General features: G+C 40.2%; 40 protein-coding genes and 1 riboswitch (1 of these 41 cut by a window edge). Of the genes, 19 read left to right on the top strand and 21 right to left on the bottom strand.

Going from position 1 to position 46428, the window contains the following annotated elements:
- The 6 genes from DPG01_RS01765 to accC form a co-directional block, all read left to right on the top strand.
- Nucleotides 1–544: CoA-transferase (locus DPG01_RS01765; RefSeq protein ID WP_110974016.1), on the top strand; the 544-nt coding region annotated here is incomplete at its 5' end.
- 148 nt (nucleotides 545–692) lie between these two features.
- Nucleotides 693–1898 (top strand): 3-oxoadipyl-CoA thiolase, encoded by a 1206-nt coding sequence (pcaF, locus tag DPG01_RS01760; RefSeq protein ID WP_110974013.1) that lies wholly within the window; start codon nucleotides 693–695, stop codon nucleotides 1896–1898.
- A gap of 99 nt (nucleotides 1899–1997) precedes the next feature.
- The gene (pcaD, locus tag DPG01_RS01755; protein ID WP_110974012.1) at nucleotides 1998–2774 is read left to right on the top strand and encodes a 3-oxoadipate enol-lactonase; all 777 of its coding nucleotides are present in this window, start codon (nucleotides 1998–2000) and stop codon (nucleotides 2772–2774) included.
- A 1003-nt stretch (nucleotides 2775–3777) separates the two neighbouring features.
- Nucleotides 3778–4233, top strand: coding sequence for a type II 3-dehydroquinate dehydratase (aroQ, locus tag DPG01_RS01750; RefSeq protein ID WP_086210025.1), 456 nt, complete (start codon nucleotides 3778–3780; stop codon nucleotides 4231–4233).
- Nucleotides 4234–4249: 16 nt separating this feature from the next.
- Nucleotides 4250–4669 (top strand): acetyl-CoA carboxylase biotin carboxyl carrier protein, encoded by a 420-nt coding sequence (accB, locus tag DPG01_RS01745; RefSeq protein ID WP_004979753.1) that lies wholly within the window; start codon nucleotides 4250–4252, stop codon nucleotides 4667–4669.
- A gap of 16 nt (nucleotides 4670–4685) precedes the next feature.
- On the top strand, nucleotides 4686–6050 hold the full coding sequence (gene accC / locus DPG01_RS01740) for an acetyl-CoA carboxylase biotin carboxylase subunit (protein ID WP_086210027.1): 1365 nt from the start codon (nucleotides 4686–4688) through the stop codon (nucleotides 6048–6050).
- A 72-nt stretch (nucleotides 6051–6122) separates the two neighbouring features.
- Here the strand turns inward: accC and DPG01_RS01735 are convergent, their stop codons facing one another.
- The 7 genes from DPG01_RS01735 to DPG01_RS18715 all read right to left on the bottom strand — a co-directional run bounded on the left by DPG01_RS01735 (nucleotide 6123) and on the right by DPG01_RS18715 (nucleotide 14800).
- Nucleotides 6123–6539 (bottom strand): hypothetical protein, encoded by a 417-nt coding sequence (locus DPG01_RS01735; RefSeq protein ID WP_228147010.1) that lies wholly within the window; start codon nucleotides 6537–6539, stop codon nucleotides 6123–6125.
- A gap of 255 nt (nucleotides 6540–6794) precedes the next feature.
- Nucleotides 6795–10400 (bottom strand): urea carboxylase, encoded by a 3606-nt coding sequence (gene uca / locus DPG01_RS01730; RefSeq protein ID WP_110974011.1) that lies wholly within the window; start codon nucleotides 10398–10400, stop codon nucleotides 6795–6797.
- A gap of 5 nt (nucleotides 10401–10405) precedes the next feature.
- Nucleotides 10406–11056, bottom strand: a complete 651-nt coding sequence (locus DPG01_RS01725; protein WP_110974010.1) for an urea amidolyase associated protein UAAP2 — start codon at nucleotides 11054–11056, stop codon at nucleotides 10406–10408.
- Between the two features lie 17 nt (nucleotides 11057–11073).
- The gene (locus tag DPG01_RS01720; protein WP_110974009.1) at nucleotides 11074–11814 is read right to left on the bottom strand and encodes an urea amidolyase associated protein UAAP1; all 741 of its coding nucleotides are present in this window, start codon (nucleotides 11812–11814) and stop codon (nucleotides 11074–11076) included.
- Nucleotides 11815–11841: 27 nt separating this feature from the next.
- A riboswitch (guanidine-I (ykkC/yxkD leader) is annotated at nucleotides 11842–11941 on the bottom strand.
- Between the two features lie 150 nt (nucleotides 11942–12091).
- The gene (locus DPG01_RS01715) at nucleotides 12092–12985 is read right to left on the bottom strand and encodes a LysR substrate-binding domain-containing protein (protein ID WP_004979763.1); all 894 of its coding nucleotides are present in this window, start codon (nucleotides 12983–12985) and stop codon (nucleotides 12092–12094) included.
- 319 nt (nucleotides 12986–13304) lie between these two features.
- On the bottom strand, nucleotides 13305–14477 hold the full coding sequence (locus tag DPG01_RS01710; RefSeq protein WP_110974008.1) for a thiolase family protein: 1173 nt from the start codon (nucleotides 14475–14477) through the stop codon (nucleotides 13305–13307).
- A 122-nt stretch (nucleotides 14478–14599) separates the two neighbouring features.
- Complete coding sequence (locus DPG01_RS18715) at nucleotides 14600–14800, bottom strand: hypothetical protein (RefSeq protein ID WP_162622315.1); 201 nt, start codon at nucleotides 14798–14800, stop codon at nucleotides 14600–14602.
- Between the two features lie 191 nt (nucleotides 14801–14991).
- On the opposite strand from DPG01_RS18715, the gene DPG01_RS01705 reads away from it, so the two are divergent.
- Nucleotides 14992–15603: a TetR/AcrR family transcriptional regulator gene (locus tag DPG01_RS01705; RefSeq protein WP_086210034.1), complete on the top strand. Its 612-nt coding sequence runs from the start codon at nucleotides 14992–14994 to the stop codon at nucleotides 15601–15603.
- 76 nt (nucleotides 15604–15679) lie between these two features.
- Here the strand turns inward: DPG01_RS01705 and cysK are convergent, their stop codons facing one another.
- The 8 genes from cysK to rutD form a co-directional block, all read right to left on the bottom strand.
- Nucleotides 15680–16678 (bottom strand): cysteine synthase A, encoded by a 999-nt coding sequence (gene cysK, locus DPG01_RS01700; protein WP_110974007.1) that lies wholly within the window; start codon nucleotides 16676–16678, stop codon nucleotides 15680–15682.
- Nucleotides 16679–16840: 162 nt separating this feature from the next.
- Nucleotides 16841–17677: an NAD(P)-dependent oxidoreductase gene (locus DPG01_RS01695; RefSeq protein ID WP_416346128.1), complete on the bottom strand. Its 837-nt coding sequence runs from the start codon at nucleotides 17675–17677 to the stop codon at nucleotides 16841–16843.
- A gap of 45 nt (nucleotides 17678–17722) precedes the next feature.
- Complete coding sequence (rutG, locus tag DPG01_RS01690; RefSeq protein WP_086210037.1) at nucleotides 17723–19078, bottom strand: pyrimidine utilization transport protein G; 1356 nt, start codon at nucleotides 19076–19078, stop codon at nucleotides 17723–17725.
- Between the two features lie 36 nt (nucleotides 19079–19114).
- Nucleotides 19115–19639: an NADH-dependent FMN reductase RutF gene (rutF, locus tag DPG01_RS01685; protein ID WP_086210238.1), complete on the bottom strand. Its 525-nt coding sequence runs from the start codon at nucleotides 19637–19639 to the stop codon at nucleotides 19115–19117.
- A gap of 103 nt (nucleotides 19640–19742) precedes the next feature.
- Entirely contained in the window at nucleotides 19743–20126 is a 384-nt protein-coding gene (gene rutC, locus DPG01_RS01680; RefSeq protein ID WP_086210038.1) for a pyrimidine utilization protein C, read from the bottom strand.
- A gap of 31 nt (nucleotides 20127–20157) precedes the next feature.
- A complete protein-coding gene (gene rutB, locus DPG01_RS01675; protein WP_110974004.1) occupies nucleotides 20158–20907 on the bottom strand; it encodes a pyrimidine utilization protein B in 750 nt (249 codons plus the stop codon).
- Entirely contained in the window at nucleotides 20904–22016 is a 1113-nt protein-coding gene (gene rutA / locus DPG01_RS01670) for a pyrimidine utilization protein A (protein ID WP_110974003.1), read from the bottom strand. The genes rutB and rutA overlap by 4 nt, the downstream gene beginning before the upstream one ends.
- Before the next feature lie 340 nt (nucleotides 22017–22356).
- Complete coding sequence (rutD, locus tag DPG01_RS01665) at nucleotides 22357–23160, bottom strand: pyrimidine utilization protein D (RefSeq protein WP_110974002.1); 804 nt, start codon at nucleotides 23158–23160, stop codon at nucleotides 22357–22359.
- 396 nt (nucleotides 23161–23556) lie between these two features.
- Between rutD and DPG01_RS01660 the strand changes: the two genes are divergently transcribed.
- The 11 genes from DPG01_RS01660 to DPG01_RS01610 all read left to right on the top strand — a co-directional run bounded on the left by DPG01_RS01660 (nucleotide 23557) and on the right by DPG01_RS01610 (nucleotide 35679).
- The gene (locus DPG01_RS01660) at nucleotides 23557–23874 is read left to right on the top strand and encodes an ArsR/SmtB family transcription factor (RefSeq protein WP_086210042.1); all 318 of its coding nucleotides are present in this window, start codon (nucleotides 23557–23559) and stop codon (nucleotides 23872–23874) included.
- Nucleotides 23875–23976: 102 nt separating this feature from the next.
- Nucleotides 23977–25716 (top strand): SulP family inorganic anion transporter, encoded by a 1740-nt coding sequence (locus DPG01_RS01655; RefSeq protein ID WP_110974001.1) that lies wholly within the window; start codon nucleotides 23977–23979, stop codon nucleotides 25714–25716.
- Nucleotides 25717–25940: 224 nt separating this feature from the next.
- Entirely contained in the window at nucleotides 25941–27134 is a 1194-nt protein-coding gene (gene sstT / locus DPG01_RS01650) for a serine/threonine transporter SstT (RefSeq protein ID WP_086210044.1), read from the top strand.
- Between the two features lie 39 nt (nucleotides 27135–27173).
- Entirely contained in the window at nucleotides 27174–27842 is a 669-nt protein-coding gene (locus tag DPG01_RS01645; protein WP_110974000.1) for a YoaK family protein, read from the top strand.
- A gap of 20 nt (nucleotides 27843–27862) precedes the next feature.
- Nucleotides 27863–28399 carry a DUF2058 domain-containing protein gene (locus DPG01_RS01640; protein WP_110973999.1) on the top strand — a complete coding sequence of 179 codons (537 nt, stop codon included), beginning with the start codon at nucleotides 27863–27865 and terminating at the stop codon, nucleotides 28397–28399.
- Between the two features lie 267 nt (nucleotides 28400–28666).
- Entirely contained in the window at nucleotides 28667–29905 is a 1239-nt protein-coding gene (locus DPG01_RS01635; RefSeq protein ID WP_086210047.1) for a mechanosensitive ion channel family protein, read from the top strand.
- Between the two features lie 303 nt (nucleotides 29906–30208).
- Entirely contained in the window at nucleotides 30209–30367 is a 159-nt protein-coding gene (locus DPG01_RS18870; RefSeq protein WP_228147006.1) for a hypothetical protein, read from the top strand.
- A gap of 244 nt (nucleotides 30368–30611) precedes the next feature.
- Nucleotides 30612–32465: an ABC transporter ATP-binding protein gene (locus DPG01_RS01625; protein WP_110973998.1), complete on the top strand. Its 1854-nt coding sequence runs from the start codon at nucleotides 30612–30614 to the stop codon at nucleotides 32463–32465.
- 306 nt (nucleotides 32466–32771) lie between these two features.
- On the top strand, nucleotides 32772–33800 hold the full coding sequence (locus tag DPG01_RS01620) for an AraC family transcriptional regulator (RefSeq protein WP_086210049.1): 1029 nt from the start codon (nucleotides 32772–32774) through the stop codon (nucleotides 33798–33800).
- Nucleotides 33801–33870: 70 nt separating this feature from the next.
- Nucleotides 33871–34245, top strand: a complete 375-nt coding sequence (gcvH, locus tag DPG01_RS01615) for a glycine cleavage system protein GcvH (RefSeq protein WP_086210050.1) — start codon at nucleotides 33871–33873, stop codon at nucleotides 34243–34245.
- Nucleotides 34246–34497: 252 nt separating this feature from the next.
- Nucleotides 34498–35679 (top strand): MFS transporter, encoded by a 1182-nt coding sequence (locus DPG01_RS01610; RefSeq protein ID WP_110973997.1) that lies wholly within the window; start codon nucleotides 34498–34500, stop codon nucleotides 35677–35679.
- Nucleotides 35680–35722: 43 nt separating this feature from the next.
- Here DPG01_RS01610 and DPG01_RS01605 read toward each other — a convergent pair whose 3' ends face one another.
- The 6 genes from DPG01_RS01605 to DPG01_RS01580 all read right to left on the bottom strand — a co-directional run bounded on the left by DPG01_RS01605 (nucleotide 35723) and on the right by DPG01_RS01580 (nucleotide 44813).
- A complete protein-coding gene (locus tag DPG01_RS01605) occupies nucleotides 35723–36916 on the bottom strand; it encodes a PilT/PilU family type 4a pilus ATPase (RefSeq protein ID WP_086210052.1) in 1194 nt (397 codons plus the stop codon).
- Nucleotides 36917–37153: 237 nt separating this feature from the next.
- On the bottom strand, nucleotides 37154–38215 hold the full coding sequence (locus tag DPG01_RS01600; RefSeq protein WP_086210053.1) for a 3-deoxy-7-phosphoheptulonate synthase: 1062 nt from the start codon (nucleotides 38213–38215) through the stop codon (nucleotides 37154–37156).
- Nucleotides 38216–38686: 471 nt separating this feature from the next.
- Nucleotides 38687–40789: an EAL domain-containing protein gene (locus DPG01_RS01595; RefSeq protein ID WP_110973996.1), complete on the bottom strand. Its 2103-nt coding sequence runs from the start codon at nucleotides 40787–40789 to the stop codon at nucleotides 38687–38689.
- A gap of 472 nt (nucleotides 40790–41261) precedes the next feature.
- Nucleotides 41262–42428 carry a fatty acid desaturase family protein gene (locus tag DPG01_RS01590; RefSeq protein ID WP_110973995.1) on the bottom strand — a complete coding sequence of 389 codons (1167 nt, stop codon included), beginning with the start codon at nucleotides 42426–42428 and terminating at the stop codon, nucleotides 41262–41264.
- Between the two features lie 12 nt (nucleotides 42429–42440).
- Nucleotides 42441–43469, bottom strand: coding sequence for a flavin reductase family protein (locus DPG01_RS01585; protein WP_110973994.1), 1029 nt, complete (start codon nucleotides 43467–43469; stop codon nucleotides 42441–42443).
- 228 nt (nucleotides 43470–43697) lie between these two features.
- Nucleotides 43698–44813, bottom strand: coding sequence for an S-(hydroxymethyl)glutathione dehydrogenase/class III alcohol dehydrogenase (locus tag DPG01_RS01580; protein ID WP_110973993.1), 1116 nt, complete (start codon nucleotides 44811–44813; stop codon nucleotides 43698–43700).
- Nucleotides 44814–44931: 118 nt separating this feature from the next.
- Here DPG01_RS01580 and DPG01_RS01575 point away from each other — a divergent pair, with 118 nt between their 5' ends.
- A protein-coding gene (locus DPG01_RS01575; RefSeq protein ID WP_110973992.1) for a phospholipase D family protein crosses the window boundary here: on the top strand, nucleotides 44932–46428 show its 5' portion. Its footprint extends 57 nt past the window's final position; the window shows 1497 of its 1554 coding nt (coding positions 1–1497); the start codon lies at nucleotides 44932–44934; the stop codon falls past the right edge of the window.

Genomic DNA, 46428 nt, shown 5'->3' with positions numbered 1-46428 from the left:
TCTACCGTCAGACAAAGACGTGTTCTTACATTCTGAAAATGGTTTATTGGCTTTTGGTCCACCGCCAGCCGCAGGTCAAGAAGACCCTGAACTGATCAACGCAGGGAAAGAGTATGTGACCATGCTGCAAGGCGGTGCCTTTTTCCATCATGGGGATTCTTTTGCCATGATGCGTGGTGGTCACTTAGATATTGCAGTACTAGGTGCCTTTCAAGTGGCAGCCAATGGTGACTTGGCCAATTGGCATACGGGTGCACCCGATGCGATTCCTGCGGTCGGCGGAGCAATGGACTTAGCTGTCGGTGCCAAGAAAGTGTTTATTACCACCGACCATGTGACCAAACAAGGTGAACCGAAGATCGTGGCTGAACTGAGCTATCCCGCAACAGGTTTGAAGTGTGTAGACCGTATTTATACCGACCTGTGTGTGATTGATGTCACCGCAGAAGGTTTAAAAGTGATTGAGAAAGTCGACGGTTTAAGCTTTGCAGAATTGCAGGCCATGACGGGTGCAACTTTAGTGGATGCGACTCAACAGAATTAATGATTTGAATCCCCCTAAATCCCCCTTTGATAAAGGGGGACTTCCATCTTTCTAATTTTGGGAAGTTCCCCCTATTTAAAAAATAGGGGAACTCCTCCCTTTAATAAAGGGAGGTTGGGAGGGATTTTAGATAAAGGGAAAATGAAATATGAAAAACGCTTACATCATTGATGCCATCCGTACCCCATTCGGACGTTATGCAGGTGGTTTAGCCCCAGTCCGTGCCGATGACTTGGGTGCAGTGCCAATTCAAGCCTTGATGCAACGCAATCCAAGTGTAGATTGGACCCAAGTCGATGACGTGATCTACGGCTGCGCCAACCAAGCGGGTGAAGACAACCGTAATGTGGGTCGTATGTCGGCATTACTTGCTGGCTTACCGGTTGAAGTTCCTGCCACGACTGTGAATCGCTTATGTGGCTCATCACTTGATGCGATTGCCATGGCAGCCCGTGCCATTAAAGCAGGTGAAGCCAACCTGATCATTGCAGGTGGTGTGGAAAGTATGTCTCGTGCACCCTTTGTCATGGGTAAATCGGAAACCGCCTATGGCCGTAGCCAAAAGATTGAAGACACTACTATGGGCTGGCGTTTTATCAATCCTAAGCTGAAAGCGATGTATGGTGTAGACACCATGCCGCAGACCGCGGAGAACGTGGCACAACAATTTAATATTGATCGTGCAGATCAGGACCAGTTTGCCTTGGCGAGTCAACAGCGCACCGCAACCGCGCAAGCTCAAGGCTTTTTTAAACATGAAATCATCCCTGTGAATATTGCACAGCGTAAGGGTGATCCGATTGTGGTCGACACGGATGAGCATCCACGTGCATCGACCACCTTAGCAGCTTTGGCAAAACTCAAGCCAGTCGTGACAGCAGAAGGCACCGTCACTGCGGGGAATGCATCAGGCATCAATGACGGTGCGGCTGCTGTACTGATTGCTTCGGAACAAGCGGTTGAGCTGTACCAACTTAAACCACGTGCCAAGATCATTGCATCTACGGCTGTGGGGGTAGAACCACGCATCATGGGCTTTGCACCTGCGCCTGCCATCAAGAAGCTCCTCAAACAAGCCCATCTGACATTAGAACAGATGGATGTGATTGAACTAAATGAAGCCTTTGCAGCACAAGCACTAGCGGTCACGCGTGATCTTGGTTTAGCAGATGACACCACTCAAGTGAATCCAAACGGTGGCGCAATTGCCATCGGCCATCCACTCGGTGCATCGGGCGCACGTTTAGTCACCACAGCTTTAAACCAGTTAGAACAAACGGGTGGAACCTATGCCTTGTGTTCGATGTGTATTGGTGTCGGTCAAGGCATTGCAATGATTATTCAGCGCGTTTAACCCTCCTTCTGATCTGACGTGGTGTTTCTACTCATAACACTTATTGCTGATAACAACAGTAGAAACACTGAAAATTTTTAATGAATTAAGGAAGAACTTATGCCAAGTTTTACTTCAAATAATGCCGAAATTCACTATCAGACCTTTGGTGATTCAAAAAATCCTGCGCTTGTTTTTTCAAACTCACTGGGTACAAACTTCAACATGTGGAAACCACAAATCAATTTTTTCCAGAAAAATTATTTCGTGATTTGCTATGACACTCGTGGGCATGGCCAGTCTTCTGCACCTCAAGGACCTTATGATATTGAACTACTTGGTCTAGACTTGATCCATTTACTCGACCACCTGAACATCGAAAAAGCCATATTTTGCGGCATTTCTATGGGCGGTCTCACAGGTCAATGGTTAGCTATTCATAAACCTGAACGTTTCCACCGTGCCATTGTATGCAATACTTCCGCAAAAATTGGCAGTGAACAGGCTTGGAATGAGCGAGCATCTCTCGTTCGTAGCCAAGGTTTAGAACCGATTGCATCAACGGCCGCGAGCCGTTGGTTTACCGAACCCTTTATCCAAAGCAACGCAGCAACAGTAGCAGCGCTTTCAAACGACTTAGGTGCTGGCAGCCCAGAAGGTTATGCGAGTTGCTGTGAAGCTTTGGCTAAAGCGGATTTACGTGAAAAACTCGAAAGTATTCGAGTACCTCTACTTGTGATTGCAGGTAGTAAAGACCCTGTGACTACAATCGCCGATGCTCAATACATGGTCAATCATGTACGTAGTAGTGCTTTATTTGAAATAGATGCATCACATATCTCAAATATTGAACAGCCCAAAATTTTCAATCAGGTCATCTTGGATTTTATTGCCTAATCGTTTTACCTGATAAAAAAACAGCTCATTGCGGGCTGTTTTTTATATTTCTGTCGTCAGAGAATTAAAAACTGCATATAAAACAACCATAAATACTTATGTATTTTAGACCTTTTCCGACTCTATCGTACTTATTGCCAATACCCAACCTGCACTACTCTGCTACTTTTGTCATGATCAAGAACGCTCTCGTGAACAAAATAGCCAATCATGGCGTGATTGAACCAATCTTTGGATCAAAAAACCATATGAAATGACTGTATTTTTTTTACCCAAAACCAAGTATTCAGACATACAAGCTACAATTCACTCACAACTAAACATAGGCAAAAAAAACAAGTCGAAAACTAATGAAATAACTATAGCTTTAGGCTTGGCCACATCCCGCCTAGGATAATTCCATTATTTTCATAACATGTAACTGTCAGAATACATCCGTCAATAAAATAAAGCATTTCTAAATATTGATGTAACAAACTTATGTTTTATTTAAAGAAAGTGATGTTATATTTCTATTCACTTTAGAAAATATGCTGCTTTAGAAAGACTTTGATATCTGATTTATTCGAGCCTGCGCGATAAAGCGGTTTGATGGCCAAGTCAGCAGATACAAACACTTTCAGACAGTACTGTTATTTTGATATACAGTGTTAGCACTTAAAAATCGGTTAAGATACTGTAATAAATTTCAGCGTGATCAACAGAATCATACTGTTATTCGTATGGGTAGCTACGTCATTTACATGCTGTAAACCTAAAACAAAAATGCAGTTTTTGGTCAATTTAACTTACAATGTAAAAAAGAGTAATCATTCGAAAATTTGTAATCTTTTAACATTGCCAATTCCTAGCAAAATTTACATTATATTGTCGAAGTTTGGCACTAAGCATCTACGTCAATTCAAACAAACTATAAAAAAAATGTAGAACTTTATGCCATAATACGCAAACTTTGCAGCCATCTTGCAAAGAATTATTGCAACTTATAAATGGAGCAAGCTAAATGAGTTCGACCATTTTGGTTATTCATGGACCGAATCTAAATTTGCTAGGAATGCGTGAACCAGAAGTTTATGGCTCTCTAACGCTGAAAGACATCAACCAACAACTCATCGCCCAAGCTAAACATGCTTCCATTTCTCTCGACACTTTCCAAAGTAATTGGGAAGGTGCCATTGTCGACCGTATTCATCAAGCCCAAGCGGATGGCGTGCAATTTATTATTATCAATCCTGCTGCGCTCACCCACACTTCCGTGGCAATTCGTGATGCGCTACTTGGTGTAGCCATTCCATTTATTGAAGTTCATTTATCAAATGTTCATGCGCGCGAAGCGTTTAGACATCATTCATATTTATCAGATAAAGCCATTGGCGTGATTTGTGGCTTAGGCGCTCAAGGTTATAGCGCTGCGCTCAATTACGCTCTCAACAAAATTCAATCCTCTACGCAATCATAATTAGGAATACTGTCACATGGATATTCGTAAAATCAAGAAACTCATCGACCTGATGATTGAATCTGACTTACAAGCGATTGAAGTTAAAGAAGGCGATCAATCTATTGCTCTTACTCGTCGCAGTCCAGTTGTTGCAGCTGGTGCTCCTGTTGCTATGGCTGCTCCTGTTGCCCAAGCTCCAGCAGCAAAAACACCACGTGGTGCTGTAGAAACTTCTCCAATGGTTGGTGTGTTCTATGCTGCTCCTAGCCCAGGTGAAGCGCCATTTGTTAAAGTCGGTCAAACAATCACGGCTGGTGAAACACTTGGTATTATCGAAGCAATGAAAATCATGAACCCGATTGAAGCAACGCAAAGCGGTGTAGTTGAAGAAATTTTAGTGAAAAACGGCGAAGTGATCCAATTCGGTCAACCATTATTCCGCTACCGCGCGTAATAGACGGGGACTCATAATGTTGCAAAAAGTTTTAATTGCAAACCGTGGTGAAATTGCCCTGCGCATCACCCGTGCCTGCAAAACTTTAGGGATTAAGACTGTAGGGATCTATTCAGATGCTGACAAAGACTTAATGCACCTACGTTTTGTAGATGAAGCAGTATGTATTGGACCGGGTGCAAGCAGTGAAAGCTACTTGAATATTCCTGCCATTATTACAGCAGCTGAAATTTCAGGTGCAGATGCCATTCACCCAGGCTATGGCTTCTTATCAGAAAATGCTGAATTTGCTGAAATTGTAGAAAACTCAGGTTTCATTTTTATTGGACCACGCCCTGAACACATCCGTTTGATGGGTAACAAAGTTTCTGCCATTACCGCAATGCGTAAAGCAGGTGTTCCAACCGTACCGGGATCTGCAAATGCAGTTACACCTCAAAATGCGTTAGCAGAAGCCAAAGAAATTGGTTTCCCATTGATCGTGAAAGCTGCTTCTGGTGGTGGTGGTCGTGGTATGCGTATTGTAGAACGTGTCGACACCCTACTTGAATCTGTTCAAGCTGCACAGCGTGATGCTGAAATGTGGTTTGGCGATGACACGGTGTATATGGAACGTTTCCTGCAAACACCTCGTCACGTTGAAGTTCAAGTTCTTGCTGACGGTAATGGTCACGCGATTCACCTCTATGACCGCGACTGCTCTTTACAGCGCCGCCATCAGAAAGTGTTAGAAGAAGCGCCAGCGCCAAACTTACCTGAACAAGCACGTGCTGACATTTTAGAAGCTTGCGTAAATGCTTGTAAATTAATGCAATACCGTGGTGCAGGTACCTTTGAGTTCTTGTTTGAAGATGGTGAATTCTTCTTTATTGAGATGAATACACGTGTTCAAGTTGAGCACCCTGTAACTGAAATGGTGACAGGTATCGACATTATTGAACAACAGCTCCGCATTGCTGGTGGTTTGGGTCTTGAAATTGAACAAGATCAAGTTGAAGTCAAAGGCCATGCGATTGAATGTCGTATCAATGCTGAAGATCCAACGACCTTCTTACCTTCACCAGGTAAAATTGAGAATTTTTATGTACCAGGTGGTGCAGGTATTCGTCTTGATTCACATATCTATCAAGGCTATAGCATTCCACCTTATTATGACTCGATGATTGCGAAGCTGATCGCACACGGTAAGGATCGTAAAACATCTCTTGCACGTATGCGCCAAGCACTTGATGAAATGATTTTGACTGGAATTAAAACCAATATTCCATTGCACAAAGATTTGATTCTTCAAGATAAAAAGTTCTGCGAACAAGCGATGGATATTCACTATCTTGAAAAACACTTGTTAAAGCAAATTGAAGGTCATCAAGATAAAGACTAATCTAAAGAGTTGATTAGTCTTTCTAAAAAAAACCGCGATTAATCGCGGTTTTTTTATAGACGATACAAATACTTAAGGCAAAACACGGCGTAGTGTTGCAAAGCACTGCTGACCTTTATCATTGGCACAGAAGTTAATGGTTGATGGGCTTTTCCATTTCACAAAGTATTGAGACATTTCACCAGATTGATCTTCTTTTAAGCCAGAACAATCGACTTCATTATTATCATACTTCACTTGCAAAATGAGTGCGGGCAACTGAACATTTTGATCGTTTGACGGTTGATAGTCGTAAATTCCTGTAGACCATTCCTCGCCACTTTTGATCACGACATCGCTATTACTTTTAAAATTATAGTATTCAACGCATTTCCTGTTGTTTGGTAGCTCCATTCCCCACAAACCCACGATTTCTGGGCGAGTCATCACGCGAATATTATTTTGATTTGATGCTTGAGTGACCTCAGTCTGATTTGGCGTATTTGCCATAACTACTGATGTAGTTAACATGAATAACATGCCGAGTAATGTTTTTTTCATACAAGCCATAATGTTTTTTAGCGTCGTACTAAATTAGCATATTTTCATGCAAAACATCATTTTATAACCATTTCATAACAATCTATTTTCTGCTACACATCGGAAGCTTTATTTAACAAAATGATGTAGTGATTGGATTTATCTGCTTTGAAACGCAATAAAAAGGACTGCCCTAGCAATCCTTTCATTTAGGAATATTTGAGTTTAAGCAACAGGGGCTAACGTAAACAGTACCTGACCTGTTTTGACCGTTTGTCCTTTTTCAATAGTAATGGACTCAACACGCATACGTTCTGGGGCAATAATTGGAATTTCAATTTTCATAGCTTCAATCACAGCTAATGTCGCTCCTTCTTCTACCACATCTCCAGAATTACACTCAATTTTCCAAATAGAACCCGGCATGTGCGACTCTACTGCACAGCCACCTTCAGGAATCTGAATTTCACTGTCATCTAAAACCGCATCTAGACTTTCAGAAACATATTCAACCAAACCTGCTGCATGCCAACGACGGCGTTCCTCATCAAAGTTCGCTTGCTGTACTGCTTTAAAACTTGAAATGGATGCTGCATTTTCAATGAGGAAATCATTATATTCTTTTAGATTTAAAACCCCATCTTCCACACACAGCTTTAAGCGCCCTGCTTTAAAGTCTTCCCGCATTTGCATCAATTCTGTTTCAGATACTTCATAAAATTTAATTTGATCAAAGAAGCGCAGTAACCATGGCTTATCCTGTTCAAAGTCTGGATTTTTGCGGTAACGACTCCACATTTGGGTGGTACGCCCAACAAACTGATAACCGCCAGGGCCTTCCATGCCATAGACACACATATACGCTCCACCGATGCCGACTGCATTTTCAGGTGTCCATGTACGTGCAGGATTATATTTGGTGGTCACTAAACGATGGCGTGGATCCAGTGGCGTTGCCACAGGTGCCCCCAAGTACACATCTCCCAAGCCCATGACCAAATAATTGGTACTATACACAACGTCCTTTACCGCTTGTTTTGACTCTAGTCCATTGATGCGGCGGATAAATTCAATATTGTCTGGACACCACGGCGCATCTGGACGTACCGTTTGCATATAGCGCTCAGTTGCCAGCTGGGTTTGCGAGTCTTCCCAAGCCAAAGGTAAATAGACTGTACGCGACGGCACTTCCATTGCGGTCACGTCAGGCAATTCACTTTCTGCTTGCTGTAATAATGCCAACAAATGCTTTTGATCTAGCACCAATGAATTAAAATGAATTTGTAGCGAACGAATTCCTGGGGTTAAATCAATAATCCCTTCGATACTTTGGTCTTTGACCCATTGCATTAAAGCGTGAATACGGAAACGTAAATTGAGGTCTAAAACCAACTCTCCGTATTCAACCAATAAATAACTGTTCCCTGCGGGGCGATAAGTCACATCAGGTGCAGCGTTCACACCTTTTAGAGTCGCCAAAACTGCATCTGAGAGTGTGTCCATTTCAGCATGCAAGCTTGGGGAAAAATCTACATTTTCAGTCGTATCCGCTTTTAACGCGGCATGATATTTTTGATTCAATACTTGTGCTTGATCATAAGAAATTGGGATAAATTTAACTTTATCCCCCGCTTTAAGCTGACCAATTTTCCATAGTTCTGAACTAACCACCACCGCTGGGCAAACGAAACCGCCTAAGCTTGGACCATCGGGCCCTAAAATAATCGGCATATCTCCAGTGAAGTCAATCGCGCCAATGGCATAAGCATTATCATGAATATTCGAAGGATGTAGTCCTGCCTCACCACCATCGGTACGTGCCCATTCAGGTTTTTCACCGACTAAGCGGATGCCTGTACGACTTGAGTTAAAGTGAATTTCAAATTCTTGCTCAAAGAAGCGCTCAATATCGCGTTTAGTGAAAAAGTCGGACGCACCATGCGGTCCATACATCACCGCGATGTTCCACGCATTGCTAAAGCTTGGTACCTGTGCTGCGCCGAGTGCAACAGTTTCTGCGGAGGTATAAGCCGTAATGGGCAACATATCTCCAATGAGTAAATTGCGTCCTGCGTGACCACCAAACTGACCTAAAGTAAAAGTCGCTTGCGAGCCTAAGTAGGCGGGTACATTAAACCCGCCTTTAATGCCAATATAACTGCGACAACCTGTGGTAATTTTACCCGTTTTAAGGATTTGCCCTTTTTTAACATTAAGGGTCTGCCACATGGCAACGTCGACACCATCCAATGTCGCAAGCATCTCACCACCCGTAATCACGATTTGGCTGTCACAGTGAAACTTTAAAGTTGGGCCTTGTAATGTACATTCTAGCCCTGCGGTATTAAATGGATTCCCCAATAGTTGATTGGCTATATTTAAAGATAAAGGATCAATCGCACCCGATGGTGGTACTCCAACATCCCAGTAACCCAAACGACCATTGACGTCTTGTATTGAGGTTTGAATACCGGACTGTAACACCTCAATTTTTTGGGTTTTCCACTCAAATGTATTTAAAAATCGTGTGGTCTGTGTCCCTGTTTTAAACACTTCACAGTCAATAATATTTTGTAAATACTCAAGATTGGTTTCAATTCCTGCCACTGAGGTTTTTGCCAAAGTATCACTCATGGCTTGAATTGCACTTTCACGGTTCTCACAGGTCACAATGATTTTGGCAATCATCGGATCATAAAAGGAAGATACATTTGAACCTGTTTCCACCCATGTTTCATTGCGGGCCTGCGGGTCAAACTCGACATAAGTCAACAAGCCTGCACTAGGTTGAAAGTTCTTAATTGGATCTTCGGCATATAAACGGACTTGAATCGAATGACCTTTAGATCTCAGCGCCTCTATCGGTGCAGTCCAGTCACCGCTACCTAAAGTGACCATCCATTCCACAAGGTCTACACCAAACACTTGTTCGGTCACGCCATGTTCAACTTGCAACCGTGTATTCACTTCTAAGAAATAGAATTTTTGGGTGTCCGTATCCATCACAAATTCAACCGTACCTGCCGAACGGTAATTCACTGACTGCATCAGTTGAATTGCAACACCTTGAATATAATCACGTTGTTCATCATTTAAATGCGGTGCTGGAGTTTCCTCAATTACTTTCTGATTACGGCGCTGTACTGAACAGTCCCGCTCTCCCAAAGCCAAAATCAAACCTTTACCATCCCCAAAGATTTGGACTTCAATATGCCGCGCATTTTGCACAAACTTTTCTAAATACAAACCTGCATCTTTAAAATTGGCTTGTGCCAAATAAGATACGGTTGCATAAGCATCTTTCAACTCAACTTCGTTCCACACCAAACGCATACCAATACCGCCACCACCTGCGGTACTTTTCAGCATAACGGGATAGCCGATACGATTTGCTTCGATCAGTGCTTCCGCTTCGTCTGCTAAAAGCTGGCTACCCGGTAACAATGGCACATCCGCCTGAATGGCAAGTTCACGTGCGGTATGCTTTAAACCAAAACTACGCATTTGTGCAGAATTTGGCCCTAAAAACACAATGCCCTGTGACTCGCACAAGTCACAAAATTCGGCATTTTCAGACAGGAATCCATAACCCGGATGAATAGCTTCAGCACCCGTCTCTTTGGCAACCTGTAAAATTTTTTCAATATTTAAATAACTTTGACTGGCTGGGCTATCACCAATAAATACCGCTTCATCAGCCAAAGTCACATGCAAGGAATCACGGTCTGCTTCTGAATACACTGCAACAGACTGAATGCCTAAATTCTTTAATGTACGAATTACTCGGCAGGCAATTGCACCACGGTTGGCAATGAGAACTTTTTTAAACATGCAGATTACTCCTTGCCTTCACGTACAATCAGTTGAATTTTGGTCGGGTTATAGGCATTACATGGATTGTTCAGCTGCGGGCAGTTAGAAATCAGCACGATAAGATCCATCTCCGCTTGAATTTCAACATATTTACCAGGCGCCGATATTCCATCATCAAATTTGAGATGTCCCTCACTGCTCACAGGAACATTCATAAAGAAATTAATATTCGGCCCAATATGACGAACATTCAGTCCATGCTTTTTCGCAATTGGGTGCAAAGCTAAAGCTGTCATAAAGTTATTGCGACAGCTGTGCATCGGAAATGTGTCGTGTGCATAACGTACGGTGTTACTTTCACATGAACAAGCGCCACCCAAGGTGTCATGACGACCACAGTTATCATCATGGATCGTGGCGATTTTATTGCCATAGTTGGTATATAGAGCTGTGCCTTTTTCGAGATAAATCTGCTGGTTAATAGCTAAAGTATCAGTTGCACTGTAACGCTCTTCAGGGTTGCCCGCAGAAATAAATAAGGTATCGACCGCTTGATTGCCTTCGAGATCAATAATACGGAAATACTGCCCTTTCTTTACTTCACCCATCCATGCCTCACCCGCTGGACAGACTTCATTTAAAACAGCTTGATCAAATGCTTGTAAAATGGTCATGCGTATTCTCCTCGGGCTTAAACAGCATCAAATGCGAAATAACGTGCGTTGTTTTGAAAACCGCGTTGGTTTTGCGAGCATGAGTCACGACAAATATCATGTGCAGTTAAAGCGGAGGCTTTGAATAAACTCATTTGAATATCGGCAGGCTGATACTTTACGACTTGGCTTAAACCATGTGGTGCGGCAGATAAGAACACCAGACAGTCCATCTCAAAACGCAGTTCAATGATTTGATGGGTATTGTCAGTATCAACATAAGATAAGTTGCCCGCATCATCAGGACGAACCTTGGAGAATAGGTTGACCGTAGCTGACAGGTCGGTTTGACCTAATGAAAACTTGGTCATTTCAAGTAACAGACTGTCTCGTCCACTCCGATACATCTTATTTCGTGCATCTTGGAAAGTTTGAGTGCCGAATTGTTTTTGAATTTGTTCTGTGCGACTCGGACCACACAAGGCATCATTCCAACCATGATCGTCTTGAACAATTGAGGCCATAACCCGACCTAAGTCCGAATACAACACATGTCCTGCACTTAGAAATGCCGTATGCTGTGCCTTTAAACTATCTGGCATATTAAAACGTTCGAGCTTATCTTCACTGTTGACGCAGAAAAGAGAAACGTTAGCTTGTGCCCCTAAGGCTTTAAACTGTAAGACTGTGCCACGTTGAATACGCCCAGACCAGTGATGTCCACCCGGTAAAAGTTCAGTCCATAGTGCGTTATCGTCGTGATATGTTATTGTGCTCATGCGCCTCTGCCTAAATCGTAACTGTTTACCTCCCGGGCTTTTATCCCTCCGTGTAGTTCTTACGAACCGTGAACTCTCGGTCACAGACATACATCAAAAATGTATCGGAACCCTAGATCACTCTTTCAGTTTAGATTGTGCAAAGGCCGTGCCAATTTAGTATTACGATTTTCAAGCTTTGTAATACCATTTATGAGCAATAAACGGGCGCTTTCAATTTTCAGCACGAATATCTTTGCTATACGCACCAATAAAAAGCATCAAATTTTTAAGAATGCTATTTCATTAAAATTTCATGAAACATATGACGCAGCCATTGGTGGCTGGTTTTATGATGACAAGACATGTGCCAATACTGTTTCACTCCATAACTTGGAAAGGCAATTGGCGCATTAAAGATCTTTAAATTGCCACGTGAAAGTAGAACTTCACTCAAATAGTATGGGACTGTGGCGATTGCATCTGTTTCTTGTACCACCAAGCCTACCCCCAAATAGCTCGGTAAACGCATTAAAATGTCACGCTTTAGTTCTAAATTAAGCAGCTCGTTTTCAATATGGTAATGTCCCATGCCTGCATCAATATCAATATGTGACTCAGCCAAGTATTGCGCTGTGCTGATACTGTCACCTGTCAAACGCGGATGGTCTTTGGCCGCAATCACCACATAATACTGCTCAAACAGTTGCTGTTGATAAAAGCCATTTTCCAATTGCGGTAAAAAACCCAACGCCAAGTCAATTTCACCATTTGCCATTTGATAACTGGTTTCAGAGGTGATCGGACGGATATTCAAACGAATATGTGGTGCATGTTTCTTTAAATACTGCGAAATTTTCGGCAACAACACCAAATGCGAAACATCAGTCATGGCCAAACTAAACTGTTGCTGCGAAGTGGCTTGGTCGAAATCAATCGTAAAGTTATTGATGATTTCAACCTTGTTTAAAGCCTCACTGACCAACGGAAACAATTGCTTAGACAACTCTGTCGGCACCATTTCGTTGCCAATCCGCAAAAACAGCGGATCATTATAATGTTGGCGAATTTTATTCAGAATGTTACTCACCGTCGGTTGACTCATTTCTAAATGATCTGCCGCAAGCGATACACTCTTAAACTTATAAACGTAAAAAAAGATACTGAGTAATTTACAGTCCAGTTCAAACACGAAAAAAATGTTCCTTATATGCATGTGATGGTAGACGATCCATCATCTACCCATTATAGCGATGATCCAATGCTCAAAACTTACATTTATAAGCATCTAGGTCTAATATCAGACGTTTCAACAATAAAAGCACATGAATTATACCTTTAGCTGTACTAAACAATAGATACTTTTCCTGAAAATTTATGTCGCATGTTCTGCATATATTTTACATAACAAAAAAGGCCCGAATCAATCGAACCTTTGATGAAATCAACCATGCCGAATTATAGATATTGAAATCATTTTCTTCACAGGCACAGCTAAAGATATTACAGCTTTAACCCAACAGCTCGACGGCAATAGCAGTCGCCTCACCACCACCGATACATAAAGCAGCTACACCCTTTTTCCCACCAGTACGTTTCAAAGCATGCAGTAAAGTCACGATAATACGAGAACCAGAAGAACCCAATGGATGTCCAAGTGCACAAGCACCACCATTCACATTCACTTTAGCAGGGTCTAAATGAAAACCGTCAATTGCAAGCATGGTGACCATCGCAAAAGCTTCATTGACTTCCCAAAGGTCAACATCACCCGCAGACCAACCTGCTTTGGCTAAAACTTTTTCAATAGCACCTACAGGGGCAATGGTGAACTCAGATGGATGCTGAGAATTGCTGGCATAAGCCACAACTTTTGCCAATGGTTTCAGACCACGTGCGTCTGCAACATCAGATGAAGTTACAACCAATGCAGAAGCCCCATCTGAAATAGAACTCGAATTTGCCGCGGTAATCGTGCCGTCTTTTTTGAATGCTGGGCGTAAAGTTGGAATTTTATCCACTTTGGCATTGAGGGGTTGCTCATCCTGATCAACTACAACATCACCTTTACGGCTACTCACTGTCACAGGCACGATTTCATCTCTAAAGTAACCACCTTGAATCGCAGCAACGGCTTTATTTAAAGAACCAATGGCATACTGATCCTGCTGTTCACGGGTATAGCCTTTTTTATCTGCCATTTCTTGAGCAAGGACACCCATCGACAGACCTGTTTCAGCATCCTCTAAGCCTTCTTGGAACATGTGATCGGTTGTTTTACCATGTCCCATACGGTAACCCGCACGTGCTTTTTCAAGTAGGTACGGCGCATTTGACATCGACTCCATACCACCTGCTACCACGATTTCAGCTGAACCTGCTTTAATCGCGTCAGCCGCTTGCATGACGGCTTTCATCCCCGAGCCACAAATTTTATTGATGGTTGTTGCACCTGTTGAGTCTGGTAGACCTGCAATGCGCATTGCTTGACGTGCAGGGCCCTGTTTAAGCCCCGCTGGAAGGACACAACCAAAAATGACTTCGTCTACATCAGTCGGTTGTAAGCCAGAACGGTTTAGCACTTCTTTAATCGTGACCGCACCAAGTTCAGGTGCTGTACATGCCGACAACGAACCCTGAAAGCCACCCATTGCTGTACGTACACCGTCTACAATAACAATCATTTTCCATTCATCCTTTTTGATGTTTATTTGTTTTTAAGCGACATTTTATGCACTCAAAAACGCTCCATAACTATTCTTCGTCTTAATAAAGGCTCAATTTAAACGCCTTATTTTTGATGCCTTTAGTCCACGATGTCGCTCACAACATTATGATCTTGCGCAATCGGTAATATTCGATAGAATCGAACGCATCCGAATAGTTCAACACGCAATAACCAATGTAGGCTTAGATCTGAGCCAGAACTATCCATCACTACGTTTAAGGCAATATATAGTTTTTCTGACAATAGTGTAAAAATCACAAAAATGAAATGTATTTCCATAAAAGTGATCTCTAGAGGCTAACTTTATTGACAGTTGTCTTCAGCTGTTGCAAACAAATTTATTTCAATTCTTGAACAGGTGGATATTTTTAAAACGATTGTAGTAATATTCAAGACCTTAGTTGAATTTAAATATTGAACCGAGTTAAATAGCCTCTCTATAGTTCTCATAAAATATACTGGAAAAGCCAATGACTTCAGTACGCCAACAGAATTTTCTATTACGCAAAGAGAAAATTTTAGCTATGGCTGAGACTTTGTTATTAGATAATAATCAAGACATCACCTTAAGCGAATTAGCAACGGAACTCGATATTGCCAAGGGTACAATTTACAAGCATTTCAAAAGTAAGAACCAACTCTATTTGGAGTTGATTATATTGAATGAAACTCGCTTGCTGGAAATTTCTCAGAAGTACAATAATGATATTAAGACCTATGTTTCTGAATACATGTTGTACAACATGTTAAATTCAAATCGTACGATTTTACTGCACGTTATTGAAGAACGTTTAACCAATAGCGAACGTAAACTTAAAGAACTTTTTGAGAAGCTCTATCAAATACGTGAGCAACGTATTATCGAAATTAAAGACATGACCTCTGACTACTTAAAGTCTTTAGATAGTGCAATGTCCATTCGTGATTATTTATCTTATGTATGGACAGTGACCTACGGTGCCTCTTTGTTGCTCAATTCAACGTATTATCAAAAATCAATTGGTTCACGCGAACGCCTGATTAAACTGTATGTTAATCAAGCCCTCATGACACCTGATAAAATTTCACACGCAGTCCTTTAAGTTTCAAAACTGCTTAAGCGACTAAAATAATAAAAAGCCAAACAGTTGATGTTTGGCTTTTTACATTTACATCCAATTAATCAGCTGAAATATCTTCAAACAAAACTGAAGATAAATAACGCTCACCACCATCAGGTAAAATCACCACAATAGTTTTACCCGCATTTTCAGGGCGTGCTGCAAGTTCTGCTGCTGCAGCCATCGCTGCACCACTTGAAATACCCACTAAAATACCCTCTTGACTTGCTGTTTTACGTGCCCAATCAATTGCTGTTGCAGCATCAATTGGCATCACTTCATCGACCAAGTCAAGGTCTAAGTTTTTAGGAATAAAATTAGCGCCAATCCCCTGAATCTTATGTGGTCCAGGTGTCAAAGCTTCGCCACGTTTGGTTTGCCCTATAATCGGCGACTCCGCTGGTTCTACCGCAACTGAGTACAAGGCTTGTTTTTTTACTTTTTCAAAATAACTTGAAATCCCAGAAATCGTACCGCCTGTTCCGACACCAGCCACTAAAATATCAACTTTACCACCTGTTGCTTCCCAAATTTCAGGGCCTGTAGTTGCTTCATGGATAGCTGGGTTTGCTGGATTTTCAAACTGTTGTGGTAAGAAATAAGTTTCTGGGTTTTCATCTACTAAACGCTGTGCTTCTTCTACCGCACCACGCATGCCTTTTGCAGGGTCGGTAAGCACCAAGTTAGCACCTAAAGCTTTCATTACTTTACGGCGTTCGATACTCATACTTGATGGCATAGTCAGGGTTAATGCATAGCCTTTTGCTGCAGCAACAAATGCCAAAGCAATCCCAGTATTCCCACTGGTAGGCTCTACGATGTGCATTCCCTCTTTAAGTACACCACGTGCTTCAGCATCTGCAATAAGTGCAGCCCCGATACGGCATTTGACTGAAAATGCTGGGTTACGGCTTTCAACTTTGGCTAAAACGGTTGCTGGGCTTTGTATAATTCGGTTGATACGAACCAATGGGGTATTACCTATCGCTTCTGCGTTATTACTATAAACCGCTATCCCTAAATTATGAGGCGTTGGAAAAGCTGAATCCGTAGTCATAGCAATGTTTCCTATGTTGTTTTTAATGATGTATTGATTATCATACCCTGATTTTTAAATGCAAACTGACATTTGGTCGTGCATATGTTTTTATTTGATAAATAAATCATTTAAACGGAAAAAGTATGGGTTTCCCCATACTTTTAGTAGCAAGTGAGCCACTTATATTAGTGTTAGGCTATTCCACTTTTCCAACTCCGTGACTGCCGCGCTAAAATCCATTTGTGTAGCCTGTTCTCGGTCTGTTTTTAAAAAAAGTTCCTGCGTTGTATGAAAAACAGGAGTTTTCATCTGTCCTTCCTCCGCCAAATCCAACGCAATGCCAATATCTTTTTGCAACAGGTTTAAAGCAAAAGTTTTTTGAAAAGTTCGGCTCAAAACTTTTTGCGCCATCACCGTTTCAGACATCGTACTTTTACCGCTAGAGTGATTGATACAACTCAATGCTCCGACCAAATCAACGCCTCGATGCTTCAAAATAGACAAACCCTCAGACAGAGCCCATAAGTGTGTTGCCATGAGTGTATTGTTCACCGCTTTAACTGCAAAGCCTGCACCACTTTCCCCGACGTATTCAATCAGCCCCGCAAATGCCTGAATGATCGGTTTTGCCCTTTCAAATCCAGCGAGATTGCCACCTACCATAACCGTTAAAGTACCGCGTTCGGCACCAATGGTTTGACCCGAAACAGGTGCATCTAAGTAAGTTACACCACGTACTGCCAAATCAGTGGAAATTCGCTGCGCAGACTCAGGCACGCCACTGGTACAGTCCACCCATAAACTTTCAGGCTTAGGTGGATGTAATGCAATTAAAGCTTCAACATCTGCGCTGGTCGGTAAGCATGAAAATATAATATCGGCTTGCACCGCTTGTTGGATTTGAACGGGCTCAGTGCCAAAGGTTTGCGCATGCAATGCAGCTTTTTCCGCTGTGCGATTCCACACCCAAACATTATGACCCAGTTTTGGCAAATGGGAGGCCATATGCCAACCCATTGCGCCCAGTCCTATAAATGCAATATTCAGACTCAAAACGTACTCCTAACCGTGTGCAATAGTGCTATTGATTTGGTCATCCGACTTTTCTATGGCCTGCTCATTTTCACTGCCTCGGTTTAAGAAAAGATTAAGAAGAATAGCTGCTAGTGTTGCGGTGCCAATACCACCTAGGTCAAAACTACCAATTTGTAAGCTGTAATTACCTGTTCCCATAATCAGACACACCGCACCAATCATTAAAGTACTGTTCTTGGTAAAATCAATTTTGTTATCGACCCAAATTTTTGCGCCCGCAACCGTAATCAAACCAAAAACAACAATGGATGCACCACCCAAGAGTGCAACGGGAATCGTACTAATCACTGCACCAAACTTAGGGGAAAGCCCCAGTAAAATGGCAAACACACCTGCAAAAACAAAGATTGTGGTTGAATAAACTTTAGTGACCGCCATGACTCCAATGTTTTCAGCATAAGTCGTCATCCCTGTTCCACCAACTGAAGCTGAAAGCGTAGTGCACACGCCATCCGCAAAGAAACCACGCCCCATATAAGGAGACAAATTTTTCCCAGTCATCGCTGAAACTGCTTTGAAATGTCCTAAGTTTTCCGCCACCAAAATAATTGCAACAGGTGCAATCAACATCATGGCATTTACATCAAAGGTTGGGCTATGGAAAGTCGGTAAACCAAACCATGCTGCTTGACCAACTTTGGCAAAGTCAATTGCAGTACCAAAACCCATGACATTGGTCAGTAAGAAGTAAATAAAATAGGATGCAACCAAGCCTAAAAGAAGCAATAAGCGGCGCACCATCCCTTTGGTAAATACCGCAATCACACTAATACAAATAATTGTGATTAAGGCCATCCAAGAGTCAAATTGATTGGCCGATACACTTTTAATTGCAACAGGTGCAAGGTGTAAACCAATGATCATTACGATGGCGCCTGTCACAATAGGTGGCATCAACTTTTCAATCCATGCTGTGCCTGTACGCATCACAATTAAGCCAATTAAAGCGTACAATACACCACATGCTATGGTTCCACCCAGTGCTAACGAAAGATTTGGATTTGATCCGACACCCGTGTAGCCTGTGACTGCAACCACTGCACCAATGAAGGCAAAGCTAGACCCCAAATAACTTGGCATACGTCCGCCAGTCATTAGGAAGAAAAGTATCGTACCAATCCCTGTAATAAAGATAGTTAAGTTCGGATCAAAACCCATCAGCAATGGCGCAAGCACAGTTGCACCGAACATGGCGAAAGCATGTTGTAATCCTAAAATAATGCTTTTGCCTACGGGCAAGTACTCATCTGTTTGCACAGCAGTTGTATCTAAATCGCCTTGATAAGGCTTAAATTTTGGAAACCACGATTCTTTTGTTTGCATGGGTTTCCCCTCCTTTAAAAAGTAGGATTTTTTGAATTAACACATTGGTAATGGCTCGCAATAACCACGCTTAAAATACATAAGTGCATTCAGTCCACAACTTTGCTTCATGGCTTTGACTTGGCAAAACAGAACATCATGACTCCCCACAGACATACTCTGCACCACTTCGCAGTCAAAACTCACTAAGGCATCATCCAAGACTGGAGCATTGGTCAAAAGTGTGGACCATGTGCCTTGAGCAAAACGTTCAGACATTGGAGTTTTGCCTCCAAATACGTTAGATAAATGTTGTTGCTGGCTCGATAGCGTATTCACACACAGTACTTGATTTGTTTTAAATGTATCAAACACAGAAGATGAACGGTTTAAACAGACCAATAAGGTCGGTGGTGTATCTGTCACACTACATACTGCCGATGCAGTAAAACCTGCCTGACCCGCTGCACCATCCGTCGTAATCACATTAACCGCAGCACCAAGATTCGCCATGCCTTGACGGAACAGGTGTTGATCCAATATCACTTCCGCTTTTTCTTCAGGCACTATAGTGTTTAGCATGGCTTCAACCTGATCTTGGTGTAATAGTTTTGCATTCATCGTATTCTCCATGTCCTGAATGTCAAATTCCTCCATTCAGGACGTTAAAATTTGATTATTCAACTCAAGCCACATGTGCAACCGAAGCAATTTCCACTAAAGCATCAGGCTTAACCAATCCAGTTTGGACACAATAGCGCGCGGGCTTATCACCTGGAAAATATTCGGCATATACAGCATTAATCGCGCCATAATCCCCCCAATCTTTCACAAAAATATGGTTAAAAGTCACGTCATCCATCGTACCGCCAGCTGTTTCAAGGACTCGTTTAATAGTCTCTAAAATATGTCGAGTTTGTGCAGCTGCATCGCCCACATGGACAACATTGTTCTGTTCATCAAAAGCTAAAGTGCCTGATACATAGACGATATTGTCAGCCTTAGTCGCAGGTACAAATGGAGCCAGTGGTTTCGCTGTGCCTTCTGGCACAATAATTTCTTTAGGCATGAGACTTCCTTTAATCTATTGTATGTTTGGCTTATGCTGTTTTTGCCAGAGGCTTATTGCCAGAGGTCTGAAAGGTGTTTACAAAACTTTGTGTATCAGATACCCAACCAAAAAAGGTTTTGATGTTATAGAGACTTGCTTCTTGTGCTTCGACGGGCCCAGCCTGATAGCACGCATCCTTAAGAGCTACCCCGAAATACTCCAAGAAAAAACCATCCCTGAGAGTTGACTCAACACAAACATTGGTCGCAATACCAACAAAAACTAAATTTCGGATTCCACGTACCCGCAACATGCTGTCCAGTGCGGTATTAAAAAATCCGCTATAACGAGGCTTTTCAATCACCAAGTCTTGTGGTTCTGGCTTTAGTGCATCAATCAACTCAAAGTCCCAACCACCTTTTGCCAATAGCTTTCCCTGTAGCTCAGGATTTTTGCGCATGGTTTTTAAAGCATTCGACTTATGGAAATTCGGCGAATCAAGCCCTCCTGCTTCGCGATATTGATCATCCCAACCATTTTTAAAGTAAATCACCTGTATACCCGCTGCATGTGCAGCAAGAACGGACTTTTGAATGTTTTCAACCACAGGTCTAGTTTTAGATACATCAAACCCAGCTAAATCCAAATAGCCACCTTCTGAGGTATAGGCATTTTGCATATCAATCACAATCAATGCCGTGTGCTCAGGTGCCAATGCAATATGTTCAGGTTCGGCTTTCAATGTTTTTGCGTGCAGGCACTGTTTAGTAAATTCTGTACAGACAATCGGCTCATTCATGCACTTTTCTCCAAAATAGCTTGGGATACGTCCTCTTCAACCACGATATGTTCACGGCATTTCATTAAAGGTTGTATGCGCTGACCAAAGTCTTCGACCCCTTGTACAAAATCATCAAAGGTAAGCAAAATGCCTTCCGTCCCTTGGATCTCACCAATTTCATCTAACATTTGTGCAACATGCTCAAACGAGCCTACTAAGGTTCCCATATTGATATTCACAGGTGAAACTGAAGAGGCCATTTGACGGATGTTCGTATCTGCTCCAGATTTGGTATCTTTACCACCTTGATTCATTAGCCAATTGATGGCCTCCATATCTGCACCAGCATTATATTTTTGCCATTTTGCATGTGCCTCTTCATCGGTTTGTGCAGCAATCACCATGAACAACACATAGGTTTGCACGTCACGGCCTGTTTTATCCGTTTGTACTTTTAAGCGGTCATTGATTTCTGCATAGGCTGTTGGTGTATTCAACCCTTTACCAAAGACAAAGTTGTAGTCGGCATATTTGGCAGAAAACTCAAGTCCTGTATCAGACTGACCTGCACAAATAATTTTCATGTCTGCTTGTGGACGTGGACTGACACGACAATCTTGCATAGTAAAATGCTCTCCTTTGAAGTCTGAACGCCCTGTTGCCCAAAGTTCACGTAGAATTTCTACATATTCCGAGAGATATTCATAACGTTGTGCAAAATATTCATCTCCTGGCCACATCCCCATTTGCGTATATTCTGGAGCTTGCCAGCCTGTCACCACATTTAAACCAAAGCGCCCATTTGAAATAGAATCAATCGTTGATGCCATACGCGCCACAATTGCAGGTGGCATTACCAATGTCGCTGCTGTTGCATAAATTTTGATTTTGCTGGTTACTGCTGCAAGCCCAGCCATCAAAGTGAATGTCTCAAGGTTATGATCCCAAAACTCAGTTTTCCCGCCAAAACCACGCAGCTTAATCATCGACAAAGCAAAGTCGAAGCCATAATGCTCAGCGCGTTGAACAATTTTTTTGTTTAGTTCAAATGAAGGCATATACTGTGGGGCGCTTTCCGAAAGCAGCCAGCCATTATTTCCAATCGGGCAAAACACACCTATTTTCATCTCTTTTATCCTCTGGCCTCGGTGAATGCTGATGAATTAAAAATATTCAATCAGCGCAAAGTTTTTACTCTTTGTTTGATAAAAATACATTTGCATAAGCTGTGCCAATTTATTTTTATTATTTATTTTCAAATATTTATTGTATTTTAGTTATTTTTATTTTTTACCAAAGAGTAAAATAATAATTATAACCATGCACTATATTTGTGATCTATGGTCGAACATTGTGCAGAAAATGAACCAAACTAGTTTTTTTAGATGTATTCGCCTAAAGAAAAAGGTGTCTAGATATAAAATCTAGACACCTTTATTTTATAAAGTTGAATTAAACAATTAACATTTAAACCAAACTTTCCTGTGCTATTAAAAAGCCTAATATTTCGTTATTCATCAGTACTGTCTCAGTTACAGTCGCCGCATGAGCGCCCTGCCTTAAAAGAGTCAACTGCGCATGCGGAAACAACTGTTTTAGCTTTTGTGAGCGTTGGTAAGGCACAAGGAAATCATCTTGGTTCGCGATCAAATGCATAGGGATATTCTGCAAAGCCGCTCGTATCTCCTCGCTCAGTTGGAAGGCCATTAAAGCACTCAGTCGTCGTAATACATTTTCATGTGGTGGAAAGTTTTGAATTTGGAGCTGTTCTTGTTGTTGAATACTTTCTATATTTGCTGAAATCCAAGCGGGTGGATATAAGAACAATGCTTGCGCTTTGACATAAGCTTCTGTTCCAGCCCATTTTAAAAGATTGATTCGTGTTTCAAAGCATTTATAAGTATGCGCATCTAGCGTATCCCAGCCATTTAAAATCGTGATGGACAACATCCGATACGCTGTCAGTTGGCATAAATATGCTAATTCGGCACCAATAAAGCCGCCCAATGCATGACCAATAAAATGAAATCGTTGAATATGATGTTGTTTTAAAATCAGCAAAAGTTGCTGCCCCAAATCTCGCATACAATAATCTGGTTTTAATAATGCTGCATCAGCACAGCAACCTTCTTGATCGTAAATCAATACATGAAACTTAGACTGTAGCGCTTGAATTTGGGGTTGCCAAAACTGACCATGTCCGCCTAAACCAGACGATAGAACCACATATTCTGCACTTTCTTCATTTGAGGGAAAAATTTGTACATTCATCTTAAAATTTACTTATTGGTCAAAAAAAATAAGTTGCAATAATTATGCCTTTAATAAATACATATATTTTTAAATTTTATAGTGCTATTTTATAAATAGATGAAAGGTTATGCTGTCATAAGACTCATATATATATGAAAAAATAATAAAAGCTTATTATAAATAATCATAAAGAATACAAATATTATTAAATTTTTATCCTTAAATTATATAAATATCGAGAACTTAAGTGATATTCAAGATAACTATTTTTGATGTAAATAGAACGTATATATAACTTTAACTAATATTTTATTTCACTAAAAGCCATGCATATTACACATGAAAACACAACATTATAAACTGCTTGGTTTTATACTAAGCGCACAGTTGTTTTGTTTTATGAGTAGGTTTTAAATGAACACAGGACTTGAAATCACGTCTATGCGCGACTCTGCTGAAGTTGTTGTGAGTATTTTAAAATCTCTAGCCAATACCGATCGTTTATTAATTCTATGCCATTTGTCGCAACAAGAACTTAATGTTTCACAAATTGAAGAAATTACTGACATCAAACAGCCAACACTTTCTCAGCAATTGATGATGCTACGCAAAAGCGATGTCGTAAATACACGTCGTGACGGTAAGCAAATTTACTACTCCATTAAAGACGAACGTATGGTAGAAGTCTTAAATACTTTATATCAGTTGTATTGCCCTAAACCACGTCTTTAAAATCAAATAATTATGCTATTTTTGATGTGAGTATAATGAATGCTAAGACTTCTTAGCATTTTTTATGCATAATATATCTAAATTTATGATTTAGATTTTTTTATGTCTGATTGGAATCGTCGTCTAGGCCTTTATCTCCCCGCATGGCAGTGGCTCAAGCACTATGACACGCCTACTTTTAAATCAGATTTACTTGCATCCTTTATTGTCATTGCCATGTTGGTTCCTCAAGGCATGGCATACGCCATGTTGGCAGGTTTACCTCCAATTACAGGATTATATGCCAGTATCATTCCGATGATTATTTATGCCATCATCGGCGGCAGTCCCACGCTTTCGATTGGTCCCGTTGCCATCATTTCCATGATGACCTTTGCGACTTTGAATTCGATGTTCGAAGTTGGTTCACCTGTCTACATACAGGCAGCCTGTCTATTGGCGCTCATGGTCGGTGTTATTTCTCTGTGTTTGGGGATACTACGCTTTGGTTTTTTAATTCAACTCATTAGCCATCCCGTTATTCAAAGTTTCATTATTGCTTCGGCCTTACTCATTGCTTTGGGTCAGTTGAAGTTTATTGTTGATCTGCCTTTAAAAGCCAATAATATCCCCGAGTTTGCGACTAGTGTTTGGCAATACATTAGTCTCACTCACGTAGGGACGCTAGTCTTTGGACTGTGCGCCATCGCTTTTTTAATTTACACTCCCAAACTACTAAACAGCCATGCCATTAAGTCTTGGTTCGGATCGACTGTATTACTTTCGCGCACCATTCCTTTATTTTTAGTGGTTGCGTCGATCACCTTAGTCTATTTTTTCCAACTGCAAGCATTTGGAATCAAAACGGTCGGAGTAATTCCATCTGGTATGCCTCCGCTCGATATGCCGTATTGGAACTGGGCTCTAGTTCTGCAACTGTTGCCAGGCGCCACCATGATCGCAATGATCAGTTTTGTTGAATCATTGTCTATTGCCCAAGCAACAGCGCTACAAAATCGTAGTCAACTGAATAGTAACCAAGAGCTGATCGCTTTGGGATTAGCCAACATCAGCGCTGGTTTGAGTTCAGCCTTTCCTGTCACAGGCAGTTTATCTCGTACTGTCGTTAATGCAGATGCAGGTGCTCAAACCCCTATGGCAGGAGTGATATCATCATTATTGATTATTGTAGTGAGCTTATACTTTACTGGTTTTTTTCAAAACCTGCCTTTAGCCATTCTGGCTGCAACGATTATTGTCTCTATTTGGAAATTGGTAGACTTTAGACCCTTTATTGAAGCATGGAAATATTCAAAAGCAGATGGTATTGCTATGTGGATCACGTTCTTTGGGGTCGTATGTATAGATATTTCAACAGGTCTGATCATTGGCATGATCTCAACATTTGTTTTATTGCTTTGGAGAATTAGTCGTCCACATATTGCGGTGATTGGTTTGGTCGAAGGTACACAACATTTTCGCAATGTTGAACGTCATGATGTTCAAACAGCTGCACAAGTGCTTTCCATGCGTATAGATGAAAACCTAAGTTTTCTCAATGCCAATGTCTTAAAAGGTGAACTGATTAATGCAGTCAGCCAGCAACCTGCACTGGCTCATGTCGTGATCAATTGTTCAAGTATCAGCAGTATCGACCTCAGTGCTTTAGAAATGTTAGAAGATATCAATCTAGAGTTATCTAAACAAAACATTCAGTTGCATTTATCAGAAGTTAAAGGCCCTGTGATGGATCGGTTACAAGGCTCAAAACTGTTAAAGCATTTAAGTGGAAAAATATTCTTGACTCATTATCAAGCAATTCAAACGCTTGCACCACAGCTTCTATCGACACATTCAATATGATCTATATATGAAAGTTTTTTGGCATAAATGAAAAACTTTCTATGTCTTTTTATGATAAAAACCCATTAAATATGTCATTTTTATGAATAAGAATGAATAATAAAAACTGAAATTACAATAACTTAATTTTTATATTTAAATATTTTTCAGTCAGTTAGGAAATTAGGTATAAAATGGCGCACTTAAAATCCGTATTTTGTCCTCGTAATTTTCAAGGCGCCTCTATGTTCTCTGTTTTAGCGCGAATGAGTTTAGTTACTCGAATTATCATTGCCATTATTTTAGGTATTGGTGTAGCTCTTGTTTTTCCCGGTGTTGCACCTTATTTGAGCCTACTAGGCGACTTGTTTATTAAAGCGTTAAAATCTGTGGCGCCTGTACTTGTTTTCGTTTTAGTTCTTGCCTCTATTGCCAATTTTAGAGTGGGCCACAGTGCAAATCTACGTCCAATTATCATCATGTATGCAATTGGTATGTTGCTCGCTGCGTTTGCAGCGGTTGCCGTCAGTATTATTTTCCCAAGTACATTATACTTAAATTTACCTGCAAATACGGATCTACAAGCACCAAGTAGCCTGATTGAAATTTTTAAGAATTTACTGCTCAGTTTCATCGCTAACCCTGTAACTGCAATTAGCGAAGCAAACTTCATTGGTATTTTAGCTTGGGCTGTTGCTTTAGGCGTAGCTTTTCGCCATGCAAAAGACACGACTAAAGACTTCTTAAATGACACAGCTCATGCGGTAAACAGTGTTATCCGCCTCGTAATTAACTTTGCACCAGTGGGTATTTTTGGCTTAGTGGCCGTCACTTTTGCTGAAACGGGTCTAAGTACTCTAGAAAGCTATGCTCAGTTGCTTGCAGTATTGCTGGGTACTATGGCTTTTGTGGCACTGGTAATTAACCCACTTATGGTTGCGGTTGTAACACGCAGCAACCCCTATCCTTTAGTATTCCAGTGTTTACGTGAAAGCGGTATTACTGCATTTTTTACACGTAGTTCTGCTGCGAATATTCCAGTTAACTTGGACCTTGCAAAGCGCTTAGGCGTTCCTGAGTCTACGGCAAGCGTAGCAATCCCTTTGGGCGCAACCATCAATATGGCTGGCGCATCTGTGACCATTACTGTACTTACACTTGCAGCAGTCAATACCTTGGGGATTGATGTTGACTTTACTACGATGATGATTTTATCAGTACTTGCGACAGTGTCAGCATGTGGTGCTTCTGGTGTTGCAGGTGGTTCTTTGCTGTTGATCCCTGTTGCTTGCGGCCTGTTTGGTATTTCTTCTGATATTTCGATGCAAGTCGTTGCTATCGGGATGGTGATTAGCGTATTGCAGGACTCAACTGAAACAGCGCTTAACTCATCAACTGATGTATTATTCACTGCAGCAGTTGACCGAGCTTCAAAATAATATATTGTAGAATCAGTACATTGTTTCATTTTTGAAGTTATGCCATTTCAACACTTACCATTTTGGATACAACTGGGTGCATTCTTTTTAGCAATTAATGCTGGAATGATTAATGTTTTAGGACTGGTCACAGTATTACACCAGTCCGTTTCCCACATGACAGGTAATATCAGTGTTTTAGCCATGTCACTTGCGAACTGGCAACCTGAGCACATCTTATACCTTGCACTTGTTACATTATGCTATGTGGTAGGGTCATTTTACAGTGGTATCATTTTAGGAAATAGCCACTTTCAGTTGGGTCGCCGTTATGGCTTACCCCTTAGTCTGTTGGCTTTTTTTATTTTTCTATGCTGGTTGTTTCTGCCGTACTTTCCGCGCTATGCACTGCTCTGGGCATGTGTTGCAATGGGTGTACAAAATGCCATGGTCAGCCACTACAAAGGAACCATCATTCGAACCACACACTTGTCTGGTGTCTTAACCGACTTAGGTTTAGCACTCGGCTATCGGGCAAGAGGTCTCGTGGTCGAACGACGCCGTGTTGTATTACATCTTCTTATTTTAATTGGTTTTTTCATTGGTGGACTCAGTGCAAGTTTGATCTACCCTTATTTCAAACTCAACTCTTTCTTAATCCCGACAGCATTAAGCTTGATCCTTAGTGTTGTATATTGGATCATCTATTTTCGATATCGTCGTATTTAAACACAATTGTGGAATTCGTTATGGTTAAAAATGCATTACAGGCTCAGTTACTCAAAGCCGGTTTAGTTGACAATAAAAAGGCAAAAAAACTCTCTAAACAAGCAGTGCATGAGCAAAGAACTGGTCAAAGCAATGAAGCTGAGATTAAGGCAAAAATTGCGCAAGACAAACAGCAAAAATTAGAGAAAGATCAAGCCATAGAGCTTGAGAAGAAAGCTCTGTTGCAAGAAAAAGAGCTCAAAGCAGCCATTGTTCAAATGATCTCACAACATAAAATCCGTGATACGGATGGCGAAGTCATCTACCAATTTATTGATGATGGCAAAATCAAAAAACAATATATCAATCAACAAATTTATAATGCCCTAGTTGCAGGCAGTTTGGTGATTGCTCGTGATCATGACAACTATGCTTTCTTACCAAAAGCTTTAGCTGAACGTATCAATACTAAACTTGAAGGTTTTATTATTGTCAATAACTCAGAAAAGAATGAAGCTGTCACTGATGAAGAAGATCCTTATGCAGCCTATGTCATTCCAGATGACTTAATGTGGTAATGATTTGACCATTTAACGTTCAAGAAGCTTCCGACAAGGAGGCTTTTTTACAATAAAATGATAGTGATAAATCCCTCGTTTTCATGTTGGTCTTTTTTCTTTCAATCCAACACATCTATTGAATCTATCTATAATTCAGCCAACGCTCCCAACAACGAGTAAATAATCAAGTCGTTGAAAACGTGTATAAATTTAGTGACATGATTTGATTAATCTGTATAGCTGATTACACTATTTTCAGTGTTTTAATCAAAAGAAGACTAAATTTTGGATAAATTTCATTTTATACAGAACTTAAAAGACTGGTCAGATCAGTATCCTTGGATCGAAATGCTCACAGGGTTTTGCATACTGATTTTAATTGCAATATTGGCCTATATTATTGCTAAACATGTTGTTGTCCGTGGTATTCGGCATCTCATCACTAAGCTAAAATTTGCCAATCATGACATCATGTCGCAGCATAGTGTGATTCGTCGAATTGCGAACATTGTCCCAGCAATCGTCATTATGAATGGTATTGTCACCGTCCCCCACCTGTCTGCGAAAATGGTCAGCTTTGTGCAAATGGCAGCGCAAGCATTCATCTTCCTGACCATCGCCTTAGCCATCGGTGAATTGCTTAATATCTTCAATTTGGTGTATCAGCGTAATCCTAAATCACGCAATAAACCCATCAAAGGTTATTTGCAACTCATCAAGCTGATTATCTTTATTGTCTGTGGTTTGATGATTCTAGGGACTTTCCTGAAAAAAGATGTCTTCACTTTGCTTGCAGGTTTTGGTGCAATGGCTGCAGTGTTGATGCTGGTTTTCCAAAATACAATTTTGTCATTGGTGGCTTCTGTGCAGATTTCATCTTATGACATGGTACGTATTGGAGACTGGATTGAAATGCCCTCACTTAATGCCGATGGCGATGTGATTGATATGTCATTACATACCATTACCGTACAGAATTTTGACAAAACATTCACCACCATTCCAACCAACAAATTGGTCACTGACACCTTTAAAAACTGGCGTGGAATGTCACAGTCTGGCGTTCGGCGTATTAAACGCTCCATTTATATTGATCAAAGCAGTGTTCATTTCATGTCAGAAGAAGAGCAAGTTAAACTGCGCGATTTCCTGTTACTAGATCAGTATTTAGATCATAAGAGTAGTGAATTGATTGAGTTTAATCAAAAACTTGACAATACATCACCGTGTAACCAAAGACGCTTGACCAACATCGGAACGTTCCGTGCTTATGTCGAGTTATACCTTAATCAGCATCCCAATATTTCAAAACACCAGTCCCTCATCGTACGTCAGTTACAGCCAACGGAAAAAGGTTTGCCACTAGAAATTTATGCATTTAGCAACCAAATTGCATGGAAAGACTACGAGGCTATTCAGTCAGATATTTTTGATCATTTAATTGCGATTATTCCAGAGTTTGGACTCAGAATTTACCAAGCACCTTCAGGGCATGATATGCAAGTTGCACTATCTGAACATTAAATTTCTTATTTAGCACACTCAAATAGTTTCAATTTGAGTGTGCCCAAACTTTTCAAATATATAAAAATACTTACTAAGTCTATTGGCTTAATTTTCATCCTTTCCCGGGAAAATCTATTCTGCTTTAACATTAATGATTAAAAACTGTGTTAATTAGATTGAGTATTGTGTAAATAAATTACATGAATAATTACATGAAATATACGTCTTTATCACAACATCCACCTTTTCTCTTCATTAAATTAGCCATTCCTTTTAACTTTAGTAAGACATTCTAAAATGAATACTTTAAATAAAACTTTCATGGCTACTCTTTTAGCTGTTGCAGCGACTTCTTCCTTTGCAGCAGAAGCGCAATCTGTAGAAACAACTCAAGCGGTAGTTACAACTGAAAACACGACTTCTGCTTCGGAAGCTACTGCAGCTGATGTTACGGCGACTTCGGAAGCTCAAGCAAACTAACACATTAAGTGTTTCAGGGAGTCCAACTTAAATTGGATTCCCTTGTATAAAACACCATGTCTAAGCACAAAATTTGTATTAAAAGCAATTCTCTCTGGACAAAACTACCATTTCCTAAACAGACACATGGTCTTGTAATTTACAAACAACTGAACGACCTTTTCATGCTAAAATTCTCGAACTCTGATTATCTATAAAACAAACTGTTATTCCCTAAACAGCTTATTTTTACAAGGTTTTATTTATGTTCAAATGGTTTGAAAAGCGTGTTGATCCCTATCCAGAAGAAGGACTAAACCAGCCTTTACCAACCACTTTCTTTCCATTTGTTTGGCAGGCAGCTAAAGGTGTCCGTCAATATTTAGTGATTTTAGTTTTATTCACTGCTGGTGCGGCCAGTTTTGAAGCACTCCTTTATGCAAAAATTGGTGAACTGGTAAATTGGCTCAGCAAAAGTCAGCCTGAAACCTTTTTAGCAGAACACAGTTCAAACCTTAGCCTGCTGTTTTGTATTTTGTTAGCCAACATTTTCTTTGCCAGCCTCCAGTCCATTATTAAGCACCAAATTTTGTTTAGTTCTTTCCCAATGCGTTTGCGTTGGCGCTTTCACAATCTTTTGCTGAAACAAAGTCTCGACTTTTTTCATAATGATTTTGCAGGACGATTGTCTGCAAAGGTCATGCAAACAGCTCTCGCCGTACGCGAGTTCTGGGTCATTTTAGGCGACATGTTGGCCTATGTATTGATTTACTTTATCACTGTCAATCTAGTCCTTGGTGCTATTTCACCGTTGTTAATTGTGCCTTTGCTAGTTTGGTTGGCTTTATTTATTTGTGCTGCGTATTACTTTATTCCACGTTTAAGCAAAGTCTCTAACGAACAAGCTGATGCTCGTGCGGTGATGACAGGCCGTGTAACCGATGCTTATACCAATATTCAAACCGTTAAACTCTTTGCCCATGCTGGGCGTGAAAGCCAATATGCCAAAGCCTCGATGCAAGAGTTTATGGTTACGGTCTATAAGCAAATGCGGTTGGGCGCAAAGTATGAAATTAGCATCCTATTTTTAAATGTCGTGCTCTACGTTGGTGTCCTCGGCACAGCCGTCTGGTTATGGATGAATGGACAGGCTGAACTTGGTGTCATTGCAGCAGCAACAGCCATGATTTTAAAGCTGAGTAGTATTGCTGAGTTTATCATGTGGCAAACCTCAGCCTTATTTGAGAATGTCGGTACCATTCAAGATGGGATGAAAACGCTTGGTCGCCCGATTAATATCCAAGATAAGCCTAATGCTAAAGACCTTGAAGTTAAACAAGGTGTGATTGAGTTTAATGACGTAACTTTTGCGTATAACAGTAAAAATGTCATCGACAATTTAAACTTACATATTCGTGCAGGTGAAAAAATTGGGATTGTGGGTCGCTCTGGTGCAGGTAAATCCACCCTCATTCAACTTTTATTACATTTTTATCAGTTAAAACAAGGTGAAATTTTAATTGATGGACAAAATATTGAAGACATTACTCAAGATAGCTTACGTCGCAATATTGCTTTAGTCACTCAAGATACCTCCTTACTTCATCGTAGTGTCGCTGAAAACATTAAATATGGTCGTCCAAATGCAACAGATGAGGAAATGTTTGCTGCCGTACGCAAAGCCAAAGCTGACGAGTTTATCCCACAACTAACAGACTTACGTGGCAAATCGGGTTATGAAGCCTATGTCGGTGAGCGTGGGGTAAAACTTTCAGGTGGACAACGTCAGCGTATCGCAATTGCTCGAGTATTCTTAAAAGATGCGCCTATTCTGATTTTAGATGAAGCCACCAGTGCCTTGGATTCTGAGGTTGAAGCTGCGATTCAATCTAGTTTAGATGACCTCATGGAAGGTAAAACGGTAATTGCAATTGCACACCGACTCTCAACCATTGCACAAATGGATCGTTTAATTGTGCTCGATGAAGGTCATATTGCTGAGCAAGGGACGCATGAGGAACTGATTGAGAAAAATGGCATTTATGCACATTTATGGCAGCGTCAGACAGGTGGTTTTTTAACAGAACAACATCCGATCAAAGCGCAAAAGGAAGCTTAATATACTAAACAATATTATTGACTGAATGATCGTTTAAGCCTAGATCTCCTTAGAGATTTAGGCTTTTTAATTTATCTATAGTCACGATTAGCCTATTTATAACAATCGTTATAAGCACAGTAAAATACTTATGTGTGCAACGAAAAATTATGCTATTTATTATTTACTTGAAAGGAATTCAAACCCAGATAAACTGAACCTATATTTGCTCAAAGTATATTGTCAAACAATATACTTCATGGATTTTCATTATTCATGCCAATATAACTTCAGACCGAAAAGAAAGAAAAATGCAATGGATCGCGCATGAAAACAGTTTCACTTCGCCAAGATCAAGGAATTCCTGGTGTTTATGGCTTATTGTTATTAGATGTTGTGTCTCGCTGGGGCTATAACGCAGAGGCACTCTTTTCCCCTTTTCAACTCACCAGCGAACAACTTGCTGAGCCTGATTTTCGTATCCCAGTGCATACTGCGAATGAATTGGTTAAATTAGCCAGTCGTCTGACTGGTGAGCCCACTCTAGGCTACCATCTTGGTACGCAGATGCGTATTTCAATTCATGGTTTCATTGGCTATGCCATCATGACCACACATGATATTGGTGAAGCTTTGGTTCTGGCAAATCGTTTTATTCAACTACGTATGCCTTTTTTGCAGCTTTTCTTTTCTACCTTTGGCGAAAAAGCAACTTTACAATTACGTTGCGATGTTGATATTGAACCTTTGCGTACGGATATTGCGATCAGTATTATTTTTGGGATTGTGTCAATGAGTAAGGCACTCACTGGTATTGAGGCTCTGGCTGGTGAAATTGATTTCGATTTTCCAGAGCCAGAAGGCTTTGACCGCTACCGCACAAAGTTGCCTAACCATAGTGTTCGTTTTGATCAACCTCATCTACTTTTAAGCTTTGATAAACATTACTTAGGCTTTAAAATGGTCAATGCCGACCCACTTGCAAGCCAAATTGCGATTAATCAGTGTGAAGCCGAACTCTCCGCTATGGGTGAACGCCGAAGATTATCTATGCGAGTTCGTGACATTCTAACCCGATCGGAACAACACTACTTAAGCATCGAGCACGTGGCTGACCTATTACACATGTCTGATCGAACACTGAAACGCCAATTGGCTGCTGAAGGTACTTCATTTTCCACCATTGTTGACGAAGTTCGATACCGCCATGCCACCTCACTACTTTCTCGTACTGACTATAGTCTGGAACAAATTGCAGATGAACTAGGATATAGCGATGTAGCCAATTTTAGCCGTGCATTCAAACGCTGGAGTGGTCGCAGCCCAAGTAATTGGCGTAAAGATCCCTATTTATAAGCCTTTTGTTTTTATAAAAAAGCATGTATAAATCATGCAAAAATGTTTTTTGTATTTTAAGGAGTTATTCATGAATCATCCTTCAGAATTGAAGTATGCAAGTACACATGAATGGGTGCGTATTGAAGGTGATCTGGTTGTAACTGGTATTTCAGACCACGCACAGGATGCTTTAGGCGATTTAGTCTATGTTGAAACCCCAGAAGTTGGTCAACAGATCACAGCTGGTCAACAAGCAGGCGTCGTTGAATCAGTCAAAACAGCTTCTGACATTCATGCACCTGTATCAGGCACCGTTGTTGAAATCAATGCAAATTTGGAAGATGACCCAGACTTTGTCAATGATGACCCCTATGGTAAAGGTTGGATTTATAAAATTAAGCCTGACAATATGGCCGATGTTGAACAGCTTCTATCAAATACAGCCTATGAAGCTGGACTATAAATAAAACTGAAGCATTTGAAATAAGCAAAGTCAGTCTTCGGACTGATTTTTTATTATCCTCCTATTTTAAGAAATAAATCATTTTCTATAGCACAGTGACCGTCTATTTATTTCCATTTATCACAATAACTACACTTTTCACGTTTTTTGTACTATAATTAAATAATTCTAAACTGTACGATAGCGTCTCAAGATCCCTGCATAAAAAATATAAAAGCGCCTTGTGACTTAGCCTCAAACCAAAGGTTCAGCATGTCCACGTCCAATACCCCAACGCTGTGGAATAAGTCTTTTATTCTTTGCTTATTCAATAATTTGTTCTTATTCATTTTTTATTTTGCACAAACCACCATTCTACCAATTTATATTTTAAAAGATTTGGGCGGAAATCTTACGCAAGCAGGTTTAGCCATGACCTTGTTTATGGTTTCATCCATTGCTGTTCGACCTTTTAGTGGACTGATTATTGAAAAATTTGGTCAAAAGAAAACACTTTTCATTTCGGAAGCCTTATTTTGCCTATTTTCCTTAGCTTATCTCTTAGCTGATAACTTACAGGTGCTTTTATTGATTCGTTTTCTGCACGGCATCTGGTTCAGCATTGTTACAACTGTGGCTGTTCCTATTGTGAATGAGTTTATCCCAGAGAAACGTAAAGGCGAAGGTATGGGCTATTTTGTCATGTCAATTAACCTAGGTATTGTTCTAGGACCATTCATCGCTTTGACGCTTATTCAGTCTATGTCTTATCAAATGGTTGCAGGATTTTTGGCATTTAGTGTCTGGCTTGGTTTTCTCTTTTGCTTTTTTATCCCAATTCCTTCGAAGCCCAAACATTCTAAATCTAGTAAAAAACATAAGCTCAGTAGAGATGATTTTATAGAAATAAAAGCCTTAAACATTTCAATTATGGCCATGATTATCTCTTTTTCCTATGCCAGCATCATGTCGTTTATCTCTACCTATGCAGAGTCTAAGCATCTGCTTAATTATGCAAGCTTGTTTTTTATTGTCTTTGCTATTGCTATGATGAGCCTACGCCCTATTACTGGCAAGATTTATGATCAACATGGTGCAAATTATGTAATTTATCCTGCTATTCTCTTGTTTAGTTTAGGTCTTGTAATCCTAAGTCAAATTCAATCATTAGCGGGCTTGCTCATTGCAGCAATATGTGTAGGTATGGGCTTCGGTTCAGCTCAACCCTGCCTACAAACCCTAGCCATTCAACGTGCTGAAAAGCATCGGATTGGACATGCAACTTCCACATTTTTTACCATGTATGACTTAGGTATTGCTTTAGGTTCAATTTTGCTGGGACTACTGATTTCAAAACAGGGCTATAGTTTCACCTATTTACTGTGTGCAACAACGACAGCTTTAAGTTTACTCTTCTATACTTATGTCGTAAATCGTAAAAATATATCTAAATAGAAGTGTCCGCAGGTTCTGATCATTAAACATACGGACTCAAAGCTTAGCTTTCAGCTTGTGTTTCTTCTAAGTCTTTTGACTTCTCAGGAGTTGTTTGATCAAAAGATAAAACACTACTTGTATTCAAATGTGGATTTGCTCTACTGCTTTTGAGTTTAATTTGTAAGCGCAATTCATTTACCGAGTCTGCATTGCGTAATGCTTCTTCATAGGCAATTGCACCTTGATTATACAAATCAAATAAAGCCTGATCGAATGTTTGCATTCCAAGCTCTCTTGACTTTGCCATCACTTCCTTAAGCTCATGAAAATTCCCCTTTAATATCAAGTCTGACATCAAAGGCGTATTGAGCATGATTTCCACTGCTGCCCGGCGACCACGACCATCTTCAGTACGGACTAAACGCTGCGAAATAATCGCCTTCATATTTGAAGATAAGTCCATCAAAAGCTGATTTCTTCGTTCTTCTGGAAAGAAGTTAATAATACGGTCTAGGGTTTGATTGGCATTATTGGCATGCAAAGTTCCAAGACACAAATGTCCTGTTTCTGCAAAGGCAATTGCATGCTCCATCGTTTCAGTATCTCGAATCTCACCAATTAAAATAACATCAGGTGCTTGGCGAAGTGTATTTTTTAAGGCATTGTGCCAAGAATGGCTGTCCACACCTACTTCTCGGTGAGTAATCATTGATTTTTTGTGCTTATGTACATACTCGACAGGATCCTCAACGGTAATAATATGCCCTGCTGAGTTTTCATTTCGATGGTCAATCATGGCTGCTAAAGAGGTTGATTTACCAGATCCTGTACCACCAACAACCAATACCAGACCGCGCTTTTCCATAATCACATCTTTTAAGGACTCTGGAAGCTGCAACTTGGTAAAATTCGGTATTTCAGCAGCAATCGTACGAATAACCATCCCTACTTGTAGTTGTTGCTGGAAGACATTGACACGAAAACGAGAAACATTGGGAACACTAATTGCAAAATTACACTCAAGCTCAGTTTCGAATTCTTGACGTTGCTTTTCGTTCATTAAACTATAGGCAAACAGCTTAGTTTGATCTGCTGCTAAGTTCTGTTGCCCTAAAGGCTTCATCAAGCCTTGATGCTTGATACTCGGAGGAAAGTCCGCAGATATAAACAAATCTGAACCACCATACTCAACCACCTTGGTGAGCATGTGGAACATCATTCGACGAGCTTCTTCTAAGAGTTCTGCAGTATACATAGTGTTCTCTAAAAATTAGTGCAAATAGCTGACCCTAAAAAGCATTTTTGTTAAAAATACAATTTGTTATCATGTTTCTAAGGTTACTGATTGTGCATAACTTTAACCGCCAGCTCAACCTCATTTATTCTTTCATAAATCATTTTTAACTTATTTTTCAAATTATTATCAGTATTTTCTGAACTACATCACAAAAAAAGACCTTCAAATCTGAAGGTCTTTTTATAGGTACTTCAATCATGCGCTGCGCTGTATAGCATGCATTCTTAAAGTATCAGCAATATCTAATAGTACCTGTTGTGTTTTTTCCCATCCTAAACATCCATCCGTTACCGATTGGCCATAGACCATATCTGATGAGATCTTTTGATGACCATCTACCAAGTAACTTTCAAGCATGACACCACATACATTACTTTGAGCACGCTCTTCAACAATACTACGCAATACCTCAGGTTGATTGAGCGGATTTTTGGCACTATTACCATGACTACAGTCAATCACTAGAGCCGGTAATTCGCCTTTCACTTTATCCTGCATTTGGCGAATATGTGTTAAGTCATAATTAGGTCCAGAATTTGCACCGCGTAAAATTAAATGAGGCTTCGGATTTCCAGTAGAGTGCAACATGCATGCCATGCCTTGCTGCCCCACCCCCATGAACTGATGCGGATTTGTCGCTGACTGAATCGCGTCCAATGCAATTTGAATAGAACCATCTGTCCCGTTTTTGAAGCCTATGCTGAATGGCATGTGACTTGAGATTTCACGGTGAATTTGCGACTCACTCGTACGTGCACCAATCGCCCCCCATGCCAACAGATCATCAAAATATGCTGTTGCCATTGGACTTAAAATTTCTGAGGCAATAGGCAGTCCTTTTTCAATAATGCTTAAATACAATGCACGAGACTGCTCTAGGCCTAACTGCATATTTGAGGAACCATCTAACATTGGGTCGTATAAAAAGCCTTTCCAGCCAACGGTTGTCCGTGGTTTCTCGATATAAGCACGCATAACGAAGAAAATTTGGTCTGCAACTTTGCTCTGTAATTGTTTTAATTTTTCAGCATATTCTAATACTGCAATCGGGTCGTGAATAGAACATGGTCCTGTAATCACCATAAGACGATGATCCTGCCCACTCAAAATCTTTTGAATCGTTTGACGCTGTTCAGCAATTTGTAAGTTTAATGCTGCTGAAAGTGGTAGCTGTGTTTTGAGTTGCTGTGGTGAACTTAAAGACGTTTCTTGAGCTGTTTGTTGAGCTTGTTGTAGTGCAGTATTTAGAGCATTCATTGGTTTGTATCCTTTGGACTGTGGTCTCAGTCCGAGCTTTTATTTGAGCGTTATGGGTCTAATGGATTGTTCGGCTGAAGTCATAAATTGACTAAAGTAAAACCAATAAAAGTTGCTAAAGTATGAATAGTTAATCGTTTTCATGAAGTTCTCCAAAATTTATTAAAACAGCAGATATAAAAAAACCTGATCAGGGTTGCCGATCAGGTATTAACTGGGTGGGCAACCTTTTGATGCCCGAACGCGTTCAGGCAACTATCTAAATTGCCAAAAATAATATGTCGCGTTAGAAACTACAGGTTGCTTTAACATTTTTATATCTTCAAAAATATGTTATCTGAAATTTAAAATACGCTGATTTTTTTGCTTTTACAACACTTTTTTATAGAAAAGTGTTGTTCTATCTCCATAAACACAACCCTCCAGGAAAATCGGAAATCATGCAAGCTGTCTTTGTCTAAAGATCAATGTTTAGTGTCGTTTTAATAATTGCATTTCAGCCTGTTGAGCCGAAACTGGAGGGCTAAACAAATAGCCCTGCCCAATATGACAACCCATTTCCCTTAAAAGTTGTAATTGAGTAGCTGTTTCAATGCCTTCAGCAATAATATCCATAGATAATAAGGGGCCCAGTTTAGCTAATCCCTCAACAATCGCATAAATTGATTTATCTTCACTTAATCGCTGTACAAATGAGCAATCAACTTTAATGATATCAACAGGATAATCTCGTAAATGAGTTAGTGAAGAATGCCCCGTGCCAAAATCATCTAATGCAATTCTCACACCATTGGCTTTAAGTTTTTTTAAAGCTCGAATAACGTACTCATAACCCCGTTCTGCTAAATGGTACTCTGTGACTTCTATTTCAACAAATTTTGCTGGAATAGCATGTGTTTTAAGCCGTTTTAAAAATATTTCTGCGAAGTTATCTCGCATAAATTCAACAGGTGCAGCGTTGATTGAAATAGGAACAACCTTTAACCCTTTTGCGAGCCATTCAGTAATCTGTTTAAAAACCTGATTCTGCATAATTTCACTTATACGACTAGATAGCTCATAATCATTAAATGCAGCAGCAATTCTTGCCGGGCTTTGAATATTATTATGTTCATCTCGCCAACGTAATAATGCTTCATAACCAATAATTTTTTCGGACTTTAAACAGACTTTAGGCTGAAAATAAGCCTCAATAGTCAAGTTACGAATAATTTGATGTGCGCAATTCAGTTGTGCTGAATGCTCTCGAACAGCATTAAACATGTCTTGATCAAACATTCGCATACCGCCACGCCCTTGGGCTTTAACATCGGTAAGTGCGGTATCTGCACACTTCATTAACTCGACAATATCACTAGCATCATCTGGATATAAGCCACAGCCAATACTCATGCCGCCATTAATATAATTACCTGCGAATGTAATCGGGATCTCTAATTGCTTTAAAATCAGTTGAGCAATTTCATTGAGTTCACCAATATCTCGTACATGTGGAATAATGACTCCAAACTCATCACCGCCAAGACGCGCCAAGAATGCTCGTCCTTCAAGAGTCTGTTTTAAGCGTTTAGATAATATGCGCAAAAGATGATCGCCTGCAGCATAACCCAGCGTATCATTAATTGTTTTAAAGTGATCTAAATCCAACAACATCACAGCAAGCTTTTGCTTTTTATCCCGTGCATTTGTATATAGTTTTCTTATTTTTTCTTTAAACGCTCTGCGGTTATTTAAGCCTGTAAGTTCATCCCGTTCATTTCCTTGTTTAAGCTTTTGTTCTGCCAAGTATTGTAAAGTTACATCACGTGAAACACATAAAATACTTTGGGTTTTACCATCGACATCTAGTACAGGTGTAAGCACATTATCCCAGTAATAGACACTGTCTTTAGAAAAGCTCATGCCATTAAAACGTGAGTTTTTTCCATTGTTAGCATCGAGCATCGCCTTTTTAGCTTTTTTACGAATCGCTTGTGGCAAAATTTCGATCCAAGACATGCCAAACTCTTTTAAATCTGCACGCCCAAAAAAATTTTCACATGCTGACTTATTCATGTGTGTGATTGTGCCATCAGGGTCAACCACAATAATACAATCCACACTGGCATCCAACATATCGGCATGAGCTCTTAAAAGAGCCAATGATTCAATATAGATTTTCATGCCCTGATGAATATTGGTACAACTGATTTTAAAACCACCGATTGGACTATTTTCCAACTCAGCTTGAATTAAAAACCAGTGATACTCGCCTTGTTGGTTACGAATTCGGCAGGATTTTTCAAATTTATGTTTGACCACAATTGCTTGATGCAAAAAGTCATCAAGTACTTGAACATCTTCAGGATGAATATAATGAAGTAAATTAAATTCTTGTTCTGATATATTCATCACACCCAAATATTGGCGTAGGGGTAAGTTTAGGTACTTACATACATGACTATGCAACCAAAAAAGCTGTGGAATAGAATCAATCAATAAACTGTCATTTTTAGAAATGGCAGTTTTCCCTGCCTCATGTTCATAAGCAAAATTTTTAGATTTAATTTTCGGCTGTGATTGGATTCGCGACATAATAATTATCTGCAACTTAAACTAGCTGATTTAATCCGTAATCAGACATATTGTTTAAAAAAGAAATCAAGCAAAGTCATAAATATAAATTAAAAAAACAAAGAAAAACAAATGTGAAGTGACGTTGCGTGATTGCCATCACACCATGCATCATATACAACTTATATGAGCCTATACCAATGAAAAATTGCAACATTTACACAAATCCGACAAATAAACAGAAGCGATATTTGAAATTAAACTCACCCTATCCTTGCTGGGGAAAAGAGCATATAAAAAAATTAATAAAATTTAAATAATAACAACTAGATAAAATAAAAGTTCAAACATGCAGACAGATCACTGATTATTTTTAGTTATAATGAAACATTATTTATCAGTATTTTATGCGCTAATTTTGAGCAAAAAAAGAAGTCTAATTGGTAGATCCATTCCAATTAGACTTTTACTGAATTAATGCATTTTAAATACATTAATTCAGTAGCGCTTTCTTCAATAAATTTAGATTGTGTTTAATAAATGAAAATGAATTTTCATTCTTTTCATAGCACTGGTTTGGTAATGAATATTTCGCCAATTTTGCCCAAACAGATGAAAACTGTTTGATAAAACTGGCTTCATTGTAATGAATCCCATAATCCGCACATAATTCTTTAACTTTTGGGGCTACTTGTGCGTAGCGATTTGCAGGCATATCTGGAAAAAGATGATGTTCAATTTGATGGCTCAAGTTGCCACTTAAGATATGGAGCCACTGTGTTCCAGTAAAGTTACTCGAACCTCGAATTTGACGCAGATACCACTCGGCCCGTGTTTCATTGTCGATATTGTCCATTTCAAAATTTTCAGCGTCTTCGGTAAAGTGACCATTAAAAATCACCGCGGATGCCCATAAGCTACGAATAACATTCGCTACAGCATTTCCTGTAAAGACAGGCAATGCATTTGGCCCAGCGATGATGGGGAAAAAGACATAGTCTTTAATCACTTGGCGTTTCATCTTCTGTCTAAAATTATATGACTCTACCCAAACTTCACGCCATGTTTTGGTTTTATAAGCGACCACATCTTCGATATGCAGATTTTGTATGCCAACGTACCACTCAAAAAATACCATCAACTGAGCAGCTAAAGGCAAATTCAGCAAAAAGCGAGGTTCCCATTTCTGTGCATCACTCACACGGACTAAGCCATAACCGACATCATGATCCATCCCGACAATGTTGGTATAGGTATGATGGATGTAATTATGTGTATGCTTCCAGTCGGGGCCTGTGGCCATAGTATCCCAATCATAATTGCTACCATTGAGACTCGGATCATTTAGCCAGTCAAACTGACCATGCATGACATTATGCCCAAGTTCCATATTTTCTACGATCTTAGATACCCCCAATAAACCTGTGCCCAAAAGCCATACTGGAGGTAACCACCCTGCAAACATGAGCATTGTACGTGCGCCTATTTCGCTATAGCGGACAAAATTTCGGATTGTGTAAATATATTCGGCATCTTTTTCATTGAGGCTTTCCATCACTTCACGGCGGATCGCTTCAACCTTTAAGCCAAACTCTTCGATTTGTGCAGGACTTAAATATTTGGATTTACTGCTTTCACTAAAATATACGGGAAGATTCATATCTATACCTTCTTAAAGGTTAATTACAACAGGACTAACCGCCTGTGAAATGCATAACTTAATTTGAGTGTTATTGTTTTGATCCAGTTCACCTGTGAGTAGATTACGCACCACACCCTGAACTTTGGTACATGAACAAGTATTACAAATCCCCATACGACAGCCATGTGCGGGACGTAAACCCGCCTGTTCGGCACTTTCTAATAAATTGCTTTGAGCTTGAAACTGTTGCTGCGAACGTTGAAATGTGACCATTTGAGCGTTCTGAGTGTGATCGACAGTAATTTGAAAGTATTCGGTATGCAGATGGTCAATTAAGTCTAAAGCCAGATAGATTTGTGTCAGACTTTGCATCATATTGGCAGCACCGCAGGCATAACATTCGCGTTGTTCAAAACCTTCAACCTTTTGGCTAAGCAAGTCTTGGCTCAGATGTTGTTTATCCAGCAAGGTATTTATATGATGATATTTAAACTGCGGATAATGTTCCGCTAAACGTTGCAGTTCTACGTGAAAGGCATCATCCCGCGTAAAGTAAATTAGATCAATATGGGAAACTATTTGTGTTTGTTTTAATGCAGCATTAATCAATGCGTAAATTGCAGTAATGCCACTTCCAGAGGCAATCATCAGTGCAGAATGAGGCTGCGTTTTTAAAACAAATTCACCCTGCGATTGGGAAATTTCAACTACACTTTTTTCGAACTGCTGAGTAAGCGTATTTGAGACTTTTCCCTGTTTTCTTACAGCAATCACAAGATTACCATTGTCTAAAATCTCGACAATCGAATAGCTACGTTGCCAACGTACACCACCTATAAGCACCGTTACTAAGATGCTTTGCCCAGCTTGATAACCAGCGACTTTAAAATGACGATTTGGCTGTAACTGCATGCACACGAAGTCATCTGACAAATGATGCTTTGCAACAATCTGTGCTTTGGCCTTTTTCCAAGCCCACAGCGGATTTACTTTTTCAGCTAGAAAATCCACAAAATCTTCTCGAACCCATTCTGGGTGGTACTCAATATGCTTTCCCATAGTCACCCTCTGATCTAAATTTATTTTTATACAAGTGTGCATTATTGAATCATCAAGATACGGTTAGAAGTTGTTTTCAGCTATGTCATAAAAGGACAAAATCTAACAAATTGACATTTTCTATCATTTTTGTCTAACAATATGAACAGTTTTGCCACCCCACTTTTCGTTTCATTAAAAACAAAAAAACCAAGCCTAAGCTTGGTTTTCTAAATGTATTACACTGAATTAGTCTTCAAAATGAATCACTGTACGGATAGATTTGCCATCATGCATCAAATCAAACGCTTCATTGATTTTGTCGAGCCCCATAGTATGAGTGACAAATGGAGCTAAACGAATGTCTCCACTCATGGCTTCTTCAACCATACCCGGCAGTTGTGAACGACCTTTTACACCGCCAAAAGCAGTCCCTTTCCAAGTACGACCAGTAACCAGTTGGAACGGACGTGTTGAAATCTCTTGGCCTGCACCTGCTACACCAATAATCACCGACTGGCCCCAACCACGGTGTGCACATTCCAATGCTGAGCGCATGACATTGGTGTTACCAATACATTCAAATGAGTGATCAACCCCCCAACCTGTCATTTCAACAATCACTTCCTGTACAGGACGGTCATGGTCTTTTGGGTTTACAAAATCAGTTGCCCCGAATTCTGCTGCTAATTTATATTTGTCAGGGTTCGTATCAACCGCAATAATACGACTGGCTTTAGCCTTTTTTGCACCTTGTACAACAGCTAGACCAATACCACCTAGACCAAAGACAGCAACGGTATCGCCCTCTTGTACTTTGGCTGTATTTTTGACTGCACCTAAACCAGTGGTCACGCCGCAACCCAATAGGCATACGTGTTCTGGGTTAGCTTCTGGATTGATTTTAGCCAAAGACACTTCTGCGACAACAGTATATTCAGAGAATGTTGAACAACCCATATAGTGATAAATCGGTTGTCCATTATAAGAAAAACGCGTTGTACCATCTGGCATCAAACCTTTACCTTGAGTTGCACGAACAGCTACACATAAATTGGTTTTACCTGACTGGCAGAATAAACACTCGCCACACTCAGCTGTATATAGTGGAATAACATGATCGCCCGGCTGAACGCTAGTGACACCTTCACCCACCTGAACCACGATACCCGCACCTTCATGGCCTAAAACCGCAGGAAAAACACCTTCAGGATCATCACCAGATAAAGTAAATGCATCGGTATGGCAAACACCTGTATGCGTAATCTTGACTAAAACTTCACCCTTTTGCGGTGGAGAAACATCAATTTCTACAATTTCCAGAGCTTGTCCTGGTCCAAAGGCAACGGCCGCACGTGATTTCATTTTCGCTATCCTTAACAGCTATTTAACAGATGAGCTACAGTAACCGCTTTTTATTCACGGTTTCAACCTATAACATGTGAAATATATAACTTATAAAAATTAGGTCTTTAAAACCAATATGCAGATATCAACTTTTTGTAGACCACTAATTGTACTGAGTACAGCTTTTACACTCGCGGGATGCCAACTCGCCCCCAATCAGGCTAAGCCCTCAGCCCCAGTCGAAGTTTTTGCACAGCATTGGCTCAATGAGCAAGACGTATCTACACAACAAAAGCAAGGGCTTACAGCCTATTTGGCGCTTGATGAGGCTTTCATGAGTATTGCTTCACGTCTACATTTGATTCGCGAAGCTAAACACAGTCTGGATGTTCAATACTATATTTGGGGGGATGACTTTATTGGTCATATGATGTTACATGAACTGCTAAATGCTGCGGATCGTGGTGTAAAAGTACGTTTATTAATTGATGACCAAAACGGCACTGCATTAGATGAAACGTTCAAAACATTAGTCGCTCATCCCAATTTTGAAATTAAATTGTTCAATCCTTACAAATACAGACATTTACGTGTGATTGATTATGCTTTCCGCTTCAAGCACATCAACCATCGTATGCATAATAAACTTATCATTGCCGATGGCTCCATTGCCGTAACTGGTGGTCGTAACATCAGTAGTGAATACTTTGACGCCAGTGAAAACTTCCAATTTACCGATTTAGACATTTTGTTTTATGGGCAAGCTGTAGAGCAAGCCAATCGTGTATTTCTAGACTTTTGGAATGATGACTTAAGCTACGCTGTACCACAATTAATCGGTCAAGGAACTCAACAAGCGCTGACTGATTTAAGACAACATTACGAAGCTGATGCTTTAGATAAAAACGTCATTGAGCGAAAAATTGATCGGGCACGATCAGAAGTCAATACAGAGCTGAATCAACACCCTATAAATTGGGCTAAAGCACATTTTATTGCAGACTCTCCCAATAAAATTCGTGCGAATGCAAAGCCTCATGAAATGATTGTCAATCAAATGTTTAATTTGATGGGCAAGCCCGAACAGCATATGGAGTTAGTTTCAGCTTATTTTGTTCCAACAACGGCTGGTACAGAGTATCTTTCAAGCCTTGCGAAAAATGGTACTCGCGTTCGCGTTCTGACCAACTCTTTATTTGCCAATGATGTGGCAATCGTTCATGCATTTTATAAAAAATATCGCCACGATTTACTTAAAAATGGCGTAAAGCTGTATGAGTTTAAACCTTATATTGAAAGAGAAAATCGAACATGGTATGAAGTTGCTACAGGTAATGTGATTCCAGCAAAAGGCAGAAGCTCATCTCGATTACATGCCAAATTTTTTGACATTGATGGAAAAGTATTCATTGGTTCATTTAACTTCGACCCACGTTCAGCTCATTTAAATACAGAAGTGGGCTTAGTCGTGGAGTCGGATCAATTACAAAATGCAATTTCTGAAAAGTTAGATCAGTATTTGCCTCATATTGCCTATGAATTAAAACTCGATAAACAAGGTCAACTCATTTGGCTCGACCGTCAAAGAGATGGCACTATTATTGAACACCATAAAGAACCCGAAACAACCAAA

This window comes from Acinetobacter sp. WCHAc060042 (assembly GCF_003231195.1).
Taxonomy (GTDB): Bacteria; Pseudomonadota; Gammaproteobacteria; order Pseudomonadales; family Moraxellaceae; genus Acinetobacter.
This window is presented reverse-complemented; position numbering and strand designations above follow the sequence as displayed.

Bases quoted from the DNA above. Each gene is read 5' to 3' on its own strand.
- rutC (WP_086210038.1), bottom strand. From the start codon at position 20,126: ATGCCTAAAGAAATTATTGTGCCAGAAGGCACAGCGAAACCACTGGCT.
- pcaF (WP_110974013.1), top strand. From the start codon at position 693: ATGAAAAACGCTTACATCATTGATGCCATCCGTACCCCATTCGGACGT.
- DPG01_RS01585 (WP_110973994.1), bottom strand. From the start codon at position 43,469: ATGGGAAAGCATATTGAGTACCACCCAGAATGGGTTCGAGAAGATTTT.
- DPG01_RS18870 (WP_228147006.1), top strand. From the start codon at position 30,209: ATGGCTACTCTTTTAGCTGTTGCAGCGACTTCTTCCTTTGCAGCAGAA.
- aroQ (WP_086210025.1), top strand. From the start codon at position 3,778: ATGAGTTCGACCATTTTGGTTATTCATGGACCGAATCTAAATTTGCTA.
- DPG01_RS01710 (WP_110974008.1), bottom strand. From the start codon at position 14,477: ATGATTGTTATTGTAGACGGTGTACGTACAGCAATGGGTGGCTTTCAG.
- accC (WP_086210027.1), top strand. From the start codon at position 4,686: ATGTTGCAAAAAGTTTTAATTGCAAACCGTGGTGAAATTGCCCTGCGC.
- DPG01_RS01660 (WP_086210042.1), top strand. From the start codon at position 23,557: ATGAACACAGGACTTGAAATCACGTCTATGCGCGACTCTGCTGAAGTT.
- uca (WP_110974011.1), bottom strand. From the start codon at position 10,400: ATGTTTAAAAAAGTTCTCATTGCCAACCGTGGTGCAATTGCCTGCCGA.
- DPG01_RS01735 (WP_228147010.1), bottom strand. From the start codon at position 6,539: ATGGCAAATACGCCAAATCAGACTGAGGTCACTCAAGCATCAAATCAA.
- DPG01_RS01625 (WP_110973998.1), top strand. From the start codon at position 30,612: ATGTTCAAATGGTTTGAAAAGCGTGTTGATCCCTATCCAGAAGAAGGA.
- DPG01_RS01725 (WP_110974010.1), bottom strand. From the start codon at position 11,056: ATGACCATTTTACAAGCATTTGATCAAGCTGTTTTAAATGAAGTCTGT.
- DPG01_RS01720 (WP_110974009.1), bottom strand. From the start codon at position 11,814: ATGAGCACAATAACATATCACGACGATAACGCACTATGGACTGAACTT.
- rutB (WP_110974004.1), bottom strand. From the start codon at position 20,907: ATGAATGAGCCGATTGTCTGTACAGAATTTACTAAACAGTGCCTGCAC.
- DPG01_RS01640 (WP_110973999.1), top strand. From the start codon at position 27,863: ATGGTTAAAAATGCATTACAGGCTCAGTTACTCAAAGCCGGTTTAGTT.
- accB (WP_004979753.1), top strand. From the start codon at position 4,250: ATGGATATTCGTAAAATCAAGAAACTCATCGACCTGATGATTGAATCT.
- DPG01_RS01600 (WP_086210053.1), bottom strand. From the start codon at position 38,215: ATGAATGCTCTAAATACTGCACTACAACAAGCTCAACAAACAGCTCAA.
- gcvH (WP_086210050.1), top strand. From the start codon at position 33,871: ATGAATCATCCTTCAGAATTGAAGTATGCAAGTACACATGAATGGGTG.
- DPG01_RS01590 (WP_110973995.1), bottom strand. From the start codon at position 42,428: ATGAATCTTCCCGTATATTTTAGTGAAAGCAGTAAATCCAAATATTTA.
- rutF (WP_086210238.1), bottom strand. From the start codon at position 19,639: ATGCTAAACACTATAGTGCCTGAAGAAAAAGCGGAAGTGATATTGGAT.
- DPG01_RS01595 (WP_110973996.1), bottom strand. From the start codon at position 40,789: ATGTCGCGAATCCAATCACAGCCGAAAATTAAATCTAAAAATTTTGCT.
- DPG01_RS01580 (WP_110973993.1), bottom strand. From the start codon at position 44,813: ATGAAATCACGTGCGGCCGTTGCCTTTGGACCAGGACAAGCTCTGGAA.
- DPG01_RS01610 (WP_110973997.1), top strand. From the start codon at position 34,498: ATGTCCACGTCCAATACCCCAACGCTGTGGAATAAGTCTTTTATTCTT.
- DPG01_RS18715 (WP_162622315.1), bottom strand. From the start codon at position 14,800: ATGGAAATACATTTCATTTTTGTGATTTTTACACTATTGTCAGAAAAA.
- DPG01_RS01645 (WP_110974000.1), top strand. From the start codon at position 27,174: ATGCCATTTCAACACTTACCATTTTGGATACAACTGGGTGCATTCTTT.
- pcaD (WP_110974012.1), top strand. From the start codon at position 1,998: ATGCCAAGTTTTACTTCAAATAATGCCGAAATTCACTATCAGACCTTT.
- DPG01_RS01705 (WP_086210034.1), top strand. From the start codon at position 14,992: ATGACTTCAGTACGCCAACAGAATTTTCTATTACGCAAAGAGAAAATT.
- DPG01_RS01655 (WP_110974001.1), top strand. From the start codon at position 23,977: ATGTCTGATTGGAATCGTCGTCTAGGCCTTTATCTCCCCGCATGGCAG.
- DPG01_RS01620 (WP_086210049.1), top strand. From the start codon at position 32,772: ATGAAAACAGTTTCACTTCGCCAAGATCAAGGAATTCCTGGTGTTTAT.
- DPG01_RS01605 (WP_086210052.1), bottom strand. From the start codon at position 36,916: ATGTATACTGCAGAACTCTTAGAAGAAGCTCGTCGAATGATGTTCCAC.
- rutG (WP_086210037.1), bottom strand. From the start codon at position 19,078: ATGCAAACAAAAGAATCGTGGTTTCCAAAATTTAAGCCTTATCAAGGC.
- cysK (WP_110974007.1), bottom strand. From the start codon at position 16,678: ATGACTACGGATTCAGCTTTTCCAACGCCTCATAATTTAGGGATAGCG.
- rutA (WP_110974003.1), bottom strand. From the start codon at position 22,016: ATGAAAATAGGTGTGTTTTGCCCGATTGGAAATAATGGCTGGCTGCTT.
- rutD (WP_110974002.1), bottom strand. From the start codon at position 23,160: ATGAATGTACAAATTTTTCCCTCAAATGAAGAAAGTGCAGAATATGTG.
- DPG01_RS01695 (WP_416346128.1), bottom strand. From the start codon at position 17,677: ATGGGTTGGCATATGGCCTCCCATTTGCCAAAACTGGGTCATAATGTT.
- sstT (WP_086210044.1), top strand. From the start codon at position 25,941: ATGTTCTCTGTTTTAGCGCGAATGAGTTTAGTTACTCGAATTATCATT.